Genomic DNA, 57,671 nt, shown 5'->3' with positions numbered 1-57,671 from the left:
TACTTCAGATTTTGGTTTACAGTCAGAAGAGAAAAGGGTACTAGAAGGTACATTTGTAAATCCAGACCTTTGCAAAATAACAGAAGATTTAGTGTTTACAGATCCGTTTGGGCATTACGATACGAATGATTATGAGTCGGAGTTACAATTGGCTGTAGATGAACTATGGAGTGATAAAACTTTAAAACTAAAAGTAGCGCAATATAAATATAAATTTTTAACGAGAAAAGAGGCACTCATTCATGGAGATTTACATACTGGAAGTATTTTTTCATCACCTTCTGAAACGAAAGTGATTGACCCAGAATTTGCAACATACGGTCCATTTGGATTTGACATCGGGCAATTTATTGCAAATCTATTATTAAATGCTCTATCTAGAGAAGAAGAACAGAGAGGTGTACTATTTTTCCATATAGAGAAGACTTGGAGTTATTTTGTAGAAACTTTTACGAAGCTATGGATTAGAGAAGGTGTAGAAGCATATACGAAAGAAAAGCAATGGCTACCAATTATTTTGCAAAACATTTTTACGGATGCCGTTGGATTTGCAGGATGTGAGCTTATCCGTAGAACAATTGGTTTAGCGCATGTAGTTGATTTAGATGAAATAACAAATAAAGAAACGAGAATTCAAGCTAAGAAACAAGCGTTATCCTTAGGTAGAGAACTAATAAAATATGAATCTAAGAACGCTGATATTCAACTGTTCCGAACATTATTTCAACAGACAGTTTCTGGAGGGATAAAAGCATGAGTACAGTTGTTACGATTCCGAGGTCTGTCAGTTGGAAAGGTGATGCCATTGCAGTATTAAATCAAACAAAGTTGCCGCATAGCACAGAATACAAAACATTAACGACGATTGAAGAGGTATGGAAAAGTATTGTCATGCTAGAAGTAAGAGGAGCACCTGCAATTGGAATTGTAGCTGCATTTGGATTGGCGCTTGCATCGAAAAAATATGATACCGTACATATTGAAGAATTTCAAAAGAAGTTTAATAGAGATTGTAATTATTTAGGAACGTCACGCCCGACAGCAGTCAATTTATTTTGGGCAATCGATCGTATGAGAGAATCTATTAGAGGAATTACTACAATAAAAGAAGCACAAAAAGTATTAGAAGAAGAAGCGCTTCTCATTCAGCAAGAAGATGAAGCAGTATGCCGGAGTATTGGAGAACATGCATTATCATGTTTTAAAGACGGTGATAACATTTTAACAATTTGTAACGCTGGCAGTATCGCAACTGTTAGATATGGTACTGCATTAGCGCCGTTTTATATTGGGAAAGAAAAAGGTGTACATTTACATGCATATGCATGTGAAACGAGACCAGTTTTACAAGGCGGTCGCTTAACGACCTGGGAATTAAAACAGGCACATATTGATGTAACACTTATTACAGATAATACGGCAGCTCATGCTATTCAAACGAAAGAAATAAACGCGATTATTGTAGGAGCGGACCGAATTGTTGCAAATGGAGACACCGCAAATAAAATCGGAACAATGAATTTAGCTATATTAGCAAAATATTTTGATATTCCGTTTTACGTTGCAGCTCCACTATCGACATTTGATATTACGAAACAAACAGGTGCTGAAATTGTTATTGAAGAAAGAGATGAAACAGAAGTTACGAAAATTTTTGGGAAACAGGTGGCACCAGTTGGAACTAATGTTTATAATCCTGCATTTGATGTAACACCGAATGAATTAATTACAGGTATCATTACTGAGCAAGGTATTATACGTGGAGATTATAAGCGAGAAATTGCATCATTGTTTGAAAAAACAAGCTAATACATAATAGCTTGTTTTTTTATGCCTAAATGTGTTCTTTTGTCTTATTTATATAATGAAAGGAGGAGAAAAAGATGGAAGAGTGGATCAAGATGATAGGTAATGTAGGGTTTCCTATTGTTGTAACATTATATTTACTTCATCGAATTGAAAGTAAATTAGATGGGGTAATTGTTGCAATAGAAAAGTTACCGCGGCAATTACTACAGTATGACGATCCTCGTGATAAAAAATAAAGTTTGCTCTTCGTGAGCAAACTTTATTTTTTATTGAGCGGTATAACCACCATCGATAACGACAGCTTGCCCAGTTATACCTTTCGCTTTTTCACTCGCTAAAAACATTGCATAATCAGCAATCTCTTGTACTTGTAATAAGCGCTTTTGTGGTACAAGTGGATAAATGACATCCTCTAAAACATTTTCAAGTGGTACATTTCGTGTAGTGGCCAAGTCTTGTAATTGATTCCGTACGAGAGGGGTATCGACATAACCGGGACAAAGTGCATTAACAGTAATTCCGTGAGTAGCCCCTTCTAAAGCGGCAACTTTTGTTAATCCAATTACACCATGTTTTGCGCTATTATAAGCAGCTTTTCCAGCGAATCCAACGAGGCCATTAATGGAAGCTACATTTATAATACGGCCATATTTTTGTTTTTTCATAATAGGGAAGGCATGCTTAATTGCGATAAAAGGAGCGATTTGCATAATTTTAATTAGTAGCTCGAATTTTTCGGTTGGAAAATCTTCAATTGGTGAAACGTGTTGCATGCCTGCGTTATTAATTAATATGTCTAATGAACCGAAATGATTAACAGTTTGGGAAATGGATGCTTCTATTTCTTCTTCGGATGTAACATCACATTTTAAGCCGATAGCTTGAAAGCCCTCTTTTTGTAGTTGTTCAGCAGCTTCTTTTGCACGTTCTTCAAGACGATCGGTAATAACAACTTTTGCACCTTCTTTTGCAAAAGCGTTTCCCATTTCATATCCAATACCACTTGCAGCACCTGTTAAAAAAACAACTCGATTTGTAACCATGATGAAAAACATCCCTTCGTAATAAAGTTCTCATATTGCTCTATTTAGAGAGTGGATAAGAAAAATCCTGCAAAGATTTGGAAAAATATTGTTAGCTATCTTGTTTTGCAAAATAGTCTCTGCTATACTATTTTGTAAAGCAAGATACTTACGCTTATCTATCTTGTAAAACAAGATAGTAGGAGGATTTGAATTATGTCGACAAGTCAAATGCTGAAAGGGATTTTAGAGGGATGCTTACTTGCTATTATTTCTGAAGGTGAAATATACGGTTATGAAATGAGTGAGAAGCTAGCAAAGTATGGCTTTACAATGGCGAGTGAGGGAAGTATTTATCCGTTATTAATACGAATGCAAAAGGAAGGATTCATAAAAAGTGTAATGAAGGAATCCCCATCTGGTCCAAAACGGAAATATTACACGTTAACAGAAGATGGCGAAGATGCACTGGATGAATTTATGGATCGCTGGGAAGCGATGCAAAGTAGTGTGGAACGTCTACTTGAAGGGAAGGGGAGAAGAAGATAATGCTATCAAATGAAGCACGAAAGTTTTTATTAGATATGAGGTTGTTTTTGACTGCAAAGAGTGTGAAAGAAAGCGATATGGAAAGCTTTATTGAAGACGCAGAACTTCATTTAATAGAAGGTGAGAGTGATGGGAAAAGTGTAGAAGAAATTTTCGGAAGCTCACCGAAAGAATACGCAAATGAACTTGTAAAAGTGATGGAAAGAGATAGACAGGAAACGTGGAAGCAAATTGGTTTTACAGTAATGAATATCGTATCGTTTTGGATTATTGCTTCTATTCTAATAGTGAATAACGGACTATTACAGATGTCACTTATTCAGTGCGTTGGATATAGTTTGTCATTAATTTTAGTTGTGATAGGTCCTAATTTTCTACTTCGCAAAATGACTTTCGTAACAAGTTTTACAAAAATATGGTTTGCTATGTGGTCGTTAGTCATAATCGCACCAATGTTTCTAATAGGGGCTGTAACGATATTAGATGTGATTTATCCTACAAAAATGTTTATATTCACCCAAATGCAAAGTTATATATTAGCTGGTGGTATTTTCATCATTACAGTAGCAATAAATATATATTTTAATGGATGGTTTAAAAACTTATATTTAATCATCCCGCTTGCTATTATGTTAGTGTTTAAAACATTTACATCAGAAGACCTTGTTCCAATGTTATTTCAAATTATATGTTTATACGGAAGTTTGTTTATTTTAATTTTTGTTGAAATTATGATGAAGACGAATAGAAGAGAAGTGGTTAAATAAGGGAGGGGTTATCATGCAGATTTCTAAAGAAGGAGAAAAGTTTTTAATCGATACGAAAGTGTATTTAATAACAAAAGGAATGAAAGAAGAAGATGTGGACGCTTTTCTAGAAGATGCAGAGCTTCATTTAATAGAAGGTGAAAAAAAAGGGAAAGAGGGGGGGGATTCATTTCTTATATAACGATTATGTGTTGGGTTCATCAGTATGGTCCTGAATTAGACAAACGGATTCGACTTTACCTCAAACAAATAAATGACTCTTGGTGAGTTGATAAAACATATATCAAAGTAAAAGGTCAACGGATGTACCTGTATCGTGCTGTTGATTCGAACGGAAAAACAATCCGTTTTTGCCTAAGAAAAGCAAGAAATCATAAGGCTGCAAAGCGCTGTTTCAAGAAAGTTTTTCGATCTTTTCATGTTTCAATGCTATGTGTAATAACAGTCGATAAGAATCCAGCCTATCCTATAACAATTAAACAGTTAAAAAAAGAAAAAGACCCCCTAACGGTATGCGACTTAGACAACAAAAGTACTTGAATAACATAGTAGAACAAGATCATCGTTTTGTAAAGAAGCGAATCCGTTCTATGCTAGGTTTTAAATCTTTTGACACAGCTACATTCATTCTTTTTAGAGTAGAAGCCATGCATATGATTAAAAAGAACAGATTGCTTTACGGAACCAGTCTGTCCAAAACAAAAAGATTTCATCCATCAATTGTTTGGACTTGCAACATAAGATACGATTCCGTTAGGAATATATATGCTTTATTCTTGTTTGGTTTATCTTTGCACCAGAACTGTTTTGGGTTTTTTTTCAAAAAATGCTTGCCTTAAATAATATTATAGTGGTAAAATTACGGTGTTGAGGAAAAAAATTCAAAAAATCTAGTAGACTACCACATAATATTAAATTCTAGATTATTAAGAAAATTATCGTCTTTTTTTTATATTAAAATATTTCCTTAGCAAATAAATTTGGCATAAAAAGATGATGGTAGTAAAAACTTTTTTGATGAAGGGAGAAAGTTTATGCATGTTTTGCAACTTACCACGGAATTTGAGCCTAACATTTGGGGTGGGATGGGACGAAGTGTCTCTAATCTGTGCAAGCATTTAGGTAAAATTACAAATTTGACTATTGTGGTCAATGATTACTTGTTTGGTCGACAAGAAATTGAGGTAGAGGAACATGAAGATTATCGAATTGTATGGACACCTACTATTTCATTCGAAGAATTGTCTAAAGTAATTCAATTTGACACTGTTGATGTTGTAAATGTTCAAATATTCTTTTTCAAGGAATTAGCTGAGCAGTTGAAGTCTTTAGGAAAGCCAATAATTTATACAGTGAGGTCTATTGAAGAAAAAGACTTGCAGATCCGTGGTGTGGAAGTTTTACCTATGCACTTTGAATTTATGAAGATGCAGCGAGATTTGGTAGAAATGGCCGACCATTTGATAGTTTGTAGCGCTTCAGAAGGACAAATGATGGAAAATTATTTTCCTGGATCTATGGAGAAACTTTCGGTTATTCCTAATGGGTTCATAGAACCAGATGTGAGAGTATTGCAAAATAAAATTAATGGAGATAATCCTCCAACATTACTGTTTGTAGGGCGATTTACCGAACGCAAGGGACTCGATATCCTTATTGAAGCGTTAGACATTGCTAAGTCCCAAGTATCCAATTTGAAATTGCTTGTCGTAGGTGGTCATAGTGGAGAAGATGATCAGGAATGGCTAAATAAACTTTTAAACTCTTATGATGAATCGTTGCAAAAGAGTGTAGAGTATGTTGGATGGGTTCGTTCACTGAAGGAATTAGAACCATATTATCATGCGGCAGATATGTTATGTGTTCCAAGCTTATATGAACCTTTTGGTAATATTGTATTGGAAGGATTTTATTATGGTGTTCCAGTGATTGCAGCGAACGTAGGTGGTATGGCAGAGACAATTCAACATGGAAAAAGCGGGATTTTGGTCCCACCCAAGAGTGCACATGCTTTGGCAAATGCTATTGTGGAATTGATTGAGAATCCTGAATTATATATGAAAATTTGTCTGGAAGCTCAATTGCGTTTGAAAAATATATACAACTGGCGTTGTATATCAGAAAAAACTCTAGAAATCTTGGAAGAGGCTGCAGGTTTAAATTTAAAGGTTTAATATTTTTTATAATTAAATGCAAACGCTTTATTTTTTTGGTTTTAAATGCAAACGCATGCACAAAAAAAGATATTTTTTGTTTGTTATTATTAATTAATAGGGATTAATTAATAGAAAAACGATTTCGTTTCAAGTTGTTTTTTACCATATAAATAATTCTATTTATATGAGGGGATGAAGAAATGATTAAACAAGATGAGCAATTTATAGAGCGAAATGATTATACATTTGTAATTATGATTTCCTCAAAACATATTGCGATTTTTGCAGAAGTTATTGGAGAGTACGACCCAGTGTATCGCTGTAAAACGGAAGCTATGAAACGTGGTTTACGAAATGTTCCAATTCCAGCGACATATCCGTTCTACTTAGAGACGGTTGGTATCCCGCAATTTGAGGAACTGTGTAAGAAAAATAGGATTGATCCATCCATACTGGTACATGCTGAGCAAGAGTATCAGTATCATGGGGACGTGTTTGCAGAAGATACAATTACTTGTATACCAACAATCGAGTTTAAAACGATTAGAGAGATAGAAAAAAGGTGTATTGTGAAGATAGAATATTTTAATCAATTTGAAGAACATGTACTTTCGTCTCGATCGACATTTTTTACAAAAATCAGAATCTGATTTTAATCAATTTATAGGAGATTTTAGATGGAATATGTTTTTCCGGAAATAACTAATTTTTTACTTTTGAAGTATGCGGAGGCCTCTGGGGATTACAACCCAATTCATATCTCAGAGGAGGTAGCTAAGCAGATAGGATATAAAAACGTAATTGCTCATGGGATGCTACTCATGGGATTTGCCCATTTGGCTATTTGTGATTGGTTTCCTGAAGATAGATTAGAAGAATTCAAAATTAAATTTGTCAATGTTACCTATCCAGGTGATAATCTAATCTGTTTAGGAAGAATTACAAAACAGGTTAAGCATGGGGGGGAAGTAATTTATGGTTCATTTAAAATAGTAGATACTGTTTGTTCCCAGACTAAATGTCTTGGTAAATTCAAGATTAGACAATACAAAATTTTAAAGGAGTAGCTAATGAAAAAAATATTGCCGTTACAAGATCCGCCTCTAAAAGGCTATTTGATTCATGCTTATCCGCTGTCTATTGTGACAACTACTGAAAAGAGTAAACCGTGGCTTTATAGTAATTATGTACAAATATGGTGTGATAAAAATCTGTTTGAAAGTACTAAGGTGCTAAAAATTGACTTTTTTGAAGGCACGTTTGGTTCTTTCAAGAATTATCCAATACCATGGTTGGAAGTATGCAAGATGAACAATCATTTGATTGAACCTAATCAAATTTTGGAAAATGTTGTAGAGTGGTTGAATAAAGGATATTACGTATATACATTTGTGGATGAGTATTATATTTCGGATCGTATTCATCATGTTGATGGCAATCATTTTCCGCATACAATTTTAGTACATGGATACGACCAAAAATTAAAACAATTTTATATTTCAGGATACAATCGAAGACAGCATTTTAAACAATCAGTTTGTTCATTTGAAGAGTTTAAACGTGCCTACTTGTCATTATATACTCCTGAAAAAGTTAAAAACTATACTGATGATATTTATCTGCTGAACTTAAATGAGCAGGGAAAGGATTATACACTTGACCTTGAATTAGTTTGTGAGCTTGTGGATGACTATTTAAATGCATGTAATAGTTGTAAGCGTTTACAGATGTTTTTTAAACCAGGGAATCATGTTTTTGGAATTGGCGTTTATGATTATATGTTAAAGTATCTAGACGAGTTGTTGGATGGAAATATCCAGTTTGATATTTACTACGAAATTCGTCCATTTCATAATTTCTGGGAACATAAGATGTTTATGTTAGAGCGTCTCCGTTATCTAAACGAACAAGGACTTGTTTCTTCTAAAATAGTACACTCGTTTTTAAAAGTGGAGAATAGTGCACGTCGTATTCGATTATTGTTGATAAAATATTCTAAACGTTCAAGTTCAACAACATTAAAAGAGATGAAGATTCTCCTTAAAGACCTTAGGGAAATAGAGCATCAGGTATTATCTGAGCTTTTGATCGAATTGAATTTTGTCAGATAGTCTTAAAATATTAATAGATGTAAGGGTGAGAGTATGCGGCAGAGTTTTACAATGATGAAACCTTCTTTTAAAGAAATGGAAGAGAAGTTGTTAATGAAAAGGGAAGAATTGATTGATATCTTGACGGAGATTGCAAGTTATCGTGCAGCAGAAGAAGAAATCGCAGTTGCAATTGAGACTTTACGTGGGGCTGACGAAGAAATAAAACACTATCAACCGGCACATATCAACAAAGTAGCGGTGTATCATTCATCGAATGTTGTACTTTATTCATATATCCTGTATGGGGTGATTCCAGGTGCATTTTCAAAAAGAGTTTATATCCGTCCCTCTAAACAATCAGCTGAGATATTGAATCGCATTCATCAATTACTGAATGGAGACGGTGCATGGCCAATTGAGATATTAAATCTTTCCCAGCGTAAATTCAATCAACATATACAGGGATCAGATATGGTAATTTTCACTGGTCGTTATGAGAATAGTTTGGATGTTATGGAACAACATCCTAATGCCCTATTTCTATATTTTGGATCGGGTGTTAACCCGTTCATAGTCGGACCAGATGCGGACATCGAAACAGCAGGAAAATCAGCTGTTGATGCCCGAACATTTAACACTGGGCAAGATTGTATGTGCCCAAATGTATATTTTGTCCATCGCAGTAAGCAGAAGGAGTTTATAGATAAGTTAATTTCGGAAGTAAACCAATTGACATTTGGGAAACGCAAAGAGTCTAAGGCACAAATTAACCCAATCTTCTATGAGGGGGTCGCTGATAGTATATCTTGTTTTTTATCCGAATATAATGATTTTATAATATTTGGAGGCAATGTGAATATAGAGGATAATGTGGTTGAGACAACTATTCTTGTATCTGAAATTAAATCAAGGTTACCTGCAAATGAGTTTTTTGGGCCAGTATTTAATGTAGTAATTTACGATGAAAACAGTGAAATATTAGAATGGTTGTACTTGCCGGAAAATATTGAATCGACGATGGGAATTAGCGTCTTTGGTGCTCCACTTTTGGCTGAAGTATTAACTAGCCAACATATGGTTGCAATTGATGCTTCACTGTTTGATATTGAAAGCGGTAATAATGAATTCGGTGGATATGGCTGTCGAGCTAATTACGTAAGGTTTGGAAACTATCATGAGAGTCGGCCACTCTTGATTTCTCGTGAAGTGGCTTTGTTATATGGTCAAAAGAGTTAGATTAATTTTTAATGAGGAGTAATAGCTGTGAATAAATATCAATATGTAAATATTTGGGGATTGTATGCAAATAAACTTTTAGAAGCAGGAATCAAAACCATTTTCGGTATGGTTGGTGATGGACAAGGATTGCTTGAGGCAGCATATGAGCGAGGTGAATTTGAAGTTTGGACAGCTCGCGACCAACGTATTGCGGTTGGTATGGCTATGGGATATGCACAGAAAACTGGTAAACCATCCGTGTTTGTAACAAGCCCTGGTCCGGGATTAGCAAACTCAGCAATGGGTATATTGGAAGCGTTTTCCGCTGCTGTTCCCATGGTGATTGTTTCAAATGGTACATCACGCGATTCGCGTGGCAAAGCAATGTTTCAAGAGATGGATGCCATCTCATTTATGAGACCAATTACGAAATGGTGCTACCGAGTCGAATCACCAGATCAGGCGCTATGGGCGCTGCAACGTGCATTCCATTACGCGATCAATGGAAAACCTGGACCTGTTTTCATAGAACTACCAGATGACCTAATTGTTGAGGATTTTGTGGAAAATGAGTTAGCGCTATCGGTAATACCGTTGAGATCAGTTGCTAATCCAGATACGATTGAGCGTGTGGCAAAGGCTCTTGAAAAAGCAGAACGTCCTGTTTTTATCGCGGGTGGTGGGTGCCGTGGTAAGCAAGCGGAACAAATATTTCGAGAGTTTGCAGATATTCATAGCGCTGCAGTGTTTACTACTGCATCTGCTCGTGGCATTGTCGATGAACATGCTCAAAATTCATTTGGTTTAATTGGGCTTTACACAGTACCTGAAGCGAAGGTCTTACTACAAGAGGCAGATCTTGTACTTATTGTTGGAAGCCAGTTAGAGGAAACTGCATTTATGGGATGGAATGAATTGGCTATGTCCAAGACAACGATTCAGATTGACATAGACTACGAGTCACTATGTCGATCACTAACAACAGATTATGTGTTGTTGGGTGATGCTTACTATACATTACGTGAACTCAATATGAGAATCAAATCAAAGTTCATCAACCGTAAGGCTTGGCAGCAACAAATTCAGTCTGTTAAAGAAAGTATTTTGAATAAATGGTTGGAAGTAGATTATGAGGCACAACCAGTAAGAGCAACTCTAATGATGTTAGCTGAACAATTTGGGGCAGATTTACAGTTAGTACAGGATAACGGTCTACATGACATGTGGGGGTATGTCTATCCTGTGTATGCAGTCCAACCACCTGGGCGTACTTTTGTACCGGGTGAAATGACAGCGCTTGGATTGCCGTTAGGAGTCGCACTCGGAACTAAGCTAGCTACACGAGAGCAGCCTGTAGTAGCGGTAATTGGTGATGGCTCTTTTCAAATGGGGAGTAGTGCTGTAGTAACAGCTGTTGATTATGGCCTTGGTATTACTTTTGTTATTTTAGATAACGGTGGGTTTTCATGGCCACGTCATCAACAAGCTAAATTGGGAAACCAATCAGTTGGTTGTGTATTTGATACGAAACAGGATTGGAGTAATTTGGCGGATACGGCAGGCGCTTTTTTATTTCGTCCAAGCAATCGTGATGAATTGGCCAATATATTGGCTCGTGCGAAACGGCTTAATTTGGAAGGGAAAGTAGTAATTGTCCAACTTTCATTTGATTGGAACCAAGATATTCCTGTTATTGTAACTAGCCACAATAATTAAACATTAAGAATGAGGTAAGATTATGCAATCAAAAATTTACATTGGAAATAAAAATTATACAACTTACTTAGAACATTTGACTGATCAAACAATGACTGTTCTGAAGGAAGCTGGTGTGCAGTCAAGGCAGATAGTCGCCCTGGCAGTTGCCGATTCATTATACTTTTTGGCGATTTATGAAGCTTGTTTGCGAATTGGGGCAGTTCCTGCAATTCTTGGCAATGTGACGAAACCAGAAGAGATTGCTATGCATATTCAGGCTCATACCTTATGTAGGCTGAATTCAGATGGAGTTCTAGTTGTACACCAAATTGATGTACAAGAGCCTCGTACAAAATTGCCTGCCGAAATTTCAATCATCTGTCGAACATCGGGTTCCACGGATAATCCAAAGTTCGTGATGTGGTCGAGTACAGGTATCGAATATCAATCAGATGCTACTATCTCACATTTGGGATATGGTGGCGCAGAAGAAGGGATTTTATTAACAATACCTATTTGGGGAGCATATGGGATTAGTGTAGTTAATATTTGGAAAAAAATGAAATGCACTCTTGTTCTCCCAGAACAATTTAGACCTCGTTATCTTTCTAATCTGATTCACTCACGGGGCGTAACAATTGTAGAAACAATGCCAGTTATGTTGCAAAATTGGTATCGTTGGTTTGTATCCGATCGAGATCGGATGAGTTTACTAAAAGGAGTAAAGGTTTGGGATTCTGGCGGAGACCTTTTACCTTTTACGCTTGCAAAAAATTGGAAGGATGAGTTGGGAGTTCCGATTCTAGATGGATACGGTTTATGCGAAGCTGGACCAAATGTATCACTAAACAGTCCAACTGCTTGGAAGATATCTACAATTGGTAAACCGTTATCAGGTACAGAGGTTAAGATTAATGGTAAGAGAGAATTGTCGGTTAAGAGTCCGAGCGTTATGGCAGGATACTGGCCACCACATTTGCACGAAAGCGCTATCGACGCTGACGGATGGCTTTCTACTGGTGATTTGGCGGAATTTGATGCAGATGGATTCATTCGTTTATTAGGTCGAACAAAAAATATCCTGATTGTTAATGGTTATAATGTGATTCCCGAAGTTGTGGAGGAAACGTTGTGCAAGCATTCGCAGGTCGAGCGAGCATATGTAGTAGGACATTATCAGGGAGCAAAAGGTCACAGAGTTTATGCGTTCATCGTACCAATAGCAGGGAGTGATATAAAGACTATTGATCTTCGAAAACATTCTGAAGAATGGCTTGAGGCTCCGAGTCGGCCGCATCAGTATGTCCTCATAGATAAGGTGCCGGTGAAAAGTTCAGGGAAAGTAGACCGACAAGCTTTGTTGGAATTACTTCCCTAATAGAAGTTGTATGAAAGGGAGTGATGGGGGATGAATAATACAAGAGCTGTAGTGGCTGCTTTACATGTTAATATCTCAAAAGGTGTAAGGTATGAGGGATTTGGGCGTGTTCTTTTAGAGGCAAATAAAACACTGACCACTCTGCACCAGCTTAATCTATCCAATCATAAGGAAATGTATGTAAAAGTTACTGAGTGCTTTTTACAAGTATTAAGTGAAAATAATCTTCTGCCAGAACCTAATCGAAGGGGATTTCTATGTAACGTTGAAAACGCGGTTTATCCAGAGGTTATTCGTTATGTTCGTGAATTGGACATGAAAAAAAATCGAGTTCGTCCAAGTCTAGCAATTGGATATGAAGCGAGCTTACCAACTGCAATATGCGCTACTCGATGTGATTTCATGGGCCCCACTACTTCATTAATTGATACTTCAGGCGGGCTGCAAATGCTAGGGTTTGCTTGTAACATGATTGCAGAAGAGCAAGCTGAACTAATAGTGATAGCCCATATAGATCGTACTTATGTGGAAGATAAAAGCGATGACTTTCAAGGAGAAATCACCTTAGCTGCGGTCATGAATCCAAAAGCTTGTAAATCAGTTAAAGGGATAGGTTTTATTCGTGATTGGGGATGGACTCATTGTTGTGAAAAATCCAATGGAACGAACTTGAAAGACTTTATGACATGGTTACAAAATAGGCTTCACTTATCGCAGTTTGTGGCAAATCAAAGTTTATCTGAACAAATATGGTTTACAACTGTGGGAGAAGGGAGCGAGAGAAAATGAGTGAACATAAAGGGCGAGTAGCAATTAGTGGAATCGGGTTGGTTTCACCGTATGGAGTTGGTTATGAGACATTTGTTGAAGGATTATTTGAAGGACGGAATGTTATTCGACAAATCAGTCATCTTGATACATCGCACTTGCGCAATACACAGGGAGGACAGGTCCCCGATAATCTTATCGATAAGAAAAGTAGACGGACAAGAGCTGAGCAGTTATTGGCACTAGCATTGCAGGAGGCACTTTCTGGAGCTAAGTTAAATTATGAACAAATGGAGAAGAAGCGGATTACAGCTTTTTTGTCAGCAATTATTGGAGACTCAAATGCTCGGGTGGACTTGGGAATGAGAGGTAATGAATGGTTACAGGATCTATCGCCACTAATTCGCGAGATTTACCCGCAAATTAATTCTACAGTAAAAGTGACAGCTGCCTGTGCTACCGTAGGTAAAGGTGTTAGTCTTGCGCATAGCCTAATAATGAATGGACAGGCTGATATTGCATTAATTTGTGGTTCGGATGTGTTAAATACATATGATTATTCGAGTTTGAGTATTTTGCGTGCAATTACAAAGGAGATTGCTCTTCCATTTGATGTTAAGCGTAACGGAATAATTATTGGCGAAGGCGCTGGTACTATCGTACTTGAATCAGAAAAAAGCGTACGAGCCCGAGGTCATGAACCACTGGGGTGGCTTGAAGGATGCGCCTTTCGTATTGGACGTAGTGGAAAAAATATGGTCGATCTCGATTTAGAAAGTATAGCTGATTGTATTGCAGCCGCGTTGCAGCATAGTAAAGCAGAGAAAATTGACTATGTGCATGCGCATGCAACAGGTACGAAACAAGGAGATGCAGTAGAATGTCAAGCAATCTTGCAGACATTGCCGAATGCCACAAACATACCTGTCAGTTCACATAAAGGAGCTGTTGGGCATCTCTTACGCTGTTCTGGCTTTTTGGGAATTGCAGCAGGACTTGGAGCGTTGGAGCGGCAGGAAGTACCTCCAACTGTCGGTTTGATTGAACCGGATCCAAAATGTAATGTGAAGCATGTAGTATTGAACAAACAGAAAGTAGATGTACAGACAGTTCTTATGAACAGTTGGGGATTCTGTGGCAACTACACCTCGCTCGTAATAAGCCATCCTTCCTTATACCCGTATATTAGGAAGGAATAGAATGCAACATTTTTAATATTAAAAATGAAGGAGGAAGACTGTGTATAAGTATGCCATTCTTTCTAAAATTACCTTAAATAACAATTTGGCTTATAGTTTTAATGTGCTCACCTCTGCTCTTGCTACCTTAATTTCTTTGGTAGCATATCGTCAAATTTGGGGAACATTGTTAGATGGTACAAATTTACAAAATCAATCTATGTCTCTGATCGACATGACAACGTATATTACAATTTCTATGATTTTAGGAGGTTTGTATGCCACAAATGACATTATATACGAGATTAGCAATAAAATTCGTAGCGGTGACATCATACTAGATATGCAGAAACCTTGGGATTATCAATTTACGATATTTGCTAAGAGTATTGGGAAAATGCTTTCGAACATATTAACAGTTGTTTTGCCTGTTATGGTTATTGTTATATTGTTCATGCCAGTTCATTTGCCGACTTCCTGGTCTACGTGGATGGTAATGATGATTAGTATATTGTTCGCAATTGTAATCAATTTTTCTATATGGTTTATTGTTGGATTACTTTCTTTTGTATTTGTTGAGGTTTGGGGACTTGAAATTCTTTTTTCACTGATAATTACATTTTTATCAGGTAAGGTAATTCCTATGTCCTATTTTCCATCATCAATTATTAATATTATTCAATGGCTTCCCTTCCGTGGGATTTATGATATCCCACTCTCTATTATAACGAATGTAACGGACACTAACCAATATGGAGATGCGTTATTGTTTCAAGCAGCCTGGCTTTTTGTATTAGTTGTGCTGGGTCGCTTGATGTTGAAGTGTATAGGAAAATCGTTGATTACTGTCGGAGGGTAATAATATGAGATATTTTAAGCTTTATTTCATCTTGCAGAAAGCGAACATCCAGTCGAGGTTAATGTATCCATTCAATTTATTTATAGGCATTATAAGTATTTTGTTTTATGGGATTTTCTCAACATTGTTTGCTTGGGTTTTAACAAGTAAATTCCCCATAATTTCTGGTTGGAACTTTTATGAGATGCTGTTCAATATCTCATTTAACTTGTTGTGTTATTCGCTGACTACAGTGTTTTTTGTAGTACATGACATTGATACATTTGTTCGTAATGGTGAATTTGATCGTATTTTGATTAGACCGATGAATTCCTTGTTCCAGTTTGTTTCCCGAAGGCTGGATATAAACACAATTGGTGTAGTTATCTATGCTATTGGGACACTCTTTTACTCTGGTTCTCATTTAAGATACTGGGATGCTCTCTCCATTATGATGGCGGTTGTGCTTTTGATTTGTGGTTTTATTACTTCAACATCAATCAGTTTAATTCTTGCATCAACTGCGTTCAAAACATTGCAGGCTCGAGGATTATTTACGATAAAGGAAGTTTGTTATGAAAACTTTTGTGAGTATCCGTTAAATATCTTTTCACGTCCAATTCAATATATTTTTACTGTGATTGTCCCTATGGGGTTTATTGGGTTTTATCCGAGTGTGACATTGTTGAACAAAAGCGGGTTATCAATTGTAAAAAATGTGACATTCTGGTGGTGCGTGGTAGTAGCTTTTATTTTATTAACACTCAGTGTCAGTATTTGGAATCAATGTATCAAGTCATATTCAAGTGCAGGGTCATAATCCCTAGGAGGAGTATAAAGAAATGAATATAGTTGAAGCAAATCATTTGGTACGTGACTATAATGTTTACCAGAAGAAAAGTATGGTTCCATTCTTACGTGGTCAAGCTACTTCAAAACGTGTAATAGATGACATTAGCTTAGCTATCAAGGAAGGAGAATTTGTTGGTTATCTTGGACCGAATGGAGCTGGAAAGTCGACGACAATCAAGATGCTGTCTGGTGTGCTGACCCCGACGTCTGGAGAGGTTCGTGTTATGGGACTAAATCCATTCAAACAGCGTAAAAAGCATGCCTATAATATAGGTGTTTTATACGGACAACGGACTCAGTTGTGGTGGGATCTTCCTTTGATTAAATCATTCGAGTTATTGCAAGCGGTTTATGGAATTCCAAAAGAGTTGTATAAAGAGCGTATTGATTATTTTGTGGAATATCTAGAGATAAGTGAGTTTTTATATCGACCAGTACGTCAATTGTCACTTGGTCAACGGATGAAAGGTGAGATTGTTGCAGCACTTTTACATGCACCACCACTACTGTTCCTTGATGAACCGACAATTGGCCTGGATTTAATGGCGAAGGAGAAAATTCAAGACTTTTTACGTATGATTAACAAAGAACAGAATGTTACCGTTATCTTGACTTCGCATAATATGGACGATATTAAGAAGTTGTGTAGCCGTATCATTTTAATTGATCATGGCAAAGTCATGTTAGACGGTAAGCAGGAAGACCTGAAGCAATTTATTCCTCATAAGAAAACGTTAAGCCTCGATTTGAGTGAAGGACAGTCCCTCAATTATTCCAGTCTCTCCTTTACTCCGAATAGTCAAATAGAGAATAAACTAATTTTTGAGGTGAGGCATGATGAGGAAATTCCAGTTTTGATTAGTGAAATTTCTCAACAGGCTGTGATTAAAAATATTTCTATTGAAGATATCGACATAGAAGATGTTGTGAAGGAAATGTATCGGACAAGAACGTATGATTTAGTGAAAAACTAACCCAATAAGGAGAATATATTATGTACACTTATTATCTGATCGCTCCCTCTCCATGGCAAGGAGAATGTGGATTACACTATCGACGTCATAAATTGACAAAATATTTGTTGGGTCTTCCAAGTACTCAAAAAGTCACATGGATATATTGTATACGAGATGAGACAGTCAAGGAAATTCAGAAAAACATATTGCCAAATGGAATTTGTGAATATGGGGTTCCAAGTCATATTTCTCAAAACAAGGAAGCTTTGTTTACAATAATTGACGACGAGTTAGAGAAAGAGACACATAATGTTCTTTGGTTTACATTCCCGGAATTTTCAAAACTATCAGAGTTGCGAGTTTGGGATTGTATTACTTACGATTGTAGTGATCTATGGAATAAATCATGGACCACGGATGAACAAGTCGATGGTATTCCTGATGAAATAAAAATTATTAAATGTGCAGATGTTTTGGTGGTTTCATCTGAATATTTAGCGGACTATATTAAAAATATTGCATCTCGTTCGGCTCATGTAATTGAGAATATGGTTGAATTCGAGCGGTTCCATTTATCTATTCCCCCTACTGAAACTGAGTTGGACCATATTCCTTATCCACGTCTTGGTTTTGTTGGTGGAATGAAGGAGAAAGTTGATTTTGGATTGTTATGTAGCCTTGCTGAGAAGCGACCTGACTATAATATTGTGCTGATAGGTCCTGCTCCATTTGGTGTACCAGAGGATTTACAGAAACTATTGAATTTCCCAAATGTGCATGCAATGGGGGGACGTTCATATGATGAATTACCAAATGTATTGTATGGTTTAAATATTGGTTTGTTGCCGTACAAGCCAATGGAATACAACAAAGCTGTGTTTCCTGAAAAATTTTTTGAATATCTTGCTACAGATCTTCCGATGGTTGGCTCCGGATTGCCTTCAACACAGAAGTATGAGGAGGAAGGAGTGTATTACCTTGCACAAAGTGATATAGAGGATTTCATTAATGGATGCGAGAAAGCTTTAAAATGGGAACAAGATAACAAATATATAGAAGCTAGAATAAAAAAGGCCGAGGAGCATAATCAAAGCCACAAAATAAAAGAATGGGTTGATTTAGTATGGAGCACGATTGTATCTCAGTCTACACAGGCAAAATAAATGGAGATATCAATATATTCTGTAGTATTTCTTGAAAAAGTATTAGATAAATTTCTAATATAAGCAATATATTAATAGAAACATAAATTGGCTAGTGATTTGAAGGATTTGGAATGTAAGTTGTTTATCATTATTTAATTTGTATTAAAAGATATATAATACAGCTTTACTTAGAAAATCATGTCTATAGAGGATCTAAGTAAAGCTATCCTTAATTAAAAACGGATGAATATATATGAACTTAATATACTGTAAGATTCTATACTTTTTCGCTGTCAAAAACGAACTTTGTATCACTTAAAGCAATGGTAGTTGTATGAACGATTTAATTCACATGGAATGACGTGTTTTTAATGAACTTGTTTCACTTTATTTGTTTTAATTCTTTAAATCGTAAAACACAAGTCACATTATTGTTCGGTTTTTGTATTTTTATATGTAGATTTAAAGGAGTGAATTAATCTTTTTAGAAAAACGCCCAGTCGGCCTCACAGATGTAGATTTGCTAAGGGAAAATAACTTTATTTAACTTATTATATATTTAAAGTGATTTAGAAAAAATTATAACCTGATTGTAGCTAGTTTCTCTTACTTTACTTCATGTTCTTATAAATACCAAAATTGATATCTAGTTCATTTGTACGTTTTGCGATATACTTCTTTGCAAATCTGGGATTTGAGCTATGATATATAATACTGATTTTTTGATAAGTTCAGAGACACAAAGTTTTGATTGAAATTCCTTATAAATAGCAGTATTACCTGCAAGCGGAATATATATAAGGATAAAGTAGTTCAAAGAGAAAGGATAAGATAATCGTGAAAAGAATTGCTGTGGTTGGAACTGGATATGTTGGCTTAGTAACAGGGGTTTGTTTATCGGAAATCGGACATCAAGTTACTTGTTTAGATATAGATAGAAACAAAATTGAGAATATGAAATTAGGAAATTCTTTAATTTATGAGCCTGGATTAGATGAGTTAATGATTAAGAATATAAAAGCTGATCGTTTGAGTTTTACTACTAGTAAATTTGAAGCTTGTTCCAATGCTGAAATAATTTATATTGCTGTTGGTACACCACAAAATGAGGATGGTTCTGCGAATATACAGTTTGTAGAACAAGTAGTAAAAGATATAGCCAAAAATATTTCTCGTGATGGTGTAATTATTGTAATAAAAAGTACAGTTCCAGTTGGTACAAATAATAAAGTGAAGCAATGGATTAAAAGCAACTTAAAGAAGAAAATTTGTTTTGAGGTTGTCTCAAATCCCGAATTTTTAAGAGAGGGATCTGCTATTCATGATACATTTTATGGAGATCGTATTGTAATTGGTGCCGAGAGTGACAGAGCAGCTTCGATTTTGGAAGAAATAAATAGGCCATTTGGTTTACCAGTATTTAAAACCGATATCTTTAGCGCTGAGATGATTAAGTATGCTTCAAATGCATTTTTAGCAACTAAGATTAGTTTTATTAACGAAATTGCGAATATTTGTGAGAAATTGGGAGCTGATATCGAAGATATAGCTTATGGTATGGGATTAGATACTCGTATTGGTTCGAAATTTCTAAATGCAGGAATTGGTTACGGAGGGGCTTGTTTTCCGAAAGATACTCGTGCGTTAGTCCAGATTGCGGGTAATGTTGAACATAAGTTTAAATTGCTAGAAGCTGTTATTAATGTTAATAATGAGCAACAAAGGAGGCTTATTGAAAAAGCACGTTCTTGTTTCTGTAGTTTGAAAAATAAAAAAATAGCGCTATTAGGGCTATCGTTTAAACCTAAAACTGATGATATGCGTGAAGCAGCTTCAATTATTATTGCAGAACAATTAGTTGAAGACGGGGCAAAAGTAGTAGCTTATGATCCAATTGCTATGGAAAGTGCAAAAAAAATCCTAGGAAATAAGATTGAGTTTGCAACTTCCATACGGGATACATTACTAGAAGCTGATGCTGCATTTATTTTAACTGAATGGGATGAGATTCGGAATATACCCTTGGAATATTATAATACGCTAATGAAAAATCCAGTTGTATTTGATGGTCGTAATTGTTATATGCTAGATGAAGTGAAAAAGCATGTAATCGAGTATCACTCCATTGGAAGACCACCAGTAAAGAATTTATTTATTTTGGCAAATAATTAAGAATGAATGACGTATGAATCCATAAAAATAAGAAAGAATCGATAAAATTCATTAAGATTTAGCTAAGGTAATATAATTATATCACATATTATTAGAGAATTTTTTGTTACAACCCCTTGGATTATATATGAATACACCCTTCTTTGAAGAACTTCATTTTATTGTATCTACTTTCTATCACAGCATTCGTAAATTGACAGTGATGATAGTTAAATATAAAACTGTGTCAATCTAATAAAATAAATTATCACTTTAAATTCGGAGGGAACGAGATGGATTTAGAAACAAAGAGGTTTATTAAAATAATAGATGCTAAGTTTAAAATCTCTATGCAAGAAGTAAATGAACTAATACAGAATTATGGAGAAAAAAATACATCTCGAAGTATTCATCATATTTTGCAAGATATAAAAATAATGAGAAAACTAGTTGATATTTATAGCTCATTGGAAACAGAGCCTATATCAGAATTAAATCAACTACGAGAAGAAATCATTTTTGCTCAGATATATATTCAATCGGATCAAAAATGTTATAAATATTTAAAAAGTTATTGATTTTAAAGGATATGAAAAAGTCATGAAATTACAAATAGCGAATAAGGGAATTTAAGCACTGAAAGTAATTTAATAGAAAGAAGAGAAGATTTTGTGTGAAAATACTAATAAGTTATTAGACTATATACTATTTATTCAAGATGAATCGGTTTATATGGTAGGGCAATTATAGAATATGGTACTGATGTAAAAACGCCCCCTTAGAAACATAAAGTGTTAGTTTTCTTTAATTTGCTATCTTATGAAGCTAATGCCGACAGTTTATGGATAAATTCTTTTTGATTTTGGGCTGACTTCACCCCTGTTGGGTTTGCCCTTTTTTCATCATATGCATGGCTTCAACACAACTTAATATACAAGTAGCGGTTTGAATTGACTTGAATCCCAGCAGGGAGTGTACTCGTTTCTTAATGAATTCTGTTCAATGATATTGATCAGATAACGAATTTGTCTTATTTGAATGCCTTTAGGCATCTTTTGTGCGTCTTTTAGTCTTTGAATGGCTACTGGATAAGCTGGATTTTATTAAATGTTATCACCCGAGATTTTAAAACATGAAAGGCAGCCAAGGCTTTTTTTAAAAAGCACTTAGCTGCTTTGGTATCCCTCGATTCACTAAGGTAAAAATGAATGGTATTCCCTTTTGAATCAACGGCACGCTATAAATACATCCATTGGCCTTCTACTTTGATGTACGTTTCGTCCACTCTCCATGAGTCATTGATTGGTTTAGGACGACGACGGACTTGTTTATCCAATCGAGAACCATAATGGCTGTGTGAGCTATGGATAAGCCCTATTCCTCTATCATTTCCACCAAATCACGAAAACTAAGTGTGTACCGTAGATACCACCTCACCGTTAATAAAATAATATCAGGTTAATGATGTTTCCATTTGAACAAATCTTGGACATACTGATTATGCCTCTTTTTTAGAGTAATAGTATCAGTATGTCCAAGATTTAGAGATTCATTGCAAGTGTTTCGAAGTTCTTACACCAGAAAACCCAATTAACTACTATACAAAGTTATATATTAGCTGGAATTTTCTTATTAGTATTGTTAATTGGGAAAGCGTACATACTTGGCAGGATTGGAATATTGGCTGTTATCGTACCACTATTAAATCTGTTTGTATTTAAAGAATGAAGAACGAAAAAGTATAAACTAGCTGTACGATAGTAACAAGCAAACAATTAGCAAACGGAATTTTCTATTAAGAGGGGTACAAATATGCAAAATATATTTATAGGTATATTAATTATTATGTTTCTAGGATTAGCAATATTAGGGTTCTATACCACTTTCACCAAAAGGATACATAATGATTATTTCAATACTTTACTAGATGACACATCAGGATATATTTTGTTCTTCAGTTTAATTGGAAGAGGGCTGCTCTGGATATACCAAAAATTATTTCCAAAGAAATATTATATAGGGATTTTTAGAGGGATTACATTTAGTTGTCTATTTTTACTTCTAGCAGCCGGAATTTGGTTTATTGATTGGAATATATTATTTTAAACAGTAACAAAATCGTTACTGTTTTTTTCTTTGCAATAAAGAGCTTTGTAAAGAGAGTGCTTTTTGTTCGCTCGTTAATAGAGACTGAATATGGACATTTTCAGGGCGAGGGACGATCGGATACATAAGATTTGTTGGAGAAGGATGATGCTCCGAGCCAGTTGGGGAATGGGGATCAGCGTGAGTAAGTTTTCCGTGAACACGTCTTGTAAATAAAATATGACCGATTTCGTGAGCGAGCGTATAGACGTTTTTCATGGGGGCAGCTGAATTTGTTAAAACGATATAACCAGTAAGTTGCTGTTGTTTCGCTAAAGAGTAAGCACAGGCAATTACTGCTGTTTCTTTGAAATAATCACTGCCAATATAACAAATGTAAAGGTCGCATTCAGGAGCTTCATTTACACAAGTTTGAAAAAAGGATGCTAATTTTTCCTGACTTTGAATAGAATCTTTATAACTAATTTCACGGTCAGAAAAGCGGAAAAGTTCATTTAAAACAATTACTTCTTGAATTTGAAATGTAATCGGGTGCCAAATTGACTCTGCAACTGCTAAATCTTTTGCAACACGGTCATCAGAAATATCGGCGCCTGGAGTAATGCAAATACATATATTGACGTATGGATCCATAAGGAACACCTCAACTGAAAAAATTCTTCCTATAATATATGTCGGGAAAAGATCCTATGTATGGATAAACGCCTTGTTTATTACAAGTCGAAAAAATTTCATAGTTCTATAACATGGTTTGGCCGTCTTTTTGATATAGTAAAGGAAAGGGGGAGAATATATGTATACATTAAAAATTGTTTCAGACAGAGAAGCTCTTTATCAATTTGCAAGTTATGTAAGAGTTGTACAAGGAGTGGAAGATGTATATGTAGAGGTGGGAGAACCTTTATACGAACATCCATTAATGAAATTTTATGTACATATTAAGCTTGAGGAAACATATGAGCAACATAAAGCGTTACAAGAAATAGCAAGATTAGTAGAATTAGGGCGTTTTACATATGTCCATTATCGTAATGATGAAATAGAAGAAGCTTTTGAAGCTGTAAAATATGAAAGTTTTAAGAAATAAAGGTGAAAAAAGGAGGCGAAAGCTTCCTTTTTTTCTTTAAAATTACATCAACAAAAGGAGAAAAATTTTGTTATGATAAGGGAGGGTGAGGAAAGGAGAGTTTACATATTGGGGTATATTGAAGAGTTACGCAAAGTCGTTGGGACAAGGCCGCTTATTCTAGTAGGATCAGCAATTATTATCTTAAATGATAATCAAGAAGTATTGCTTCAATATCGTTCAGATACATATGATTGGGGTGTACCTGGTGGAGCGATGGAGCTAGGAGAAACGACAGAAGAAACTGCTCGTAGAGAACTATTTGAAGAGACGGGACTAAATGCGAAAATTATGCAATTTATCGGGGTTCTTTCGGGAAAAGAAGTGTACTTCCAATATCCAAATGGAGATGAAATTTTTAATGTCATTCATCTGTATCAGGGACATCATGTGAGCGGGGAATTAAGGCTTGACCATGAAGGATTACAGCTTCAATATTTTCCGGTAGATAAGTTACCGAATTTGAATAAAACAACAGAGAAAATTTTACAAAAATTTCTATACGCATTAACAGAATAGAAGGTTAATTCCTTCTATTTTTATTATATTAAATATTTTGATTTTTTAGTATGTTTATAGTATGATAGGTGTAGACATACATCTTATGGAATTTCACCTAAAAACTGACTAGGGTACATAAGAGAGGGGCAAGTGCAAAATGCATAATGTTGTTATTACAGCTGCAGTTCGTTCGCCAATTGGAACTTTTGGGGGAGCGCTAAAAAATGTAACGCCAGTAGAATTAGCTGTTCCTGTACTTCAGGAAGCTGTAAAACGAGGCGGGGTAGAACCACACGAAGTGGATGAAGTGATTTTAGGTCATTGTATTCAAAGAACTGATGAAGCAAATACGGCGAGAACGGCTGCATTAGCGGCAGGATTTCCTGACACAGTTACGGGCTATACAATCCAACGCCAATGTTCTTCAGGTATGCAAGCAATTATGTCGGCTGCAATGCAAATTCAATTAGGTGTAAGTGAAGTTGTTGTTGCAGGTGGAGTAGAAGCAATGAGTTCAAGCCCCTATGCATTGAAACAACACCGCTGGGGACAACGCCTACAACACGGAGAAATTCGTGATACGGTGTGGGAAGTGTTAGAAGATCCGATTCATCATATTATGATGGGGGAAACAGCGGAAAATTTAGTTGAACAATATGAAATTACAAGAGAGGAACAAGATGAAGTTGCGCTTCGCAGTCATACATTGGCACTGAAGGCAATCGAGTCTGGATACTTTGACGATCAAATTGTTCCTATTACAATAAAAGAACGTAGAAAAGAAGTAGTATTTTCGAAGGATGAACATCCACGTGCTGATATTACAGCAGAAAAATTAGCTGGGTTAAAACCAGCTTTCCGTAAAGATGGATCTGTAACGGCAGGGAATGCATCTGGCCTGAATGACGGAAGCGCGGTTCTAGTATTAATGAGCGAAGAAAAAGCGAAAGAAAAAGGCTTACAACCGTTAGCTAGAATTGTTGGATATTCAGTAGCTGGAGTAGATCCGAAAATTATGGGTATTGGACCGGCACCAGCAATTCGTAAAGGATTAGAAAAAGTAGATTGGTCATTAGAAGATGCAGATTTACTGGAAATTAATGAAGCTTTCGCTGCACAATACTTAGCTGTAGAGAAAGAATTAGGTTTAGATCGTGAAAAAGTGAATGTAAACGGTAGTGGTGTAGGACTTGGACATCCAATTGGTTGTACAGGAGCTCGTATTACTGTAAGTTTAATTCATGAATTAAAAAGACGCGGGTTAGAAAAAGGAATTGCCTCTCTATGCGTCGGCGGCGGTATTGGAGTAGCATTATTTATAGAAGCACTATAAAAAAGAAGCAGCAATCGCTGCTTCTTTTTTTTAAGAATCAAATAAATGATGAAATAATCGATCGCGATTTTCAAAGAAAAGTTTTGTTGTTTGATAATGCTCTGTTTCTTCTAATGTGGATTCGTGAATTCCTTCTTGTGTTAAAGAATATATAGTGGATTCAGGATAAGCCATTAAAATAGGAGAATGCGTTGCGATAACAAATTGTGAACCTTGTTCCGCTAGTTCATGCATTCGAATGAGCATAGAAAGTTGTCTCATCGGTGATAGAGCGGCCTCGGGCTCATCTAAAATATATAAACCTTGTCCTGAAAAACGATTCATAAATAAGGAGAAGAATGACTCACCATGGGATTGCTCGTGCAGCGAAACACCGCCATAAGATTTTATAGCATCTATTTCATCAATATAAGAAGCAACGTTATAAAATGATTCGGCACGAAGAAAGAAACCGTCATTTGGTGTATTGAAACTTTTGGAAATTCGAAGGTATTCATGTAAAGATGAATGGGAATCGTTTGTGCTAAAGCGGAAATTTTTCGTTCCACCTTCTGCATTAAAACCTAACGCAATTGCAATTCCTTCGAGTAATGTTGATTTACCCGTTCCATTTTCTCCAATAATGAATGTTACATTTGGGTGGAAAGCTAGTGATTGTAATGTTCGGATAGCGGGTAAGCAGTAAGGGTATGCGGAGAAACTAGGGATATTTTCTTTTTTTAATGTGACATTTTTTAAGAAAGGTACGTCAATCAATATAGAAACCTCAATTCATAACGGATTTTGATTCTAAAAAGGCAGCAAATACAAGGGTAAGACAACTTGCAAATAGTATTGTATATTGAAGTGCGCCAAAGCCAAGACCTTCCCAGCCGAAAGTCATTCTCTTCCATATGAAAATAAAAAGAATGCTTATAAAACCAACGAGAGCAGGTATATATTTTATAATTTTGTAGTGCTTCCATAGATAGAAGCCAATGTATGTACTTAAAAACAAGGTAAACAGAACAAGAAAAAAGACAAGTGTTAATGACACGTGAACCCCCTCCTTGTTTTCTGAATATTTATGTGGATTATATCATTTAAACTATCATATTCCAATGTGAAAATAAATATTGCATGGAGATTATTCATGTCGTTATGATAGTATGTAATCTATTGTAATTCTGAAAAGGAGCTAAAACATGCCGTTTACATTTGCACATCCAGCAGCAGTTCTTCCTTTTGCGAAAAAGCATTCTAAACATATTTCAGTAACGGCTCTTATATTAGGGAGTATGGCGCCTGACTTTGAATATTTCTTACACTTTAGACCGTATGGTGTAATTGGGCATACGTGGCTTGGGTTCTTATATTTAAATTTACCACTTGTCTTCTTGTTAGCATACATATATCATTACATTTTAAAAAAGCCTTTTATAACACATTTACCTAAACCATTTGCTGGCTATTATACATATACAGTAGACAAGAAGTGGGGGCTAGATACAGGGAAGGAATTCTTTGTATTTTGTTTTTCAGCATTATTTGGTATGTTAACGCATGTTATTTGGGATGCATTCACTCATAAGACAGGCTATTTCGTTATGAAAATACCATTATTGCAAAGAGAATGGTACGGTATCTCTATTTATAAATATATGCAACATGGGAGTACATGTGTTGGTCTATTATTGCTACTATACGTATTATGGAAGTATAAAGATGAAACAGGAAAAGATATGATTATAGCTTCGGAAAAAATGAAATATTGGATTTCGGTACTTGTTGTGGCAGCTATTATATTTATCGTGCACGCGTTCGTAGATCCCTATTTTCATATTTTCCAAATAGGGGGTATAATAGTATCTGGACTGACAAGTTCGTTTTGTGGGCTATTCATTGTTTCTATAGTTTACAAAGCAAAGGACTAATTGATATTAATGAATGATAGTGTTAGGAGAATTATATGATGAAAGCATGGAAAAGTATTTTTGTTTTATGTAGTTTTCTTCTTATGTTAAGTGGTTGCTTCCATCAAGAAGAAAAGAAAGTTGAACCAAAAAAGAAAGAATCTATTCCTGAAACAAAAGAATATGGTGGGCGTGAGCTAAAAAAAGTAGGGCAAAAAGTGAAAGAAACTGGATGGGGTACTTTTAAGTTAGAGCAGATTCATTCAGTAAATCAAACATTTGAAGTAGCACCAATGAAAATTCACGTACAAGATGTGAAAGTAATCTCTTTATCACAGATGAGTAAAGATGCAAAAAATACATTAAAAGTATATACGGCATTAACTCCTGAAGAAGTAAAGCGTAGATTAGGAGATAAAGTAAGTCAAGAAGATGCGGAGTTATATGCATCGCTAAGTGGAACAGAGATTAGTGATACGATTCGTTATGTTGAAATTACATATAAGGTGGAAAATAGCGGGAATAAAAATATGCAATTTTTCTCTATGAATGATGTGGTGATTAATGATAAGCAACATTTTAAAGTAGCAACGCAAAACTTTTTATATGATGAAGATACACTCGTTGGTACAAAAAATGTATCAAGAGAAGACTATAAGCCTGGTGAAACAAGAGAGGGTATTATCGGATTAATACTTGATGATGGAAAAGAGAAAGTAAAGGATATTAAGTTTACAACAGATAACGCAGTGGCAGGAGATGCAGAAGCGCAAGATGTTGTAAAAGAGCCACAAACTTTTAATATTTCACTTTCTGAGTAAGATGTTTTTAAAAACATGTAAGAAAAAAACAGTCAGCACTTACAATATTATGCTGACTGTTTTTTGTGTTCTTTTATGTATGCATCTATACTTTGGAAAGGAACTTTAATTTTAAAAGCATCTTTTTGTTCATGAAATTGCTTTTCATTATAGGGACCAAAACGTTTATTATGTTTTACGTCAATAATCCAATAATGCTCACTTTTTTTATTTGCAATTGCTGCGTCAGGATTATTCGGATCTGACTTTTCCTCGGTTTGTTTTGCAATAATGTATTTATCATCCCAAGCTATGTCTGTAATTTTTGCAGGAATGTATTGTGTGGCGTATACAGCATCTTGCGTGGGGAAAAGTTCAAAGGCATTTCCAGAAGTACGTATGAGTTCGTATTCATCGTTAATCGTATAAGTTATATGATTTGTATTTCCAGCACAACCGGCTAATAGGAATGCGACGAATAGGATTATCCATTTTTTCAATATGGGAACCTCCTTTACAATGCTGTTGTAACACATTGTACAAGAAAAGTACAAGAAACGCTAGTTTACAATGTTTTTTAGAAGTGGTACGATGAGACGGGTAAAGAAGGATATGAAGGAGTCGACATAAAATGAAGTTAAAGATGCATCGTCCAGCGCTTGTAATGAATCGCATAGGTGCTTCCCTAATTGACATGTTTTTAATCTCGGTTATGTATGGTGCAGTAGTAGCTGTTATGACTGGAAATTATAGTGCTATTTTTAATCGTTTTAATATTAGTTTTGGCGATTATAGATATGATCTCGCAGTAGTTTTTATATTAATGGCGATATATTTTATTTTGCTACCCTTTATTTGGAACGGTGTTACACTTGGTAAAAAGGTAACGAGAATAAAATTAATTTCATTGAAGAGTGAAAAGTTAACACTACAAACATTAACGATTCGATTTTTTGTATTGTTATTACCGAACATATTACTACTTGGAATTCCGATATTATGTAACGTATATATGATGTTATTCCGCAAAGATAATTGTGGTTTTCAGGATTTAATTACAAAAACGAAAGTGATAAGTCTTGTATAACAAAAAAGAGACCTTTTTATATATAAAAAGGTCTCTTTTTTGTTATACACATATATTTTAATGGATATATAATAAGGAAAAGTTAATCTATATCATTTTCGAATTTAATAGATTGAAAATTAAGAAAATGTTATAATAATTAAAATAATATCTTTATATAATAAGGGGGAATTTAAAATGACTGGAGGTAGCGTAATCTTTTGGGGGATTTTAATTTTCATCGGTTTAGTGTTCGATCAACGTAATAGTAAGAAAAAAGAAGGAGTAAAAAAGTAACCGCTTACAAATAAATAAGCAACTTTTCTTGCTTGCAGACTAATCTCATAAAGGAGTATACTGAATGACGGTAAGACTTATAGAAGGGGTAATGAAAATGAAGCTTGCAGGAAAAGTTGCTATCGTAACTGGCGGTGGCATCGGTATTGGACGTAATACAGCTCTTTTGTTGGCTAAACAAGGCGCAAAAGTAATTGTGACGGACATTGATCAAGAAAGTGGACAAGCAACAGTGGAGGAAATTACGAATCTAGGCGGAGAAGCACTTTTTGTATCCTATGATATGGAAAAACAAGGAGATTGGCAACGCGTTATCAGTATTACTTTGAATGCATTCAGTCGCATTGATATGCTTTTTCAAAATGCTGGTTTATATAAAATAGATTCTATATTTTCACGCCAACAAGAGAACGATTCCAATGTACTTTGTATTAATGACGTATGGATAGAGATAAAACAATTAACGTCATCTTTTATGAAACAGCAAGAAGAAGTGGTGCTGAGTGACTTACCGATTTTCGGTATTATTGGCACGAAAGGACAATCATTTCATACAGTAGAAGCCCTCGGATAATAATGAAAACCGCCCTCAATATATGTGGACGGTTTTTTTGTATGCTATATTGTAGAAAATTATTTTTTAACGAATGCGTTGTTCGGTTTGGCTATCAAAGAAATGTGCTTTATTCATATCAAATGCTAGTTTAATTTGGTCACCAGGTGAGAAAGTATGTCTTGCATCAACACGTGCTGCAAAATCTTGATTTCCAAGTTTCATATATAAAATAGATTCAGCACCTAATAACTCAGCAACTTCAATTTTTGTTGTGAAGGCAGTGGATTGTGAAGCTTCTAAAAATAGTAGCTCATCATGAATATCCTCAGGACGAATACCTAAAACAATATCCTTATTTACATAGCCTTGTTCACGTAATATCTTCATTTTTCCTTCAGTTACTTTAATTTTTGTTACATTGTCTATAACGAAATCGGTTTCAGTTAATTTACCGCGGAAGAAATTCATCGCTGGAGAGCCGATAAATCCACCAACGAAAATGTTTTCAGGTGTTTCATATACTTCTTTTGGAGTTCCGATTTGTTGAATCTTTCCGTCTTTCATAACAACAAGACGGGAAGCCATTGTCATTGCTTCAGTTTGATCATGCGTTACATAAATTGTTGTCGTTCCAAGGCGGTGGTGTAGCTTAGAAATTTCTGAGCGCATTGCAACACGTAATTTAGCATCTAAGTTAGATAAAGGCTCGTCCATTAAGAATACTTTCGCGTCCCGAACGATTGCTCTACCTAACGCAACACGTTGACGTTGTCCACCTGATAAAGCTTTCGGTTTTCTATCTAAATATTGTTCTAGTCCTAAAATTTTTGCTGCATCTTTCACACGACGATCAATTTCCTCTTTTGGTATTTTTCTAAGTTTTAATCCAAATGCCATATTATCATACACACTCATATGTGGATATAGAGCATAGTTTTGGAAGACCATTGCGATATCGCGATCTTTTGGAGGGACATCATTCATTAGCTTACCATCAATTGAAAACTCTCCTTTTGAAATATCTTCAAGTCCAGCCACCATTCGTAATGTTGTAGATTTTCCGCAGCCAGAAGGACCGACAAATACGATGAATTCTTTATCTTGAATGTGTAAATTGAAGTCTGTTACAGCTGTTACGTTATTATCATATATTTTATAAATGTTTTCTAATTTCAGTTCTGCCATGGTATTTCCCCCTAGAAATAATTATGCAAACGTTTTCTTTGAATTCATTATAAACGAATAGATTCAAAAAATAAACAAAAAAATAAAACGTTTTCATACATTAGAAGAATATTATTAAGTTTCATCTGTTTTCTTAGAAAAATAAGAATAAAAGTTGTAAGCGCTATTTTAAATTCAGATAGAATCTGTTATCATTCATTAATGAAAACGTTTGCGCCTTAAAAAGAGAAAATCTAATGATGAATGAAATGGGGTAGCATAATGGAAAAACAGTGGTGGAAAGAAAGTGTAGTATATCAAATTTATCCTCGTAGCTTTATGGATAGCAATGGTGATGGTATCGGGGATCTTCGCGGTATTATTTCAAAGTTAGATTACTTAAAAGAATTAGGGATTGATGTGATTTGGTTATCGCCAGTTTATGAATCTCCAAATGATGATAATGGTTATGATATAAGTGATTATTGTAAAATTATGAATGAGTTCGGAACAATGGAAGATTGGGATGAGCTATTACATGAAATGCATGAACGTAATATGAAACTGATGATGGACTTAGTTGTTAATCATACTTCTGATGAACATAATTGGTTTATTGAATCACGTAAATCAAAAGATAATAAATATAGAGATTACTATATATGGCGTCCTGGAAAAGAAGGAAAAGAGCCGAATAACTGGGGAGCAGCTTTTAGTGGATCAGCATGGCAGTATGATGAAATGACAGATGAATATTATTTACATCTGTTTTCTAAAAAACAGCCAGATTTAAATTGGGATAATGAAAAGGTAAGACAAGATGTTTATGGAATGATGAAGTTTTGGTTAGAAAAAGGAATTGATGGCTTCCGCATGGATGTTATTAATTTTATTTCTAAAGAAGAGGGATTACCAACTGTTGAAACAGAAGAAGAGGGGTATGTTTCAGGTCATAAGCATTTTATGAACGGTCCAAACATTCATAAATATTTACATGAAATGAATGAAGAAGTATTGTCTCATTATGATATTATGACGGTTGGTGAAATGCCTGGTGTAACGACAGAAGAAGCGAAATTGTATACTGGGGAAGAACGAAAAGAACTGCAGATGGTATTCCAATTTGAACATATGGATTTAGATTCAGGAGAAGGTGGAAAATGGGATGTAAAACCATGTTCACTCCTTACTTTAAAAGAGAATTTAACGAAGTGGCAAAAAGCGTTAGAACATACAGGTTGGAATAGTCTGTATTGGAATAACCATGATCAGCCTCGCGTTGTATCTCGTTTTGGTAATGATGGCATGTATCGCATTGAATCTGCGAAAATGTTAGCGACGGTACTTCATATGATGAAAGGAACACCGTATATTTATCAAGGAGAAGAAATTGGAATGACGAACGTCCGATTTGAGTCGATTGATGAATATCGAGATATTGAAACGTTAAATATGTATAAGGAAAAAGTTATGGAGCGCGGTGAAGATATAGAGAAGGTGATGCAGTCTATCTATATAAAAGGCCGAGATAATGCTAGAACACCGATGCAGTGGGATGATCAAAATCACGCTGGATTTACAACAGGTGAACCTTGGATTACGGTAAATCCTAACTATAAAGAGATTAATGTGAAACAAGCGATTCAAAATAACGATTCAATTTTTTATTACTATAAAAAATTAATTGAGTTACGCAAAAATAATGAAATAGTTGTGTATGGATCATATGATTTAATATTGGAGAATAATCCATCTATCTTTGCATACGTAAGAACATATGGAGATGAAAAACTTCTTGTTATTGCAAACTTTACTGCGGAAGAATGTATATTTGAATTGCCTGAGGACATTAGTTATAGTGAAGTAGAGTTACTCATACACAATTACGACGTAGAGAATGGACCGATAGAAAACATACCATTACGTCCGTATGAAGCAATGGTATTCAAATTGAAATAAGAAAAATCCTTATACCACTTTGGTATAAGGATTTTTTTGGTTACCATTTTAATATGGAGAATCCATATGGAGGAAGTGTAACTTGTAATACACTTGCTTCCGCTGAAAATTCTTCGTTTGTATAAATATTAATGATTTTCTTTCCAGTAACATGGAGAGGGAGTGAAGCTGTAATATCACTATTAGTCGGATTTAAAACGAAAAAGATCGTTTCATCTTCATATGTTTTAGTATAAGAAATATAATTATATTCATCATTTGCTTCAATGAATTGGAAAGTACCATGTCCTCCAAATGCTTTATATTGCTTTCGTAATGAAATTAATGTTTGTACATGTGTAAATAATGTATGATCTTGTTCTTCCGTATCCCAAACCATACATTTGCGACAATCTGGGTCCATACCGCCGTCCATACCAATTTCGTCTCCATAATAAATACAAGGAGAGCCGATGAAAGAAAGATGGAATACATAAAGTAATTTTAACTTATTTTTATCTCCGTTACATGTTGTCAAAATTCTTGGTGTATCATGGCTATCTAATAAATGAAATGCTGCTTCATTTACATTCATAGAGTAGGAATGTAGAGATTCTGTAATTTGTTTCATAAATTCATTTGCCTTAATGGAATCGTTAGCAAAGTAAGACAGTAGGGCGTTTGTAACAGGATAGCTCATGACAGCATCGAATTGATCTCCTTGTAGCCATGGAAGTGCATCGTGCCAAATTTCTCCTAAAATATATACTTCAGAATTTAATGCTTTTATCTCACTTCGAAATTCTCTCCAAAAGTTATGGTCGACTTCATTTGCTACATCAAGGCGCCAACCGTCTATATTGAATTCTCTCACCCAATAACGCCCTACTTCAAGTAAGTATTCTTTTACATCCGGGTGCGCTGTGTTTAATTTCGGCATATACGGTGTAAACGCGAAAGTATCATAATTCGGGAGTGGTTCAGTTCTAATTGGGAACTCATGAATATGGAACCATTCTTTATATGCTGACTGCTCACCATTTTGTAGTACGTCTTGAAATTTATCGAAAAAGTATCCACTGTGATTGAATACAGCATCGAGCATTACTTTTATACCGTGTGTATGACATGCCTGAACGAGTTCTTTGAATGTTTCTTTTGTACCAAATTGTGGATCGATTTCCATGTAGTCAATTGTGTCATATTTATGGTTTGAATGTGCTTTGAAAATAGGTGTGAAATATATTCCTGAAATTCCAAGCTTAACAAGGTAATCAAGGTTTTGAATAATACCAGCAAAATCTCCACCGAAAAAATTAGTTGGAGTTGGCTTAGCGTTGCCCCAAGGAAGGGTGTTTTCTGGATTCAGCGTACAATCTCCATTAGCGAACCGTTCTGGGAAAATTTGATACCAAACAGTATCTTTAATCCAAGAAGGTGCTTTGAATACATCATTTGCATGAATAAATGGAAAACAGAAAAAGTTACCAACGTCATCATTTGGAGTGGTAGAAAAAAATCCTCGCTCTGCATAAATAAGAGTGTCTGTATCGTTTTTTAATTCAAATCCATAACGTAAGCGTTTAAATTTCGGCTCGATGGAAATGAACCAATAATCAAACAATGCAGTAGAACCAGTTTTTTTCATCGGTGTACTTGAAGAAATCCACTTCCCGTCTTTCCATTCATAAGGATCACCATAAATAAGAGTGGTGCTTTGAACATCGTCTCTTTTCGTACGTATTCGGATGTGAATCGTTTTTTCATCGTAAGCGTATGCGTAATTATCTTTTGGCCTATGATAAATGGCTTCTTTAAGCATATAGAAAATCCTCCTTTAATATCCTTATACATATTATTCCCTTAAATGTGATAATAAAGCTTATATTGCAAACGATTGCTTTTCTCATATCTTTAATGTTGCTTACAAGAGTAGTATTGACTTTATATAAAGTCAATGTATAAAGAGTTTAACTATATTAATTTAAAAATATATATTTGCAAAATTAATAAAAAAATGTATAATGATAGACAAATAGTGCAAACGTTTTCATGGTTTGCGTGATATTGTTTGTGCTTCTATTAAACAATCAAATGCAAACGTTTTCGATTGTTAAAGTACATAGACAATTTAAGGAGGTTTTTTGGGATGAAGAAAGCATTGTCATTATTAACGGTTTCAGCATTATCAATTGGTATGTTATCTGCATGTGGACCGAAAGATTCAGGGGGAAAAGGGGAAAGTAAAGCGAAAAAAGACTATGATCTTCTTGTTTGGGAAGATCATAAAAAGGGTGTTGGTTTAGAACCAGCAGTGAAAAGCTTTGAGGAAAAATATAAAGTAAAAGTAAAAGTTGTTGAAATGCAAATGACAGATCAAGTGAAGAAGTTACGACTTGATGGGCCAGCGGGGACTGGACCAGATGTTGTAACATTGCCACACGATCAAATCGGAAATGCAGTAACAGAAGGTCTACTTTCTGAAGTGAAAGCAGATGATGCTGTAAAGAGTAAATTTACTAATTCATCAATAGAAGCACAGACATATAACGGAAAATTATATGGTTTACCAAAAGCAATTGAGACACCAGTCTTTATTTACAATAAAAAACTAATGCCAAAAGCGCCAGAAACGATGGACGAGTTGTTTAACTTCTCAAAAGAGTTTACGAAAGATGGCAAGTACGGATTTTTAACATTAGGAGATAACTTCTACTTTGCTAATGCATTCATGGCAGGTATGGGTGGTTATGTATTTGGTGAAAAAGATGGAAAGCCAAATGCAAGTGATATTGGATTAAATAATAGCGGTGCGGTACAAGGTGCTGAATATATTCAAAAATGGTACAAAGAAAAGTTATTCCCGAAAGGTATTATCGGTGAATCTGGTGGACCTGCTGCTGATGGACTATTTAATGAAGGAAAAGCAGCTTCTATCATGAACGGACCATGGGCGTTCCAAACGATGGAGAAGAACGGAATTGATTATGGCGTTGCTCCAATGCCAAAATTACCAAATGGTCAACCGATGAAAACGTTCGTTGGCGTAAAAGGATGGCATGTAACAAGCTTCTCTAAACAAAATGATTTAGCTACTAAATTCGCTGAATGGGTAACAAATGAAGAAAACGCAAAAATTCGATTTGAGAAAACAAAAGAAATTCCTCCAGTAAAATCAGTAATGGAAGATCCAATCATTAAAGATAACGAAGCTGCAAAAGCAGTTGCAACGCAATCTGAAAATGGAATTCCAATGCCAAACATTCCAGAAATGCAAGAAGTTTGGAAACCAGCTGGAGATGCGCTTCAATTAGTTGTTACAGATAAAGAGGCACCAAAAGCGGCGCTTGATAGTGCAGTGAAGCAAATTAAAGGTAATATTGAGGCAAATCATAACAAGAAAAAATAAGGTGAAATTCGTGCCTCTACTATGAGAGGCACGAATTCTCTCCCTTCCATGTAGGAAGAAAAAAGGGGGAAGGAACATGCAAACATCTATGGAACCAGCAAATGGGTTAAACCATTCAAAGCATAGGAAAATGGCAACCATGTTATCAATCATTCCAGGCGTGGGTCAAATGTATAATAAACAATTTGTAAAAGGTCTTATTTTTCTAGTATTAACAGGTTCATTTATTGTAGCCTTTGCTGATTTATTAAATATGGGATTATGGGGTATCGTAACGCTTGGTACAGAAGTTCCACGTGACCATTCTGTCTTTCTATTAGTAGAAGGAATCTTGGCTCTTATCGTTATCGCTTTTGGGCTCAGCATATATGCATTTAACTTATATGATGCATACCAAAATGGAAAGAAACGTGATATCGGAACACCGTTAAATTCTGTAAAAGAGCAATACCGTAATTTGTTAGATCAAGGTTTTCCTTATTTAATGGTTTCACCAGGTTTTCTACTACTTATCTTTGTTGTCGTATTTCCAATCATCTTCGTAATTTTAATCGGATTTACAAACTATGATTTATATCATTCTCCTCCAGCTAAATTAGTAGATTGGGTGGGCTTTAAAAACTTTATTGATATTTTCACTTTACCGATGTGGAGAGAGACATTTTTAAGTGTATTCTCTTGGACTGTCATTTGGACATTCGTTGGAACAACATTACAAGTTGCGCTTGGCATTTTCTTAGCAATTATCGTAAATCAGCCTGGTATTAAAGGGAAGGCGATTATTCGAACAATCTTCATTTTACCGTGGGCGGTTCCAGCATTCGTATCCATTCTTGTTTTCTCTGGTATGTTTAATGAAACATTCGGAGCGATTAACAATCAAGTATTAGCTTTATTCGGAATTGAAAAGATTGCTTGGATGACAGATCCATTTTGGGCGAAGATTGCTTTAATTATGATTCAAACGTGGCTTGGATTCCCGTTCGTCTTTGCAATGACAACAGGTATACTGCAATCGATTCCGGGAGAATTATACGAAGCGGCTACAGTAGATGGAGCTACAGCTTGGCAACAGTTTCGTAAAATTACATTGCCACTTGTTCTATATGCAACAGCACCAATATTAATTACGCAATATACGTTTAACTTTAATAACTTTAGTATCATCTATCTATTTAATGACGGAGGTCCTGCTGTAGCTGGACAAGACGCAGGTGGAACGGATATTTTAATTTCATGGATTTATAAGTTGACGATGACTTCGGCGCAGTACGGGAAAGCCGCAGTTCTTACAATGATATTATCGTTAATCGTTATTACAGTTGCGTTATGGCAATTTAAGAGAACAAAATCATTCCAAGAAGAGGATATGATGTAAATGAATATTAAAAGACAGAAGATGTTACGTCTCTCATTAAGTTATTTAGTTATTTTCGTAATGTGTGCCATCATTTTCTATCCACTATTATGGATAATTGGCTCATCCTTTAATCCAGGTGATAGTTTATCAGGATCAAGTATTATTCCGAAAAATGCAACGCTAGATCATTATCGTGAGTTACTAGATTTGGATAAAAGTAATTATTTACTCTGGTATAAAAACACATTAAAAGTCAGTGTTTTAACAATGATTTTCTCAGTGTTAGCAATTAGTTTTACTGCTTATGCATTTTCGAGATATCGTTTTGTTGGAAGAAAGAATGGTTTATTAACATTTTTAATTCTGCAAATGATTCCAAACTTTGCAGCGTTAATCTCACTTTACATATTAGCACAGTTAACAGGGCTAATTGATACACATCTAGCGTTAATTTTAATTTATGTAGGCGGGGCTATTCCGATGAATACATGGCTTATGAAAGGGTATTTTGATACGATTCCGAAAGAGTTGGATGAATCAGCTCGAATGGATGGAGCAGGGCATTTCCGTATTTTCTGGCAAATCATTATGCCACTTGCAAAACCAATCGTAGCGGTTGTAGCGTTATTTACTTTCATTGGTCCATTTACAGATTTCATTTTAGCGAGTATTATTTTGCGAACACCTGAAAATTATACTTTAGCAGTTGGATTATATGAAATGGTTGCGAAGAAATTCGGTAATGAATTTACAACGTTTGCAGCGGGTTCTGTGTTAATTGCGATCCCAATTTCAATTTTATTCCTATCACTACAAAAATATTTTGTTTCCGGTTTAACAGCTGGAGGTACAAAAGGATGAAAAATGGGACATTACGTCCCATTTTTCTTTTCATCTCCCTATAAATAAGTTTATAGGAAGATGAAAAGAGATTTGACATCCCATATGAAAAGAAGTGAAATAAATAGTATATTATAGTATAGGAAAAAATAGCTATATCCCTTACAATACATGAAGAGGGAGAATAGGATTAATTTTGCAAGATATAAAAAATGAAAATTTATGACTTGCAATGAGTGCGAGATAAAATATATGAAAAATGGCAGAGAAATGAGAGGAGGGGGATTTTTATGACAGTTACAATTAAAGATGTGGCGAAGAAGGCGAATGTAGCACCATCTACCGTTTCTCGTGTAATTGCTGATAATCCAAGTATAAGTGAAAAAACAAAGCGTCGTGTTCGGAAAGTAATGAGTGAACTAGGGTATCATCCTAATTTAAACGCAAGAAACCTAGCTAACCAAACAACAAAAACAATTGGCCTTGTTATGCCAAGTTCTGCAAGTAAAGCTTTTCAAAATCCTTTTTTCCCAGAAGTTATAAGAGGAATTAGTTCATTTGCACATGTGGAAGGGTATGCGCTTTATATGTCGACAGGTGAAACGGAAGATGAAATTTTTAACGGTGTTGTAAAGATGGTGCAGGGGCGCCAAATTGGTGGCATTATTCTTTTATATTCAAGAGAGAATGATCGGATTATTCAATATTTACATAAACAAAATTTTCCGTTCGTATTAATTGGGAAACCATATGATCGTAAAGAAGAAATTACATATGTAGATAATGACAATTATACAGCTGCAAGAGAAGTGGCAGAATATTTGATTTCATTAGGTCATAAACAAATCGCATTCATCGGCGGTGGATCAGATTTACTTGTAACGAGAGATCGTTTGGCTGGTATGAGTGATGCTTTAAAATTAGCAGACATTGTATTGCCCAAAGAATATATTTTACATTTTGATTTTTCAAGAGAAAGTGGTCAACAAGCCGTTGAGGAATTAATGGGGCTAAAGCAACCACCGACAGCAATTATGGCAACGGATGACTTGATTGGTCTTGGTGTGTTAAGTGCACTTTCTAAAAAAGGGTTTGTTGTACCCAAGGATGTTTCAATTGTAAGTTTCAACAATGCTTTATTATCAGAAATTGCGAGTCCGCCACTCTCGACAGTTGATGTGAATATATACCAGCTAGGATATGAAGCTGCAAAAGCTTTAGTTGATAAAGTAGAGAATGCGGAGTCTACTGCAAAGTGTATTATTATTCCGCATAAATTACTGAAGCGTCAAACTTGCGATCATTATGCAACAAAAAGCTAAGAGTTTAACTCTTAGCTTTTTGTTGTAGAAAGGCTTCTAAACGGTCACAGCCTTCTTTTAAAGTTTCAATACTATATGCATAAGACAAGCGAAGGTAGCCTTCACCATATTCAGAGAATGCTGTTCCAGGAACGACGGCAAGTCCAGCTTCTTTGACAAGGTCAAGTGCAAAATCAAATGATGAAGATGTTAAATGGCCAACATATGGGAATAAGTAAAATGCACCTGTTGGCTTTTCAACTGTTAAGCCCATTTGAATAAGTCTATTATATACGTAATCACGGCGTTTTTTGTATTGATGGCGCATCATTTTTGGTGCATCTTTAGCAGCTGTTAATGCTTCAATTGCAGCATATTGAGCGATTGAAGTAGCGCACGTTACGTTGTATTGATGAACTTTTAATATATGCCCAGCTAAATAGCTTGGTGCAAATAATAGACCGATACGCCAGCCAGTCATAGAATGCGATTTTGATAAGCCGTTAATGACGATAGTCTTTTCACGCATTTCTGGGAAATGAGCAATCGATGTATGTGTTTGTTCATATACAAGTTCACTATAAATTTCATCAGAAAGGACGAAAATATTTTTATCTTTTAAAACATCTGCAATATCTTGTAGTTCTTTTTTAGATAAAGTGACACCAGTTGGATTAGAAGGATACGGCAGTACGACGCATCTTGTTTTTTCTGTAATAGCATTTTCCAGTGCTTCGGCTGTTAAACGGAAGCCAGTTTCACGAACATCGATAAAAATAGGTGTTGCACCGCATAATCGAATAATCGGCTCGTATCCGGGATAAATAGGAGCAGGTAAAATGACTTCTGTTCCTGGCTCTAAAATCGTTCGAAATGCAACATCAATTGCTTCACTGGCACCAATTGTAACGATGGTTTCGGTTTCAGGTGAATAATGTAAATCGTAGTTATCTTTTACAAAGTTACAAGCTGCCTTGCGTAATTCTAGTAAACCAGCGTTATGTGTGTAGCTTGTATAATTTTCTGTAATAGCCCGTTTTGCCGCTTCTTTTACAAGAGAAGGTGTAGGAAAATCGGGTTGTCCAATTGTTAAAGAGATAAGGTTATCGTAGTTTTGAATCATGTTAGAGAATTGGCGGATCCCAGAAATTTGGATGTCCTTCACTCTAGGATTAATGAATTGTTCCATTGTATCTCCCTTTCTTCCGTTTGAAAATTAAGTTCATTTTAACATATTTTCTATCATTTCGCTTGCGTATATGTTACGTAGAAAGAGAGGGATAATAGAAAAAAAGCCGCTGTAAGCGACTTTTAATATCCGTACTCCCAATCTATTTCATCCTCATTCCAAAGTACAGATGATACTTTGCCAAGGTGAACAACCGATTCATTCACAGCACATGTGCAATTTGCCTCTCCTGTTTTATGCTGTAACTCTTCATATACTGATTTTTCAACATTTTCTAGAACGACTAAATTCTCTTCTTTTAAAACAAGCGTAGTACCCGCCATATTTATCTTCCTCCTACTAAAATAATGATCACTTATTTGTAAACATAGATAGTATGGATTATATGCTGTATTTTGCTATAGTTGTCCGTCTCATGAAGTATTTTTTTATTTTCTTTGTAATCCGTATTCATTGTATACTGCCGGACAGAAATTTGGTACAGGGTTTACATTCATTTCGAAAATCTGTAACAATTATTATGTGTTGTTAACAAAGAATTAACAAATATGTTAAGAAAAATCAAAATCTTACAACAAATACGTCTGTAAAATGATATAATCATATCAAAATACATATAGGGGATGAGAGGCTATGGAGCTTATCCGTGATTTAATGATCCAAATTGCCATCATTATTTTGCCACTATTTTTATACGAAGCGATTCGTTTAAATCGTTATCAAGAAATGCCTCCGAAGCCGAACCGCTACTTTATTATGTTTTTATCTAGCATTACACTCGTTCTCTCTATGACATACTCTATTTGTTTTGGGGACGTTTGTGGGTATAACTTTCACCCAATCCCGATGGTTAGTGGTTTTCTATATGGTGGGATTGTTGGTTTAGTCCCGGCTGCTATTTTTGTTGTATATGAATGGGTGCTAAAGGGAATAAACCTTCTTCCAGTTATAGAAGTAATATTCCTATCGATAGTTCCATTATTTTTATCAAAGAAATGGTCTCTATTTTCAAGGGATAAGAAGCTAATTTTGGCCTTTATGATTTCATCATTGTACGTACTCGTTTCTTTAGTGATTGGCATGATTAATGTTCTGCTAGAAACGGGGTTTACACCATATGTTTCGCACTTATATAGCGGATACATATTCGCTTCGCTTATTATGGTTATGACAATGGTATTTCAGGTGTACTTAACAGAATATTTAAATGAAAATGCAATACTACGTACAGAGATGCAAAAGTCAGAAAAGCTTAATATTGTAAGTGAGTTAGCGGCAAGTGTTGCACATGAGGTTCGAAATCCGCTCACTGTTGTTCGTGGTTTTATTCAATTGCTTGAAAGTACGGAAGATGTGAAGAATAAGGATTATATGCGTCTCGTATTAGCCGAATTAGACCGGGCAGAACAAATTATTTCAGATTATTTGAATTTAGCAAGGCCACAAATTGAGAAGAAAGAACATATTTGCTTATCAGCCCAATTAATAGAAATGACAACCCTTATGTCATCATTTGCAGCGATGCAAGGTGTATATTTGCAAGTTGAGATTTCTGAAAGCCTTTATACGATTGGTGATAAGACGAAATTAAAACAAGCTATTATGAATGTTGTTAAAAATGGTATTGAAGCAATTCAAGGAAATAAAGGATATTTAAAGGTAACGGCTATGCAAAAAGATGAAACGATTGTAATAAGAGTTAAAGATAGTGGTGTTGGTATGACGAAAGAACAGTTAGCCAGGCTCGGACAACCGTATTATTCTTTAAAAGAAAAAGGAACAGGATTAGGTCTTATGGTAACATTTAGTATTTTACAAGCACATAATGGTACGCTGGAATATAAAAGCGAAAGTGGGAAAGGCACGGAAGCAATTATTATATTACCAGCTGTAAGAAATAAGGAATAAAAGTTACCGATGGAAGGTAACTTTTTATTTTATATAGGAAAAAATATATTATTTTATTCAGTTGTTTTTTCTTGTTTTGTTCGGCTAAATAAACTTCTAAATGATTGGAAAAAGCTTTGTTCTTTTGAAGCAGCAACTAATCTTTTTGTTTCTTGAATTTCACGAATGACTTGCATAAGTTGTGCATCACGATTGCTGTCTTTATTATAAATTTGATTTACGAGTTTATTCATTTTTTCTTCTTGCTTAGATTCTCGTTTATACATATGATTCATTAATAAGTCCATCTTTTCTTTTTGCAAGGCATCTGTTTGAGCGGCATGATCTACTAACTCCTGTAGCATCTTTTCTTGAGAGCCTTCTTTTACATAAACTTGTTGCATCAATTCATCTAGCTTTTCATCTTTTAAACGATTTTGGGTAATTAGGGTAGAATTTTGATGAATAATTGCTTCATTTAACTGAGCGAGCATTTCAAGTTTTAACATAAACTCCTCAAAGTTACGCCCATCTTCTTTTTCTTTCGGTTGTATCTCTTGCTTATCTTGTATAACTGGTACAGGAGGAGCTTCTTTTTCTTTTAAAATAATTGGTATCGTTTCTGAAATGTCTTCTTGTAATGTAGCAGCTCTTTCATGTATAGATTTCAATAGTTTTAAATCATCCAGTTTATAAATACGAGCATCAGCTGTTTTGGAGATCATATAACCATGTTCCTCTAACAGTTGACTATATTTGCGAACTATATGTTTTGGGATGCCTGTTTTATTCGTGACATCTTTCGTTTTATAGGTAGCTTCCATCATATTTCCTCCCCAAAAAGTATCGTATATATCATTTCAATCTTTTATGAGGACTTCCTTTGAAAAAGAATGTCGGAAGGTTATTAGTTTTCTACAGCATTAGTGAAAAGATGAAAAAAAATGAGAGTTTTTGGCGGAATGGCGAAGAAGAGATAAAATAATGTCTGAAAACATAGACAGGATAAGTTTGTTATAATAACTGAGGAAAAGAAACTGGTAGAGTCACGGAGGTATACATGAAGCAATTAAAAGGTATTATCATTTCAATTATTGCAATTCTTTCTATTTTAGTAGCGGTTTATGAAGTACTTGTTCCAGAGGAAACAAGTACAAAAAAAACAAATGCGTATGATCAAGTTCTAGAATTTCCGAAAGAGAGATATCCAGAAACAGGGAAACATATTACGGATGCGATAAAGGAAGGACATTCAGAAGTTTGTACAATCGACCGTGGTGGCGCTGCGGATAGAAGAAAGTTATCGTTAGCTCCATACCCATCAAAAAAAGGGTATGATCGTGATGAATGGCCAATGGCGATGTGTAAAGAAGGCGGAAAAGGAGCACATATCGAATATATAAGTCCAGCAGATAACCGCGGAGCAGGGTCTTGGGTAGGAAATAAGTTAGATAAATACCCAGATGGTACGCGTGTGAAATTTGACGTAAAGTAGTAGTTGCATATTTCATAATGAAGGAGGAGGGGAACGATGGAGTTAACAATTTCTTATTCGCAATTAATGTTAATGAACTATGATGGTGAGCAGCCTTACGTTGACTGGACGGATGAAGATTTTGAAAGAGGTTATGCGAAGGCAGATGGAACTGTTATTTTTGAAGCACTTTCTGATTATACTTGTGAAGTAAAAGTGACCCCAGGGAAACATATTGAGAAAGAAGAAGTGGTTAGAACGGTTGCAGTTCCTTTTACAGTTGAAAATGAATGTATCGTTGTAACAAGTATTCTTTCAAATAAATTTCAAATCCCTATTCCAAATGGTGAGTATACAGTTGTATTACAGGCAACTCCTCTTGAAGAACCAACGGATGATGAATTATATAAAATACAATACGAATTCTTTTTTGAAAGTAAAGAATAAAAATGGGTTATCCTTTTGGAGGATAACCCATTTTTATTATGCGTTTGTTTTTAGTAGGGAACGAGCATCTTTTGCTGCTTGCACCATATGTTCTAGAGCTGGAATAACTTCTTCTGTTCTTCTCGTTTTTAAACCACAATCAGGATTAATCCAGAAATATTTAGGATCGCATACTTGTAAAGATTGTTCTACGATTTTATACATTTCATCTTTACTTGGTACACGTGGGCTATGAATATCATATACACCTAGACCGATGCCCTTTTCGTATGTTGTATGTTTTAATGTATCAATAAATTCTCCGTGACTTCTTGATGTTTCGATAGAAATCACATCTGCATCTAATGCACGAATCGCGTCAACAATATCTTCGAAGTTACTGTAACACATATGCGTATGAATTTGTGTTTCATTTGCTACAGAAGAAGTTGCTAAAAGGAAGGATTGTACTGCCCATGTAATATAAGCGTCCCAATCTTTTTCTTTCAGTGGCATTCCTTCACGAAGTGCTGGCTCATCGACTTGGATTACTCGAATTCCAGAAGATTCAAGTAGTTCAATTTCATGACGAAGAGCTAATGCGATTTGATACGAAACTTCTTTTCTTGGAATGTCATTTCGAACGAAGGACCAATTTAAAATCGTAACAGGTCCAGTTAACATTCCTTTTACAACTTTTTCTGTTAAGCTTTGTGCATAAACAGTTTCCTTAATAGTCATTCCATCAATAAAGGCTACATCACCATAAATAACAGGTGGTTTTACGCAGCGAGAACCGTATGATTGTACCCAACCGTTTTTAGTGAATGAGAAACCAGCAAGGCGCTCACCAAAATATTCAACCATGTCAGTTCTTTCAAATTCACCATGCACAAGAACATCGAGACCGATTTCTTCTTGGTAACGAATCCATTTTTCTGTCTCTTTTTCAATAAATTGTTCATATTGTTCATTTGAAATAACACCGTTACGCCATTCTTTTCGCGTTTGGCGAACTTCAGTTGTTTGCGGGAAGCTACCGATAGTCGTTGTTGGTAACAACGGTAACTTTAGGGCAACTTGTTGTAATTCGTATCGTTTTTCAAATGGAAGAGGACGTGAAAAATCTTCTTCTTTTAGTGCTGTTCGTGCTGCTTTGACATCTTCTCGGTTACGTGCAGCAGATGAACGAATTGTATGATGTACGTTTCGATATGTTTCCAGTTCATTACTAATGCTTTCTGTACCTTGAGTCAGAGCGGAATGAATAAGAACTAACTCTTCTAATTTTTGATTTGCAAATGCCAACGCATCAAATAGCTCAGTTGATAAGTGAGTTTCTTCTGTTTTATCGATTGGTGTATGCAATAAGCTACAAGAAGGTTGAACGATGAGATCTTTCGTTTGGACTTGTTTTTGTAACGTTGTAAATAACGTAAGAACTTCATCAAGGTCAGCTCTCCAAATGTTACGGCCATCTATACAACCAACAGCTAAAGTTTTATCAGCTGGGAATCCATATTTTGAAATAGCATTTAAATTACCTTCTTTACCATGAACGAAATCTAATCCAATACTTGATACTGGGAATGTAATAATTTCTTCATAGTTTTCTTCTACACTATCAAAGTATGTTTGTAAAAGAAGAGTCGCATTTGGAACCTCTTTACGAATAGCTTCATAAATTTCTTTTGCTTGTTGAACTTCTTCTTTCGTTAAAGAAGCGAAAATCGGTTCATCAACTTGAATGATTTGTGCACCAGCTGCATGTAGTTCTGAAAGCAGTTGTACGTAAGGTGCAACTAACTGTTTTAAAATAGTAGCAAATTGCTCTTGTGTATAGCCTTTAGCTAATTTCAAGAAAGTATATGGTCCTAAAATAACAGGTTTTCCATCTACACCCAATTCTTGTTTTGCCTCTTCGTATAAGCGAAGTGGACGATTATCTTTTAAAGAGATTTGTAATCCCTCTTCATATTCAGGAACGATATAATGATAGTTTGTGTTAAACCATTTTGTCATTTCGGAAGCTACGTGATCTTTAGAGCCACGCGCCATTGCAAAATATACATCTAGGTAAGATGTAAACTCAGAAAAACGTGATGGGATAAATCCTAGCATATAAGCAGTATCCAAAACGTGATCGTAATATGTAAAGTCGCCAATTGGAATGAGTTCAATCCCTTTTTCTTGCTGTACTTTTACGTGTTGAAGGCGAATTTCTTTCATTGTTGTTAAAAATTGTTCTTCATTGATTTTATTGGACCAAAAAGCTTCCAATGTTTTTTTCCACTCTCGTTGTAATCCGATACGTGGATAACCTAAGTTACTTGTTTGAATTGCCATTTCAAATTCCTCCCTAATTAAAAGTAAGCACTTCCGTTTACTAGGAAATACCTATAACAAAAAGCATAAAGGCATAGAAAATAAGCCTTCCTTTTTGTTTTAACACCTCATCATCATCCGTGAATCTATCAGTGTTGTTAAAACAGGCAGGTCTCCTGACTTATGCTTCATATAATTTCTTTTACCTTCCCGTTTTCACAGTGGCACTACAAAGAAATCTCAGCATTTACAGTGGCGGGACCGTGTTGGAGTTTCACCAAGCTTCCCTTTTAAACACGAAACGAAATGTTCGTGTACCTATTTTCCTTTTGAAAGGAATTTAACAAGCGATATGATATTGAAACAAATTCTAACACAATTTTTGGAATTTTGTCTACTGTTTTGAAATAAGAAAATTCTAAAGTTTTTTATTTTTATTATTCTTATTTTTCTGATTAATAAAAAGGATTTAATTGGATTAAGCTTATAAAAAAGTGTGTACTTGTACAGAGGTAAGACGCTAATTATGTTGTTTAACAATTGGTCTATATTTTGGAATAAGGAAGGGGATTAGATGGTTCATTTCGAAATAGTAAGTTATCAAAAAAAAGAACAAGGTTACTGTATAAAGATGAATATACTAAGTTTATAGAAATGGGGAATTATATGAATTTCAAACAAAGAATTGAATACAGTTTGGATGAAAACCAACATCCTTTTTATATAGAATTTTAAGAAACAACTTTCCATTATGGGAAGTCAGTGATGAATAAATATTAGATTTTCAAACAAATGTATTGTTATATTTTTGAGCACAGTGAAGTATCTTGTATCGAAAATTAAACAGCTATATGATACCCTCGTCCTAAATTAGAACGGGGGTATGCTTGTTTTAGGTATTAAAATTAAATAACTTTATTGTCTTTTTATAGTTTTTTCTTTATAAGTTCACCCTTCATCTATATCAATTTCTGAAAGTCGCCCTTCAACTGCATCTGTAAGGAGGGTGTTTAACCATTGCAATTCAACTGTAATATGTTCAATAACGCTTTGCAAAATATATAGTTGGGCACGTGGAATTTTTCCTTTGCTACAATCATAAATAGTTTGCATATTATGTAAATATTGAATGGTGTCATTTTTCTTCTTTTCTAAAATAGGAACTAACTCTTGATCATTACCAAAATGAGCGAAAGAGAGTGCCGAATAAATTGGTTTATATATTTGATTTTTTGCCTCGAATTGTTTTAATAGTAACGTGTGAAATAATCGTTTACCTTCTTCTGTTATATGAAAGATTGTTTTATCTGGTCTATTCGTATCTCGAACAATAGTTGTAACACGAATGGCCCTTTGTTTTTCTAATTGCTCGAAGGCATAGTAAAGTGATCCTTTTGCATATTTAATATAACAGTCCATTTGTCGTTCTTTCATGATGTGCTGCACTTCATATGGATGTTTATCTCCTTCGAGTAGCAAGCCGAGAATGACTAATTTCATACTCATGCTGTTTCAACTCCTATATATAAAAACTTTATACATATTATAAACGGCATATCCGTTTTCATAAAGGGATATGCCGTTTCTTTTCTATATATTAACTTACCTGCTTCTGTTTTTGTTTCGTTTTTGGACCTGTAAAAAGGCGCTCATCTCCCATAAGTAAAATGCAAATAATACTTAGTACAGCCGGGATAAGTGCCCAGAAGAATGTACTGGCAATAGATGTAGCAAGAGCTTCTTTAATACCGGTTAATATTTCAGCTGGTATTTTATCGGTAGCACCTGGTGATAATAAGAAACTTGTGTCTCCACCCTTTGGAGCTAATTTTGCTAGTTCAGGAGGGAACACAGTGTTTAGTTTATCAGTAAAAATATGATTTTGAATTGTACCGAAAATTGTTACACCAAGAGTCATACCGAGTGAACGGAAGAATGAGTTTGTTGATGTAGCAGAACCACGGTCTCTCATTTCTAATTTGTGGATAGAAGACATACTTAAAACTGAGAATGAGAAGCCAACTCCAAGCCCAGCGAGAACCATAAATAGTGTTACGAGTAGGCGAGGTGTGTCCATTGTTAAAGTGCTTAGTAAATAAATACCAAGAACGAAGAAAACTCCAGATACCATCATAATGTTACGATAACTTGTTCGAGAAGCTAACTGTCCACCTGTTTGACTTCCAATTACAGAGCCAACCATCATAGGTGTTAATATCAATCCAGCATTTGAGGCTGAACCACCGAGAACACCTTGAACGAAGATTGGGATATAAACTGTACAGATGATAAAAGCGGCACCATAGAAAAAGGCAACACCTTGGCTAGCTGCGAATAAAGGTTTTTTAAATAGATGGAAAGAAATGATAGGCTCGGTTGCTTTTCGTTCTACGAAGAAGAAAATAATAAGCATAATAACAACGGTTGTAAATAAGCCGATAATTACAGTGGAATTCCATGCGTATTCTTTACCACCAAGTTCTAAGGCGAACATTAAGCAAACGATACTAATAACAAGTGTAATAGCGCCAGCCCAATCAATTTTTTGTTTTCTAAATTCTAGAGATTCACTGTAGTATTTCGTAATGAAGAAGAAGGAGATAAGTCCTAATGGGATATTAATATAGAAGACCCAGTGCCAACTTATATAGTCTGTAATATACGCACCTAATAAAGGACCGAATACACTAGATGTCCCGAAAACAGCACCGAATAGCCCTGTCATTTTTCCACGCTTTTCTGGTGGGAATATATCGTACATAATTGTGAAGGCGATAGGCATAAGAGCGCCGCCACCAATTCCTTGAATTGCTCTATAAATACTTAGTTGCTCAATACTAGATGCTGTTCCGCAAAGTGCAGAGCCGAACAAGAAAAGAATAAGGCCACCAATATAAAAGCGTTTCCGTCCATACATATCAGAAAGTTTTCCGAAGATAGGCATCCCTGCCATTGTTGCTACCATATATGCAGACGTGACCCAAACGAACTTGTCAAATCCTCCTAGATCTCCAACGATTGTTGCCATTGCTGTTGCAACAATTGTATTATCCATTGCCGCCATTAAAATACCAAGTAGTAAACCAGCAACAACAAATTTTGTCTTGTTGGAGTCTTTTTTTAATAATTGAGATTCCAAAGATAACCCTCCTTTAATAATAAGTAAACTATATTAAGTTTTGAGTGCAGCGCATAAAAATTAAAAGTATAGTTTTTTTAATCAATTTATACAAGTGCACTGACAAGCCATAAAGAATATTATAGTCAAATTTGACTAAAAGGCAAACTTTTTCTTCCGTCAAAATATTCTGTTGTATGGACAGCGAAAGAGTAAGTAATACTTAGTATTGATATAAAGTCAATAAAGGAAATTGTAAAAAAATATTTCAGTAAGAATACGTCTGTTAACAAATGAAAAATGGTTTTTTCTTTATATTGTCGAATAGGATAAAAGGAAGGGTAGTAACTATACATCGTTTTGCAACAAGCTTTATTAATATTGTGTAGAGAGGCAGAATAAGGTCGTATGGATATGATGCATCTGAAATGGGGTGAATATTATTATGAAAATATGGAAACGAATTTCGGATCAAGGAAGGCATTCAATACCTCTACAACCAGTATTATGGATTGATGGCTCAAAAAAGGAAAACGAATGTCCTAACATAGCAGTTACATTACAAATCCGTAGTATGTATAAAGAAAAATTTTCATATGAACTGATCTATGATGTAAACGACATACTTATTATTCGAATTGAAGTTGAAAATAAAGGAATGGAAATGATTTCACGAGTTGTAGTAAGCCATATGATTCGAGATTATTTTGCCTATATTCCAAATTCATTAAAGGCTGATAAGGGGATGAGCGAGTTTTTGTTTCAGCTTGTAAGGTGGAGAATCGATAATTTATTACCGGATGAGAAGGTAGAATTAATTTGTAAAATAAAAGCAAATAAAGATAAAGCACTCAAAAACGCATTATTTCAGGCTACATATACATTTCAATATAACGGAGTATCATATGGTCCACTGCAAACAAATGAAGTTGTGGTGCGACAATGATAAAAAGGAACCTGTATGGAAGGTTCCTTTTTTAGTGAAGATTGTGCTTTTTGAGTACTTTCTTTTGTTCTATTCCTTTTTTTCCTACATAGTTATTTTTGAAGCCAAAGTATAGAATAAATAAAAATGAAGCAACATTCACAATAGCATCGATTTGATCGTTTGTAATAAAGTTTATTCCGAAAGAATTGAATAGTAATTTTAAGGATAATAGAAAGCCCGCTAGTAAACGTATAATATCTGATAGATTTTCTTTTTGTAGCATATAGGTCGCTCCTTTTTAAAAACGATATATAGTATATATATGAAATGAAGTAGAAAAGGTAGACAAGTTTAAGCGGAAATGTACACCTAATATGTACATTTTTTATTTTGTAGAAAAACATAATTGTTATAGAAACATATATTGGTATAGAAGGGAGGAAAAGTATGAAACATAAAGGGAAAATTAGTGGATTACTACTTGGGAATACAGTGGCAGTTACAGAATGGATTGCGCTTCAGGATGTAATTACAAAACTGGATTCACGATCATTTTATACCGTCTTTATTATTTATATATTGCAAATGATACTCAGCTATTATTTTGGACATTGGTATGATAAAAAAGCGAGTGAGCAGGTGGATACGGAAGTAGGAGGAATGGCAAGTAATGATTTTGTAGTTGATTTTTTTGAGAAAGTAGCTGCTTTATCAGAACGGGATTCTCATAATATTACAGTGTATATTCTTTCTGTGAAAGAATGGAAAGAACTAAAAGAAACAGTGCAAGAAAAGAAAATGGAGGTGTTAATACAGAAACTGGAGAGTACAATTGTAAAGACAATTCGCAAAGGGGATGTTGTTACTAGGTGGGATGAAAATAAGTATGTGATTGTGGCGATTGATAACGGACATGAAAAGTCGACAATAACAAACCGGTTAATGAAAAATATTGAAAGTGAAATAGAGAATGGTTTGTTAAGTATGACGCTATTATTTGGAGCTGCTAGTTATCCAATAGAAGGAAAAACTTTTGAAGAATTGTTAAGAAAAGCACAAAATCAATTGTATCAGAATAGAAATTCGTAAGGAAATAAGTAAAACTTTGATTTGAAGAAATATGATATGAAGAAGTTTTGATTGTAACATTTTTTTGACTTTTATTACAAAAGGGACTTTTTTTGTAATAAAAGTCTTTAAAAATATATGAAATAGGCATATAATTATGATGGATGTGTCAATGCATTTTGCACAATGTGTTTCATTTTAAAAGTGTAGAGGAAAGCATACTCTACACTTTTCCTTTTTAGGGAATGGCAAGAATAATTGTAAGTTGTTGCAAGATAGCATTTATACTGTGTAAAATGAACAAAGAGATTATTTGATAGAAAGCGGGAAAGGGAATGATAGAATGATAGACGTGAGAGAACAACGAACATCTTTTATCAGGTAAATGATTACTGTTGTTCTTCAAATTATTATGGTTGTGATGAATTCCGTTGTACTTTTATCCGACTTTAATGGGCAGTAAGACCCCCACCTCAAAATTCAGCGAAAGCAAAGAAGTTAGGTGGGGGATCAACTGCCCATAAAAGTCCGATTGGTTCAACTAATAATCAGTGGGGGATGAAGAACCCCCCCACTGATTAAAGTTTCACTTTATGTAATACATAGTATGAATAGGTTTTAAAAAGTGCCAAGTAACAGATGGATATGAAACTGCTATTTAGTTTAAAAGCGGAAAATGTAATTTCAAGTAATACAATTTGTACAAGTATTATAAACAATATGAATGATTTTCGTAAAAAAGGTGCGAGTGTGGAGTTTTGTTTATAGAAGGATATATAATTTCATAGCTTTTTACACGATGATCGTATATAAGTAGGAGGAAAAAGATGTTGAAATATAGTAAATTAGCAATTGTAACTGCATTATCAATGACTTTACTAGCCGGTTGTTTCGGACCAAAACCAGAAGAGGAATTATATGTTGCGTTTGAAAATGCTGCAAAGCAAGAAAAAACAATGTTTGAAGATGCAAAAAAACTTGAAACTTTAGAGAAAGAGGGACAAGAGTTATATAACCAGATTGTTCAAGAAGGAAAAGATAATAATCAAACTGTTAAGGAAAAACTGAACCAAGCAGTGAAAAATACAGATGAACGAGAAAAAGTGCTTAAAAAAGAAAAAGAATCTTTAAATAAGGCGCAAGAAGAAGTGAAATCAGCAGATAAATATGTGAAGAAAATTGAAGATAAGAAATTGAAAGGTCAAGCGGATAAAGTAAAAAGTACATATGAGAAACGACATGATTCATTTAATAAAATGTATGACAGCTATAATAAATCGTTAAAACAAGAAAAAGAATTATATACAATGTTACAAGATAAAGGTACAAAATTAAAAGATATTAGTGAAAAAGTAAAAGCAGTAAATCAATCTTATAAGGATATTGATTCAGAAAAAGATAAGTTTAATGAATTCACGAAATCTTATAATACAGAAAAAATAGCTTTTTATAAACAAGCAAATATTAAAATTAAAGAAGAGAAAAAATAAAACAGTTTGGCCTACAATTGGCCAAACTGTTTTATTTTTTTGTATAAGTACGACTATACCATGGAACAGGTTCACTTAATTTTTTTTCTTGTTTTAGCGCTTCAGGACCAATATAATCTTGAAGTGTTTTTTTTGCTACTGTTAAAGATAAGGTTGTTTTCGGATTTCGATAGGAGGATTCAAGATGACCGAGATGTGGTAGGATTCGAAAATCTTCTTTTGTAGGAGGAATATGGAAAAAGTAATCACCTAAACGTATAAGAACATCAGATTGTTGTTGGCTAAAACGTGGATTTCTTGAGAAATGTAATCCTTCTTTAATAGCTTTTTTTTCAGTAATTAAGCGTTCTAAAGCTGTTTTTTTTAACCAGTATAAATACTTCGGATTAGTTGCAGCTTTAGCATGACGATTCACAACGAAAATAGATTGAGCTAGTCGATTAATAGAATGTTGGTTTTGTAATTGAGATTGTGGTTGTGAAGGTTTCATATTGAATCTCCTTTCAATTTTCCATTATTATACCATAAGTAAAAGCGATTTTTATTATATGCAAAAAGTGATTGTATATATTTTCAATATTAAAGCAATATTGTTACAAAAAACAACTATTTTGTATAATAGTAATAGAATGTGTTTTAGAAATTTGATAATGAAAGAGTGAGAAGTTTGAAAGAAATATTAAAACAGCAATATGCCATTATAGATATTGGATCTAATACAATGCGTTTAGTTATTTATGAAAAACAAAACGGGGGTTTTTATAAAGAGATTGAAAATACGAAAGTGGTTGCAAGGTTAAGGAATTACTTAGTCGATGGCGTGTTGATTGAAGAAGGAATAGAGGTATTGTTACAAACATTATTTCAATTTCAAGAAAGTACACGATTCCATCAGTTGCACCATGTACTTTGTGTTGCAACAGCAACAATTAGACAGGCTAAGAATCAAGAGGAAATTAAAAAACTTGTTGAAGGACAAACAGACTTTACTCTTAGAGTATTATCAGAATATGAAGAAGCACGTTACGGCTATTTAGCAGTTATGAATTCAACTTCGTTCTCTGAAGGGATTACAGTAGATATTGGTGGGGGGAGTACGGAGGTTACATACTTTCGAAATAGAGAGATTCTAGAGTATCATAGCTTTCCTTTTGGAGCACTTTCTTTAAAGCAACAATTTATTAAAGACGATATACCTACAGAAGAAGAGTTGGAAAAGCTTCAAACGTATCTAGAATATCAATTTCGAACATTACCATGGTTAATTGATAAGAAATTGCCTCTTATTGCAATTGGTGGTAGTGCGAGGAACTTAGTGAAAATCCATCAAAATTTAATTTGTTATCCTATAGCAGGAGTACATTTATACAAGATGAAAGAAGAAGATATTAAAAATGTGAAAGAAGAATTGGAAGCATTGTCGTTCATAGAACTTCAAAAATTAGAAGGATTGGCAAAAGATCGAGCAGATACAATTGTTCCAGCAGTCGAAGTATTTCATATGCTTGTTAATGTTATAGAGGCGCCAGCATTTGTATTAAGTAGAAAAGGATTACGAGAAGGTGTTTTCTATGAAGAGTTGACAAAAGATTTGGGGATTTCATATTATCCGAACGTAGTCGAAGAAAGTTTGTATTTATTATCACATGAATATGAAATGGATATGGAATTTGTAATGCAGCTTATTAAACATGGGAGATTGATTTGTCAACAGCTTGAAGAAACAGGGCTGATTTCTATGTCAGTAGAAGACTGGGAAGTATTCCATCAAGCAGCGAAAGTATTTAATATAGGCAAATATATAGACGAAGAAGCGAGCCGCTTACATACGTTTTATTTATTAGCGAATAAAACAATTGATGGTATGATGCATAAAGAGCGAGTTAGATTAGCGCTTATTGCGTCTTATAAATCAAAAATGTTATTCAAACAACATTTGTCTCCATTTGAAGGCTGGTTTGATAAAAACGAACAAAAAAAAATCCGCCTATTAGGGGCTGTTTTACAATTTTCAGCAGCTCTAAATATAAGACAAAGATCGCTTGTTGAATCCATATCTATAACAGAAAGTAAAGAAGGATTAACATTTGAAATTGTATGTGAACAATCGGCGTTAGCGGAAAAAGTGCAAGCTGAAAAGCAGAAGAAACAGCTAGAAAGAGTATTGAAAACAAATATTATCTTGTTATTTAAATTAAAGAATTGAGTTGTACGGATGTCTTTACGAAAAATTTACACTTTATAATATTGTAATTTGCTAAAATGAAAGTAACTAAATTATAGTAAAAAAGTTTCAAGGGGAAGTGTGAAGAGAATGGAATTATCGAAGGGGAATATAGTAAATTTAAATGATACAGCTTATTACAACAATCGAGAGTTAAGTTGGTTGGCATTTAATGAACGTGTACTACAAGAGGCACAAGATGAAACGAATCCACTCTTAGAAAGATTGAAGTTTATTAGCATTTTTAGCTCAAATTTAGATGAATTCTTTATGGTACGCGTGGCAGGATTGAAGGATCAAGTAAGTGCTGGTTTTAACCAACCAGAAAATAAGGCCGGTTTAACACCAAAAAAGCAATTAAATAAAATTGCGATAAAAGCACATGAATTAATGACAGTACAATATGGTACGTTTAAAAATTATGTGTTGCCAGCGCTTGAGTTAGAAGGGATTGAGCGTTTAACATTTCATGATTTGACGAAAGAACAGAGAGAATTTATAGAAGAGTATTTTGATGAACAAATTTTCCCAGTCTTAACACCTGTGGCTATCGATGCATATCGTCCATTTCCGATGTTATTAAATAAAAGTTTAAATTTAGCTACTCTTTTATATGATGAGAAACAAGTGGAAGAAGAAAACCGCACGAAGTTAGGAATTGTACAAGTTCCTTCACTACTTGAACGTTTCATATTTTTACCGAGTGAAGGGCAAAAGCATAAATTTATTTTATTAGAAGACGTAATTAGTAGTTTTACTCATAAATTATTCACAGGATATAAAGTATCATCTGTTACTCGTTTCCGTATTACACGCAACGCGGATTTAACAATTCACGAAGAAGGTGCGAGAGATTTATTAAAGGTAATTGAAAAAGAATTAAAAAAACGTAAGTGGGGAGCTGCTGTACGTTTAGAAGTTGGCAAAGAGCATATTGATGAAAGAGTATTAGCATTGTTATATGAGGTGTTGGAAGTAAAGGATGAAGATGTATATATAATGGATGGACCATTAGATTTAACATGTCTATTTTCTTTATATAAAAAACTAGCTCCTTTATATGAACATCTAGTATATCCGGCTCTTATTCCGCAACGGCCTCAAGACTTAGGGGATGCAGAAGATGTATTTGAAAAAGCGATTGAGCATGATATTTTATTACATCATCCTTTTGAATCGTTTCAGCCAGTAGTTGATTTTGTCCGTGATGCGGCAGACGATCCGAATGTACTTGCAATTAAACAAACATTATATCGAGTAAGTGGGGATTCGCCG

The 57,671-nt window shown here is 34.8% G+C and carries 58 protein-coding genes, 2 pseudogenes and 1 riboswitch (2 of these 61 running past the window's edge); of the genes and pseudogenes, 44 read left to right on the top strand and 16 right to left on the bottom strand.

Going from position 1 to position 57,671, the window contains the following annotated elements:
* The 3 genes from mtnK to ACVWY7_RS11005 all read left to right on the top strand — a co-directional run.
* Positions 1 to 757, top strand: the 3' portion of a protein-coding gene (mtnK, locus tag ACVWY7_RS11015) for an S-methyl-5-thioribose kinase (RefSeq protein WP_105989255.1). Its footprint begins 425 nt before the window's first position; 757 of the gene's 1,182 nt are visible here — the last part of the coding sequence; its start codon lies beyond the left edge, outside the window; the stop codon is at positions 755 to 757.
* Complete coding sequence (gene mtnA / locus ACVWY7_RS11010) at positions 754 to 1,809, top strand: S-methyl-5-thioribose-1-phosphate isomerase (protein ID WP_105989242.1); 1,056 nt, start codon at positions 754 to 756, stop codon at positions 1,807 to 1,809. The genes mtnK and mtnA overlap by 4 nt, the downstream gene beginning before the upstream one ends.
* A 74-nt stretch (positions 1,810 to 1,883) precedes the next feature.
* Positions 1,884 to 2,045 carry a YvrJ family protein gene (locus tag ACVWY7_RS11005; protein ID WP_000393331.1) on the top strand — a complete coding sequence of 54 codons (162 nt, stop codon included), beginning with the start codon at positions 1,884 to 1,886 and terminating at the stop codon, positions 2,043 to 2,045.
* 30 nt (positions 2,046 to 2,075) lie between these two features.
* On the opposite strand, the gene ACVWY7_RS11000 is transcribed toward ACVWY7_RS11005, so the two are convergent.
* A complete protein-coding gene (locus ACVWY7_RS11000) occupies positions 2,076 to 2,852 on the bottom strand; it encodes a 3-hydroxybutyrate dehydrogenase (RefSeq protein WP_000258436.1) in 777 nt (258 codons plus the stop codon).
* A 195-nt stretch (positions 2,853 to 3,047) separates the two neighbouring features.
* On the opposite strand from ACVWY7_RS11000, the gene ACVWY7_RS10995 reads away from it, so the two are divergent.
* The 19 genes and pseudogenes from ACVWY7_RS10995 (at position 3,048) to ACVWY7_RS10905 (ending at position 21,156) form a co-directional block, all read left to right on the top strand.
* On the top strand, positions 3,048 to 3,380 hold the full coding sequence (locus tag ACVWY7_RS10995) for a PadR family transcriptional regulator (RefSeq protein ID WP_000107964.1): 333 nt from the start codon (positions 3,048 to 3,050) through the stop codon (positions 3,378 to 3,380).
* Positions 3,380 to 4,147 carry a DUF1129 domain-containing protein gene (locus ACVWY7_RS10990; RefSeq protein ID WP_000950452.1) on the top strand — a complete coding sequence of 256 codons (768 nt, stop codon included), beginning with the start codon at positions 3,380 to 3,382 and terminating at the stop codon, positions 4,145 to 4,147. The genes ACVWY7_RS10995 and ACVWY7_RS10990 overlap by 1 nt, the downstream gene beginning before the upstream one ends.
* Before the next feature lie 13 nt (positions 4,148 to 4,160).
* Positions 4,161 to 4,328, top strand: a complete 168-nt coding sequence (locus tag ACVWY7_RS10985; protein WP_456523797.1) for a hypothetical protein — start codon at positions 4,161 to 4,163, stop codon at positions 4,326 to 4,328.
* Positions 4,298 to 4,888: pseudogene (locus ACVWY7_RS10980) on the top strand (IS6 family transposase); the annotation flags it as partial. The gene ACVWY7_RS10985 and the pseudogene ACVWY7_RS10980, both read left to right, overlap by 31 nt.
* Before the next feature lie 293 nt (positions 4,889 to 5,181).
* Positions 5,182 to 6,321 (top strand): glycosyltransferase family 4 protein, encoded by a 1,140-nt coding sequence (locus ACVWY7_RS10975; RefSeq protein ID WP_456523796.1) that lies wholly within the window; start codon positions 5,182 to 5,184, stop codon positions 6,319 to 6,321.
* Between the two features lie 182 nt (positions 6,322 to 6,503).
* A complete protein-coding gene (locus ACVWY7_RS10970) occupies positions 6,504 to 6,953 on the top strand; it encodes an FAS1-like dehydratase domain-containing protein (RefSeq protein WP_456523795.1) in 450 nt (149 codons plus the stop codon).
* A 27-nt stretch (positions 6,954 to 6,980) separates the two neighbouring features.
* Positions 6,981 to 7,370 carry a MaoC/PaaZ C-terminal domain-containing protein gene (locus ACVWY7_RS10965; protein WP_456523794.1) on the top strand — a complete coding sequence of 130 codons (390 nt, stop codon included), beginning with the start codon at positions 6,981 to 6,983 and terminating at the stop codon, positions 7,368 to 7,370.
* 3 nt (positions 7,371 to 7,373) lie between these two features.
* Positions 7,374 to 8,414: a hypothetical protein gene (locus tag ACVWY7_RS10960; protein WP_456523793.1), complete on the top strand. Its 1,041-nt coding sequence runs from the start codon at positions 7,374 to 7,376 to the stop codon at positions 8,412 to 8,414.
* Between the two features lie 54 nt (positions 8,415 to 8,468).
* Positions 8,469 to 9,632, top strand: coding sequence for an aldehyde dehydrogenase family protein (locus ACVWY7_RS10955; protein ID WP_456523792.1), 1,164 nt, complete (start codon positions 8,469 to 8,471; stop codon positions 9,630 to 9,632).
* A gap of 27 nt (positions 9,633 to 9,659) precedes the next feature.
* Positions 9,660 to 11,330 (top strand): thiamine pyrophosphate-binding protein, encoded by a 1,671-nt coding sequence (locus ACVWY7_RS10950; protein WP_456523791.1) that lies wholly within the window; start codon positions 9,660 to 9,662, stop codon positions 11,328 to 11,330.
* A 22-nt stretch (positions 11,331 to 11,352) separates the two neighbouring features.
* Positions 11,353 to 12,690, top strand: coding sequence for a class I adenylate-forming enzyme family protein (locus ACVWY7_RS10945; protein ID WP_456523790.1), 1,338 nt, complete (start codon positions 11,353 to 11,355; stop codon positions 12,688 to 12,690).
* A gap of 30 nt (positions 12,691 to 12,720) precedes the next feature.
* Positions 12,721 to 13,479, top strand: a complete 759-nt coding sequence (locus ACVWY7_RS10940; protein WP_456523789.1) for a hypothetical protein — start codon at positions 12,721 to 12,723, stop codon at positions 13,477 to 13,479.
* Positions 13,440 to 14,657, top strand: a complete 1,218-nt coding sequence (locus ACVWY7_RS10935) for a beta-ketoacyl synthase N-terminal-like domain-containing protein (protein ID WP_456523788.1) — start codon at positions 13,440 to 13,442, stop codon at positions 14,655 to 14,657. The genes ACVWY7_RS10940 and ACVWY7_RS10935 overlap by 40 nt, the downstream gene beginning before the upstream one ends.
* 40 nt (positions 14,658 to 14,697) lie before the next feature.
* Positions 14,698 to 15,495 (top strand): ABC transporter permease, encoded by a 798-nt coding sequence (locus ACVWY7_RS10930; protein ID WP_456523787.1) that lies wholly within the window; start codon positions 14,698 to 14,700, stop codon positions 15,493 to 15,495.
* Between the two features lie 4 nt (positions 15,496 to 15,499).
* Positions 15,500 to 16,294: an ABC transporter permease gene (locus ACVWY7_RS10925; protein ID WP_456523786.1), complete on the top strand. Its 795-nt coding sequence runs from the start codon at positions 15,500 to 15,502 to the stop codon at positions 16,292 to 16,294.
* A gap of 22 nt (positions 16,295 to 16,316) precedes the next feature.
* Positions 16,317 to 17,300, top strand: coding sequence for an ABC transporter ATP-binding protein (locus tag ACVWY7_RS10920; protein WP_456523785.1), 984 nt, complete (start codon positions 16,317 to 16,319; stop codon positions 17,298 to 17,300).
* Between the two features lie 20 nt (positions 17,301 to 17,320).
* Entirely contained in the window at positions 17,321 to 18,445 is a 1,125-nt protein-coding gene (locus ACVWY7_RS10915; protein ID WP_456523784.1) for a glycosyltransferase, read from the top strand.
* A gap of 819 nt (positions 18,446 to 19,264) precedes the next feature.
* Entirely contained in the window at positions 19,265 to 20,599 is a 1,335-nt protein-coding gene (locus ACVWY7_RS10910; RefSeq protein WP_456523783.1) for a UDP-glucose dehydrogenase family protein, read from the top strand.
* 272 nt (positions 20,600 to 20,871) lie between these two features.
* On the top strand, positions 20,872 to 21,156 hold the full coding sequence (locus tag ACVWY7_RS10905) for a hypothetical protein (RefSeq protein WP_456523782.1): 285 nt from the start codon (positions 20,872 to 20,874) through the stop codon (positions 21,154 to 21,156).
* Between the two features lie 239 nt (positions 21,157 to 21,395).
* Here ACVWY7_RS10905 and ACVWY7_RS10900 read toward each other — a convergent pair.
* Positions 21,396 to 22,030: pseudogene (locus ACVWY7_RS10900) on the bottom strand (IS6 family transposase).
* Between the two features lie 360 nt (positions 22,031 to 22,390).
* Between ACVWY7_RS10900 and ACVWY7_RS10895 the strand changes: the two are divergent.
* Entirely contained in the window at positions 22,391 to 22,684 is a 294-nt protein-coding gene (locus tag ACVWY7_RS10895; RefSeq protein ID WP_456523781.1) for a DNA-binding protein, read from the top strand.
* 15 nt (positions 22,685 to 22,699) lie between these two features.
* On the opposite strand, the gene ACVWY7_RS10890 is transcribed toward ACVWY7_RS10895, so the two are convergent.
* A complete protein-coding gene (locus tag ACVWY7_RS10890) occupies positions 22,700 to 23,317 on the bottom strand; it encodes a DUF955 domain-containing protein (RefSeq protein ID WP_456523780.1) in 618 nt (205 codons plus the stop codon).
* Between the two features lie 160 nt (positions 23,318 to 23,477).
* On the opposite strand from ACVWY7_RS10890, the gene ACVWY7_RS10885 reads away from it, so the two are divergent.
* From ACVWY7_RS10885 to ACVWY7_RS10875, 3 genes are all read left to right on the top strand, one after another.
* Positions 23,478 to 23,771, top strand: a complete 294-nt coding sequence (locus ACVWY7_RS10885) for a DUF3928 family protein (RefSeq protein WP_000288327.1) — start codon at positions 23,478 to 23,480, stop codon at positions 23,769 to 23,771.
* A gap of 108 nt (positions 23,772 to 23,879) precedes the next feature.
* On the top strand, positions 23,880 to 24,329 hold the full coding sequence (locus ACVWY7_RS10880; protein WP_000540524.1) for an NUDIX hydrolase: 450 nt from the start codon (positions 23,880 to 23,882) through the stop codon (positions 24,327 to 24,329).
* 139 nt (positions 24,330 to 24,468) lie between these two features.
* A complete protein-coding gene (locus ACVWY7_RS10875; RefSeq protein WP_000552083.1) occupies positions 24,469 to 25,644 on the top strand; it encodes an acetyl-CoA C-acetyltransferase in 1,176 nt (391 codons plus the stop codon).
* A gap of 30 nt (positions 25,645 to 25,674) precedes the next feature.
* On the opposite strand, the gene ACVWY7_RS10870 is transcribed toward ACVWY7_RS10875, so the two are convergent.
* Both ACVWY7_RS10870 and ACVWY7_RS10865 read right to left on the bottom strand, forming a co-directional pair.
* Entirely contained in the window at positions 25,675 to 26,400 is a 726-nt protein-coding gene (locus ACVWY7_RS10870) for an AAA family ATPase (RefSeq protein ID WP_000567982.1), read from the bottom strand.
* 10 nt (positions 26,401 to 26,410) lie between these two features.
* Complete coding sequence (locus tag ACVWY7_RS10865; protein WP_000059970.1) at positions 26,411 to 26,680, bottom strand: hypothetical protein; 270 nt, start codon at positions 26,678 to 26,680, stop codon at positions 26,411 to 26,413.
* Between the two features lie 148 nt (positions 26,681 to 26,828).
* On the opposite strand from ACVWY7_RS10865, the gene ACVWY7_RS10860 reads away from it, so the two are divergent.
* Entirely contained in the window at positions 26,829 to 27,557 is a 729-nt protein-coding gene (locus ACVWY7_RS10860) for a DUF4184 family protein (protein WP_456523779.1), read from the top strand.
* A gap of 35 nt (positions 27,558 to 27,592) precedes the next feature.
* Complete coding sequence (locus ACVWY7_RS10855) at positions 27,593 to 28,357, top strand: lipoprotein (RefSeq protein ID WP_001984073.1); 765 nt, start codon at positions 27,593 to 27,595, stop codon at positions 28,355 to 28,357.
* Positions 28,358 to 28,404: 47 nt separating this feature from the next.
* Here ACVWY7_RS10855 and ACVWY7_RS10850 read toward each other — a convergent pair whose 3' ends face one another.
* Positions 28,405 to 28,836, bottom strand: coding sequence for a DUF3997 domain-containing protein (locus tag ACVWY7_RS10850; RefSeq protein WP_000758777.1), 432 nt, complete (start codon positions 28,834 to 28,836; stop codon positions 28,405 to 28,407).
* A 131-nt stretch (positions 28,837 to 28,967) separates the two neighbouring features.
* On the opposite strand from ACVWY7_RS10850, the gene ACVWY7_RS10845 reads away from it, so the two are divergent.
* The 3 genes from ACVWY7_RS10845 to ACVWY7_RS10835 all read left to right on the top strand — a co-directional run bounded on the left by ACVWY7_RS10845 (position 28,968) and on the right by ACVWY7_RS10835 (position 30,273).
* The gene (locus ACVWY7_RS10845) at positions 28,968 to 29,423 is read left to right on the top strand and encodes an RDD family protein (protein ID WP_000769088.1); all 456 of its coding nucleotides are present in this window, start codon (positions 28,968 to 28,970) and stop codon (positions 29,421 to 29,423) included.
* 177 nt (positions 29,424 to 29,600) lie between these two features.
* Complete coding sequence (locus ACVWY7_RS10840) at positions 29,601 to 29,699, top strand: hypothetical protein (RefSeq protein WP_000145657.1); 99 nt, start codon at positions 29,601 to 29,603, stop codon at positions 29,697 to 29,699.
* A gap of 64 nt (positions 29,700 to 29,763) precedes the next feature.
* Positions 29,764 to 30,273 carry an SDR family NAD(P)-dependent oxidoreductase gene (locus ACVWY7_RS10835; protein ID WP_000218415.1) on the top strand — a complete coding sequence of 170 codons (510 nt, stop codon included), beginning with the start codon at positions 29,764 to 29,766 and terminating at the stop codon, positions 30,271 to 30,273.
* Positions 30,274 to 30,339: 66 nt separating this feature from the next.
* Here ACVWY7_RS10835 and ACVWY7_RS10830 read toward each other — a convergent pair whose 3' ends face one another.
* A complete protein-coding gene (locus ACVWY7_RS10830; RefSeq protein WP_000818946.1) occupies positions 30,340 to 31,440 on the bottom strand; it encodes an ABC transporter ATP-binding protein in 1,101 nt (366 codons plus the stop codon).
* Between the two features lie 261 nt (positions 31,441 to 31,701).
* Here ACVWY7_RS10830 and malL point away from each other — a divergent pair, with 261 nt between their 5' ends.
* Complete coding sequence (malL, locus tag ACVWY7_RS10825) at positions 31,702 to 33,378, top strand: oligo-1,6-glucosidase (RefSeq protein ID WP_105989231.1); 1,677 nt, start codon at positions 31,702 to 31,704, stop codon at positions 33,376 to 33,378.
* Between the two features lie 40 nt (positions 33,379 to 33,418).
* On the opposite strand, the gene ACVWY7_RS10820 is transcribed toward malL, so the two are convergent.
* Positions 33,419 to 35,179 carry an alpha-glycosidase gene (locus ACVWY7_RS10820; RefSeq protein ID WP_456523778.1) on the bottom strand — a complete coding sequence of 587 codons (1,761 nt, stop codon included), beginning with the start codon at positions 35,177 to 35,179 and terminating at the stop codon, positions 33,419 to 33,421.
* Between the two features lie 327 nt (positions 35,180 to 35,506).
* Here ACVWY7_RS10820 and ACVWY7_RS10815 point away from each other — a divergent pair, with 327 nt between their 5' ends.
* The 4 genes from ACVWY7_RS10815 (at position 35,507) to malR (ending at position 40,288) form a co-directional block, all read left to right on the top strand.
* Positions 35,507 to 36,766, top strand: coding sequence for an extracellular solute-binding protein (locus ACVWY7_RS10815; RefSeq protein ID WP_456523777.1), 1,260 nt, complete (start codon positions 35,507 to 35,509; stop codon positions 36,764 to 36,766).
* Between the two features lie 76 nt (positions 36,767 to 36,842).
* Positions 36,843 to 38,144 carry a maltosaccharide ABC transporter permease MalC gene (malC, locus tag ACVWY7_RS10810; protein WP_456523776.1) on the top strand — a complete coding sequence of 434 codons (1,302 nt, stop codon included), beginning with the start codon at positions 36,843 to 36,845 and terminating at the stop codon, positions 38,142 to 38,144.
* Positions 38,145 to 38,987 carry a maltosaccharide ABC transporter permease MalD gene (gene malD, locus ACVWY7_RS10805; RefSeq protein WP_456523775.1) on the top strand — a complete coding sequence of 281 codons (843 nt, stop codon included), beginning with the start codon at positions 38,145 to 38,147 and terminating at the stop codon, positions 38,985 to 38,987.
* A gap of 269 nt (positions 38,988 to 39,256) precedes the next feature.
* Positions 39,257 to 40,288: a maltose operon transcriptional repressor MalR gene (gene malR / locus ACVWY7_RS10800; RefSeq protein ID WP_202295406.1), complete on the top strand. Its 1,032-nt coding sequence runs from the start codon at positions 39,257 to 39,259 to the stop codon at positions 40,286 to 40,288.
* A 4-nt stretch (positions 40,289 to 40,292) separates the two neighbouring features.
* On the opposite strand, the gene ACVWY7_RS10795 is transcribed toward malR, so the two are convergent.
* Both ACVWY7_RS10795 and ACVWY7_RS10790 read right to left on the bottom strand, forming a co-directional pair.
* Complete coding sequence (locus ACVWY7_RS10795) at positions 40,293 to 41,456, bottom strand: aminotransferase A (protein ID WP_000434590.1); 1,164 nt, start codon at positions 41,454 to 41,456, stop codon at positions 40,293 to 40,295.
* A gap of 122 nt (positions 41,457 to 41,578) precedes the next feature.
* Complete coding sequence (locus ACVWY7_RS10790) at positions 41,579 to 41,779, bottom strand: hypothetical protein (protein ID WP_000929284.1); 201 nt, start codon at positions 41,777 to 41,779, stop codon at positions 41,579 to 41,581.
* A 310-nt stretch (positions 41,780 to 42,089) separates the two neighbouring features.
* On the opposite strand from ACVWY7_RS10790, the gene kinB reads away from it, so the two are divergent.
* Positions 42,090 to 43,364, top strand: coding sequence for a sporulation sensor histidine kinase KinB (gene kinB / locus ACVWY7_RS10785; RefSeq protein WP_456523774.1), 1,275 nt, complete (start codon positions 42,090 to 42,092; stop codon positions 43,362 to 43,364).
* A 53-nt stretch (positions 43,365 to 43,417) separates the two neighbouring features.
* Here kinB and ACVWY7_RS10780 read toward each other — a convergent pair whose 3' ends face one another.
* Positions 43,418 to 44,167, bottom strand: coding sequence for a DUF3967 domain-containing protein (locus tag ACVWY7_RS10780; protein WP_000388464.1), 750 nt, complete (start codon positions 44,165 to 44,167; stop codon positions 43,418 to 43,420).
* Positions 44,168 to 44,403: 236 nt separating this feature from the next.
* Between ACVWY7_RS10780 and nucA the strand changes: the two genes are divergently transcribed.
* Together nucA and comJ are read left to right on the top strand one after the other, a co-directional pair.
* Complete coding sequence (gene nucA / locus ACVWY7_RS10775) at positions 44,404 to 44,838, top strand: DNA-entry nuclease (protein WP_000811492.1); 435 nt, start codon at positions 44,404 to 44,406, stop codon at positions 44,836 to 44,838.
* A 36-nt stretch (positions 44,839 to 44,874) separates the two neighbouring features.
* Entirely contained in the window at positions 44,875 to 45,264 is a 390-nt protein-coding gene (gene comJ, locus ACVWY7_RS10770; protein WP_000424033.1) for a competence protein ComJ, read from the top strand.
* Between the two features lie 36 nt (positions 45,265 to 45,300).
* Here comJ and metE read toward each other — a convergent pair whose 3' ends face one another.
* From metE to ACVWY7_RS10755, 3 genes are all read right to left on the bottom strand, one after another.
* Positions 45,301 to 47,589 (bottom strand): 5-methyltetrahydropteroyltriglutamate--homocysteine S-methyltransferase, encoded by a 2,289-nt coding sequence (gene metE, locus ACVWY7_RS10765; RefSeq protein WP_456523773.1) that lies wholly within the window; start codon positions 47,587 to 47,589, stop codon positions 45,301 to 45,303.
* A 128-nt stretch (positions 47,590 to 47,717) separates the two neighbouring features.
* A riboswitch (cobalamin riboswitch) is annotated at positions 47,718 to 47,905 on the bottom strand.
* A 611-nt stretch (positions 47,906 to 48,516) separates the two neighbouring features.
* A complete protein-coding gene (locus tag ACVWY7_RS10760) occupies positions 48,517 to 49,074 on the bottom strand; it encodes a PadR family transcriptional regulator (RefSeq protein ID WP_000062080.1) in 558 nt (185 codons plus the stop codon).
* A 91-nt stretch (positions 49,075 to 49,165) separates the two neighbouring features.
* Entirely contained in the window at positions 49,166 to 50,707 is a 1,542-nt protein-coding gene (locus tag ACVWY7_RS10755) for an MDR family MFS transporter (protein ID WP_001989620.1), read from the bottom strand.
* A 424-nt stretch (positions 50,708 to 51,131) separates the two neighbouring features.
* Here ACVWY7_RS10755 and ACVWY7_RS10750 point away from each other — a divergent pair, with 424 nt between their 5' ends.
* The gene (locus ACVWY7_RS10750) at positions 51,132 to 51,632 is read left to right on the top strand and encodes a hypothetical protein (RefSeq protein ID WP_000708179.1); all 501 of its coding nucleotides are present in this window, start codon (positions 51,132 to 51,134) and stop codon (positions 51,630 to 51,632) included.
* Positions 51,633 to 51,663: 31 nt separating this feature from the next.
* On the opposite strand, the gene ACVWY7_RS10745 is transcribed toward ACVWY7_RS10750, so the two are convergent.
* Positions 51,664 to 51,897, bottom strand: coding sequence for an SPP1 phage holin family protein (locus tag ACVWY7_RS10745; RefSeq protein WP_000939450.1), 234 nt, complete (start codon positions 51,895 to 51,897; stop codon positions 51,664 to 51,666).
* A gap of 164 nt (positions 51,898 to 52,061) precedes the next feature.
* Between ACVWY7_RS10745 and ACVWY7_RS10740 the strand changes: the two genes are divergently transcribed.
* Together ACVWY7_RS10740 and ACVWY7_RS10735 are read left to right on the top strand one after the other, a co-directional pair.
* Positions 52,062 to 52,703 carry a diguanylate cyclase domain-containing protein gene (locus ACVWY7_RS10740; protein WP_000680828.1) on the top strand — a complete coding sequence of 214 codons (642 nt, stop codon included), beginning with the start codon at positions 52,062 to 52,064 and terminating at the stop codon, positions 52,701 to 52,703.
* An 806-nt stretch (positions 52,704 to 53,509) separates the two neighbouring features.
* On the top strand, positions 53,510 to 54,172 hold the full coding sequence (locus ACVWY7_RS10735; RefSeq protein WP_088120871.1) for a YkyA family protein: 663 nt from the start codon (positions 53,510 to 53,512) through the stop codon (positions 54,170 to 54,172).
* A 31-nt stretch (positions 54,173 to 54,203) separates the two neighbouring features.
* Here the strand turns inward: ACVWY7_RS10735 and ACVWY7_RS10730 are convergent, their stop codons facing one another.
* Positions 54,204 to 54,662: a YkyB family protein gene (locus ACVWY7_RS10730; RefSeq protein ID WP_000804868.1), complete on the bottom strand. Its 459-nt coding sequence runs from the start codon at positions 54,660 to 54,662 to the stop codon at positions 54,204 to 54,206.
* Between the two features lie 177 nt (positions 54,663 to 54,839).
* Here ACVWY7_RS10730 and ppx point away from each other — a divergent pair, with 177 nt between their 5' ends.
* Positions 54,840 to 56,378 (top strand): exopolyphosphatase, encoded by a 1,539-nt coding sequence (ppx, locus tag ACVWY7_RS10725; RefSeq protein ID WP_088120870.1) that lies wholly within the window; start codon positions 54,840 to 54,842, stop codon positions 56,376 to 56,378.
* Positions 56,379 to 56,486: 108 nt separating this feature from the next.
* A protein-coding gene (locus ACVWY7_RS10720; protein WP_000423561.1) for a polyphosphate kinase crosses the window boundary here: on the top strand, positions 56,487 to 57,671 show its 5' portion. Its footprint extends 924 nt past the window's final position; only the first 1,185 of its 2,109 coding nucleotides appear in the window; its start codon is at positions 56,487 to 56,489; its stop codon lies off the right edge, out of view.

Source organism: Bacillus sp. TE9106W, assembly GCF_054062215.1.
Note: the sequence above shows the minus strand (reverse complement) of the source record. Positions and strands in the feature narration are given on the sequence as shown.

Excerpts from the sequence above, each read along its gene's own strand:
- mtnA (WP_105989242.1), top strand. The coding sequence starts at position 754 with ATGAGTACAGTTGTTACGATTCCGAGGTCTGTCAGTTGGAAAGGTGAT.
- ACVWY7_RS11005 (WP_000393331.1), top strand. The coding sequence starts at position 1,884 with ATGGAAGAGTGGATCAAGATGATAGGTAATGTAGGGTTTCCTATTGTT.
- ACVWY7_RS11000 (WP_000258436.1), bottom strand. The coding sequence starts at position 2,852 with ATGGTTACAAATCGAGTTGTTTTTTTAACAGGTGCTGCAAGTGGTATT.
- ACVWY7_RS10995 (WP_000107964.1), top strand. The coding sequence starts at position 3,048 with ATGTCGACAAGTCAAATGCTGAAAGGGATTTTAGAGGGATGCTTACTT.
- ACVWY7_RS10990 (WP_000950452.1), top strand. The coding sequence starts at position 3,380 with ATGCTATCAAATGAAGCACGAAAGTTTTTATTAGATATGAGGTTGTTT.
- ACVWY7_RS10985 (WP_456523797.1), top strand. The coding sequence starts at position 4,161 with ATGCAGATTTCTAAAGAAGGAGAAAAGTTTTTAATCGATACGAAAGTG.
- ACVWY7_RS10975 (WP_456523796.1), top strand. The coding sequence starts at position 5,182 with ATGCATGTTTTGCAACTTACCACGGAATTTGAGCCTAACATTTGGGGT.
- ACVWY7_RS10970 (WP_456523795.1), top strand. The coding sequence starts at position 6,504 with ATGATTAAACAAGATGAGCAATTTATAGAGCGAAATGATTATACATTT.
- ACVWY7_RS10965 (WP_456523794.1), top strand. The coding sequence starts at position 6,981 with ATGGAATATGTTTTTCCGGAAATAACTAATTTTTTACTTTTGAAGTAT.
- ACVWY7_RS10960 (WP_456523793.1), top strand. The coding sequence starts at position 7,374 with ATGAAAAAAATATTGCCGTTACAAGATCCGCCTCTAAAAGGCTATTTG.
- ACVWY7_RS10955 (WP_456523792.1), top strand. The coding sequence starts at position 8,469 with ATGAAACCTTCTTTTAAAGAAATGGAAGAGAAGTTGTTAATGAAAAGG.
- ACVWY7_RS10945 (WP_456523790.1), top strand. The coding sequence starts at position 11,353 with ATGCAATCAAAAATTTACATTGGAAATAAAAATTATACAACTTACTTA.
- ACVWY7_RS10940 (WP_456523789.1), top strand. The coding sequence starts at position 12,721 with ATGAATAATACAAGAGCTGTAGTGGCTGCTTTACATGTTAATATCTCA.
- ACVWY7_RS10935 (WP_456523788.1), top strand. The coding sequence starts at position 13,440 with ATGGTTTACAACTGTGGGAGAAGGGAGCGAGAGAAAATGAGTGAACAT.
- ACVWY7_RS10925 (WP_456523786.1), top strand. The coding sequence starts at position 15,500 with ATGAGATATTTTAAGCTTTATTTCATCTTGCAGAAAGCGAACATCCAG.
- ACVWY7_RS10920 (WP_456523785.1), top strand. The coding sequence starts at position 16,317 with ATGAATATAGTTGAAGCAAATCATTTGGTACGTGACTATAATGTTTAC.
- ACVWY7_RS10915 (WP_456523784.1), top strand. The coding sequence starts at position 17,321 with ATGTACACTTATTATCTGATCGCTCCCTCTCCATGGCAAGGAGAATGT.
- ACVWY7_RS10905 (WP_456523782.1), top strand. The coding sequence starts at position 20,872 with ATGGATTTAGAAACAAAGAGGTTTATTAAAATAATAGATGCTAAGTTT.
- ACVWY7_RS10895 (WP_456523781.1), top strand. The coding sequence starts at position 22,391 with ATGCAAAATATATTTATAGGTATATTAATTATTATGTTTCTAGGATTA.
- ACVWY7_RS10890 (WP_456523780.1), bottom strand. The coding sequence starts at position 23,317 with ATGGATCCATACGTCAATATATGTATTTGCATTACTCCAGGCGCCGAT.
- ACVWY7_RS10885 (WP_000288327.1), top strand. The coding sequence starts at position 23,478 with ATGTATACATTAAAAATTGTTTCAGACAGAGAAGCTCTTTATCAATTT.
- ACVWY7_RS10875 (WP_000552083.1), top strand. The coding sequence starts at position 24,469 with ATGCATAATGTTGTTATTACAGCTGCAGTTCGTTCGCCAATTGGAACT.
- ACVWY7_RS10860 (WP_456523779.1), top strand. The coding sequence starts at position 26,829 with ATGCCGTTTACATTTGCACATCCAGCAGCAGTTCTTCCTTTTGCGAAA.
- ACVWY7_RS10855 (WP_001984073.1), top strand. The coding sequence starts at position 27,593 with ATGATGAAAGCATGGAAAAGTATTTTTGTTTTATGTAGTTTTCTTCTT.
- ACVWY7_RS10845 (WP_000769088.1), top strand. The coding sequence starts at position 28,968 with ATGAAGTTAAAGATGCATCGTCCAGCGCTTGTAATGAATCGCATAGGT.
- ACVWY7_RS10840 (WP_000145657.1), top strand. The coding sequence starts at position 29,601 with ATGACTGGAGGTAGCGTAATCTTTTGGGGGATTTTAATTTTCATCGGT.
- ACVWY7_RS10835 (WP_000218415.1), top strand. The coding sequence starts at position 29,764 with ATGACGGTAAGACTTATAGAAGGGGTAATGAAAATGAAGCTTGCAGGA.
- ACVWY7_RS10830 (WP_000818946.1), bottom strand. The coding sequence starts at position 31,440 with ATGGCAGAACTGAAATTAGAAAACATTTATAAAATATATGATAATAAC.
- malL (WP_105989231.1), top strand. The coding sequence starts at position 31,702 with ATGGAAAAACAGTGGTGGAAAGAAAGTGTAGTATATCAAATTTATCCT.
- ACVWY7_RS10820 (WP_456523778.1), bottom strand. The coding sequence starts at position 35,179 with ATGCTTAAAGAAGCCATTTATCATAGGCCAAAAGATAATTACGCATAC.
- ACVWY7_RS10815 (WP_456523777.1), top strand. The coding sequence starts at position 35,507 with ATGAAGAAAGCATTGTCATTATTAACGGTTTCAGCATTATCAATTGGT.
- malC (WP_456523776.1), top strand. The coding sequence starts at position 36,843 with ATGCAAACATCTATGGAACCAGCAAATGGGTTAAACCATTCAAAGCAT.
- malD (WP_456523775.1), top strand. The coding sequence starts at position 38,145 with ATGAATATTAAAAGACAGAAGATGTTACGTCTCTCATTAAGTTATTTA.
- malR (WP_202295406.1), top strand. The coding sequence starts at position 39,257 with ATGACAGTTACAATTAAAGATGTGGCGAAGAAGGCGAATGTAGCACCA.
- ACVWY7_RS10795 (WP_000434590.1), bottom strand. The coding sequence starts at position 41,456 with ATGGAACAATTCATTAATCCTAGAGTGAAGGACATCCAAATTTCTGGG.
- ACVWY7_RS10790 (WP_000929284.1), bottom strand. The coding sequence starts at position 41,779 with ATGGCGGGTACTACGCTTGTTTTAAAAGAAGAGAATTTAGTCGTTCTA.
- kinB (WP_456523774.1), top strand. The coding sequence starts at position 42,090 with ATGGAGCTTATCCGTGATTTAATGATCCAAATTGCCATCATTATTTTG.
- ACVWY7_RS10780 (WP_000388464.1), bottom strand. The coding sequence starts at position 44,167 with ATGGAAGCTACCTATAAAACGAAAGATGTCACGAATAAAACAGGCATC.
- nucA (WP_000811492.1), top strand. The coding sequence starts at position 44,404 with ATGAAGCAATTAAAAGGTATTATCATTTCAATTATTGCAATTCTTTCT.
- comJ (WP_000424033.1), top strand. The coding sequence starts at position 44,875 with ATGGAGTTAACAATTTCTTATTCGCAATTAATGTTAATGAACTATGAT.
- metE (WP_456523773.1), bottom strand. The coding sequence starts at position 47,589 with ATGGCAATTCAAACAAGTAACTTAGGTTATCCACGTATCGGATTACAA.
- ACVWY7_RS10760 (WP_000062080.1), bottom strand. The coding sequence starts at position 49,074 with ATGAGTATGAAATTAGTCATTCTCGGCTTGCTACTCGAAGGAGATAAA.
- ACVWY7_RS10750 (WP_000708179.1), top strand. The coding sequence starts at position 51,132 with ATGAAAATATGGAAACGAATTTCGGATCAAGGAAGGCATTCAATACCT.
- ACVWY7_RS10745 (WP_000939450.1), bottom strand. The coding sequence starts at position 51,897 with ATGCTACAAAAAGAAAATCTATCAGATATTATACGTTTACTAGCGGGC.
- ACVWY7_RS10740 (WP_000680828.1), top strand. The coding sequence starts at position 52,062 with ATGAAACATAAAGGGAAAATTAGTGGATTACTACTTGGGAATACAGTG.
- ACVWY7_RS10735 (WP_088120871.1), top strand. The coding sequence starts at position 53,510 with ATGTTGAAATATAGTAAATTAGCAATTGTAACTGCATTATCAATGACT.
- ACVWY7_RS10730 (WP_000804868.1), bottom strand. The coding sequence starts at position 54,662 with ATGAAACCTTCACAACCACAATCTCAATTACAAAACCAACATTCTATT.